Annotated in this window: 52 protein-coding genes and 2 pseudogenes (2 of these 54 running past the window's edge); 24 read left to right on the forward strand and 30 right to left on the reverse strand. The window is 66.6% G+C overall.

The features are described 5' to 3' along the window. The 3 genes from AC3FKG_RS18285 to AC3FKG_RS18295 form a co-directional block, all read left to right on the forward strand. Positions 1-89, forward strand: partial view of a TetR/AcrR family transcriptional regulator gene (locus tag AC3FKG_RS18285; protein ID WP_483714201.1) — the 3' end only. Its footprint begins 478 nt before the window's first position; the window shows 89 of its 567 coding nt (coding positions 479-567); the start codon falls outside the window, past its left edge; its stop codon occupies positions 87-89. Between the two features lie 408 nt (positions 90-497). Continuing rightward, the gene (locus tag AC3FKG_RS18290) at positions 498-1,007 is read left to right on the forward strand and encodes a copper resistance protein CopQ (RefSeq protein ID WP_483714202.1); all 510 of its coding nucleotides are present in this window, start codon (positions 498-500) and stop codon (positions 1,005-1,007) included. Between the two features lie 208 nt (positions 1,008-1,215). Further along, entirely contained in the window at positions 1,216-1,779 is a 564-nt protein-coding gene (locus AC3FKG_RS18295) for a TetR/AcrR family transcriptional regulator (RefSeq protein ID WP_483714203.1), read from the forward strand. Here the strand turns inward: AC3FKG_RS18295 and AC3FKG_RS18300 are convergent. The 9 genes from AC3FKG_RS18300 to AC3FKG_RS18340 form a co-directional block, all read right to left on the reverse strand. Continuing rightward, complete coding sequence (locus AC3FKG_RS18300) at positions 1,769-2,521, reverse strand: alpha/beta fold hydrolase (RefSeq protein ID WP_488743791.1); 753 nt, start codon at positions 2,519-2,521, stop codon at positions 1,769-1,771. The genes AC3FKG_RS18295 and AC3FKG_RS18300 overlap by 11 nt on opposite strands. Next, a complete protein-coding gene (locus tag AC3FKG_RS18305) occupies positions 2,518-3,540 on the reverse strand; it encodes a M14 family zinc carboxypeptidase (protein WP_483714497.1) in 1,023 nt (340 codons plus the stop codon). Before AC3FKG_RS18305 ends, AC3FKG_RS18300 begins: the two co-directional genes overlap by 4 nt. A gap of 68 nt (positions 3,541-3,608) precedes the next feature. Next, positions 3,609-4,496: a LysR substrate-binding domain-containing protein gene (locus AC3FKG_RS18310; RefSeq protein WP_488743792.1), complete on the reverse strand. Its 888-nt coding sequence runs from the start codon at positions 4,494-4,496 to the stop codon at positions 3,609-3,611. Positions 4,497-4,605: 109 nt separating this feature from the next. After that, positions 4,606-6,747, reverse strand: a complete 2,142-nt coding sequence (locus AC3FKG_RS18315) for a phosphocholine-specific phospholipase C (RefSeq protein WP_488743793.1) — start codon at positions 6,745-6,747, stop codon at positions 4,606-4,608. Between the two features lie 50 nt (positions 6,748-6,797). After that, positions 6,798-7,004, reverse strand: coding sequence for a hypothetical protein (locus tag AC3FKG_RS18320; RefSeq protein ID WP_483714207.1), 207 nt, complete (start codon positions 7,002-7,004; stop codon positions 6,798-6,800). A 41-nt stretch (positions 7,005-7,045) separates the two neighbouring features. Then, positions 7,046-9,082, reverse strand: a complete 2,037-nt coding sequence (locus AC3FKG_RS18325) for an alkaline phosphatase family protein (protein WP_488743794.1) — start codon at positions 9,080-9,082, stop codon at positions 7,046-7,048. Between the two features lie 161 nt (positions 9,083-9,243). Beyond that, positions 9,244-9,387 (reverse strand): DUF2474 family protein, encoded by a 144-nt coding sequence (locus AC3FKG_RS18330; protein WP_488743795.1) that lies wholly within the window; start codon positions 9,385-9,387, stop codon positions 9,244-9,246. After that, a complete protein-coding gene (gene cydB / locus AC3FKG_RS18335) occupies positions 9,387-10,394 on the reverse strand; it encodes a cytochrome d ubiquinol oxidase subunit II (protein WP_488743796.1) in 1,008 nt (335 codons plus the stop codon). The genes AC3FKG_RS18330 and cydB overlap by 1 nt, the downstream gene beginning before the upstream one ends. Positions 10,395-10,398: 4 nt before the next feature. Next, on the reverse strand, positions 10,399-11,838 hold the full coding sequence (locus AC3FKG_RS18340; RefSeq protein ID WP_488743797.1) for a cytochrome ubiquinol oxidase subunit I: 1,440 nt from the start codon (positions 11,836-11,838) through the stop codon (positions 10,399-10,401). Positions 11,839-12,189: 351 nt separating this feature from the next. Here AC3FKG_RS18340 and AC3FKG_RS18345 point away from each other — a divergent pair, with 351 nt between their 5' ends. Then, positions 12,190-12,942: a sulfite exporter TauE/SafE family protein gene (locus tag AC3FKG_RS18345; protein WP_488743798.1), complete on the forward strand. Its 753-nt coding sequence runs from the start codon at positions 12,190-12,192 to the stop codon at positions 12,940-12,942. 29 nt (positions 12,943-12,971) lie between these two features. On the opposite strand, the gene AC3FKG_RS18350 is transcribed toward AC3FKG_RS18345, so the two are convergent. The 4 genes and pseudogenes from AC3FKG_RS18350 to AC3FKG_RS18365 form a co-directional block, all read right to left on the reverse strand. After that, positions 12,972-14,066, reverse strand: a complete 1,095-nt coding sequence (locus AC3FKG_RS18350) for a branched-chain amino acid aminotransferase (protein WP_488743799.1) — start codon at positions 14,064-14,066, stop codon at positions 12,972-12,974. A gap of 214 nt (positions 14,067-14,280) precedes the next feature. Then, positions 14,281-15,420, reverse strand: a complete 1,140-nt coding sequence (locus AC3FKG_RS18355) for a 3-deoxy-7-phosphoheptulonate synthase (protein WP_488743800.1) — start codon at positions 15,418-15,420, stop codon at positions 14,281-14,283. Positions 15,421-15,592: 172 nt separating this feature from the next. Next, a pseudogene (locus AC3FKG_RS18360) lies at positions 15,593-15,826 on the reverse strand (DUF2249 domain-containing protein); the annotation flags it as partial. Between the two features lie 77 nt (positions 15,827-15,903). Continuing rightward, positions 15,904-16,857: a LysR substrate-binding domain-containing protein gene (locus AC3FKG_RS18365; protein WP_488743801.1), complete on the reverse strand. Its 954-nt coding sequence runs from the start codon at positions 16,855-16,857 to the stop codon at positions 15,904-15,906. 131 nt (positions 16,858-16,988) lie between these two features. Between AC3FKG_RS18365 and AC3FKG_RS18370 the strand changes: the two genes are divergently transcribed. The 11 genes from AC3FKG_RS18370 to alaC all read left to right on the forward strand — a co-directional run bounded on the left by AC3FKG_RS18370 (position 16,989) and on the right by alaC (position 28,652). Next, a complete protein-coding gene (locus tag AC3FKG_RS18370) occupies positions 16,989-18,008 on the forward strand; it encodes a tripartite tricarboxylate transporter substrate binding protein (RefSeq protein WP_488743802.1) in 1,020 nt (339 codons plus the stop codon). A gap of 7 nt (positions 18,009-18,015) precedes the next feature. Further along, a complete protein-coding gene (locus tag AC3FKG_RS18375) occupies positions 18,016-19,539 on the forward strand; it encodes a UxaA family hydrolase (protein ID WP_488743803.1) in 1,524 nt (507 codons plus the stop codon). Positions 19,540-19,581: 42 nt separating this feature from the next. Continuing rightward, on the forward strand, positions 19,582-21,057 hold the full coding sequence (locus tag AC3FKG_RS18380) for an NAD-dependent succinate-semialdehyde dehydrogenase (protein ID WP_488743804.1): 1,476 nt from the start codon (positions 19,582-19,584) through the stop codon (positions 21,055-21,057). A gap of 42 nt (positions 21,058-21,099) precedes the next feature. Then, on the forward strand, positions 21,100-21,906 hold the full coding sequence (gene hpaI, locus AC3FKG_RS18385) for a 4-hydroxy-2-oxoheptanedioate aldolase (RefSeq protein ID WP_483714223.1): 807 nt from the start codon (positions 21,100-21,102) through the stop codon (positions 21,904-21,906). Between the two features lie 75 nt (positions 21,907-21,981). Further along, entirely contained in the window at positions 21,982-23,385 is a 1,404-nt protein-coding gene (locus AC3FKG_RS18390) for an FAD-binding oxidoreductase (protein ID WP_488743849.1), read from the forward strand. Between the two features lie 129 nt (positions 23,386-23,514). Beyond that, positions 23,515-24,588 carry an MBL fold metallo-hydrolase gene (locus AC3FKG_RS18395; RefSeq protein ID WP_488743805.1) on the forward strand — a complete coding sequence of 358 codons (1,074 nt, stop codon included), beginning with the start codon at positions 23,515-23,517 and terminating at the stop codon, positions 24,586-24,588. A 158-nt stretch (positions 24,589-24,746) separates the two neighbouring features. Then, positions 24,747-25,382 (forward strand): PadR family transcriptional regulator, encoded by a 636-nt coding sequence (locus tag AC3FKG_RS18400; RefSeq protein WP_483714499.1) that lies wholly within the window; start codon positions 24,747-24,749, stop codon positions 25,380-25,382. A gap of 63 nt (positions 25,383-25,445) precedes the next feature. Then, positions 25,446-26,279 (forward strand): siderophore-interacting protein, encoded by an 834-nt coding sequence (locus AC3FKG_RS18405; protein WP_488743850.1) that lies wholly within the window; start codon positions 25,446-25,448, stop codon positions 26,277-26,279. 53 nt (positions 26,280-26,332) lie between these two features. Continuing rightward, a complete protein-coding gene (locus AC3FKG_RS18410) occupies positions 26,333-26,737 on the forward strand; it encodes a hypothetical protein (protein ID WP_483714225.1) in 405 nt (134 codons plus the stop codon). Positions 26,738-26,853: 116 nt separating this feature from the next. Further along, entirely contained in the window at positions 26,854-27,249 is a 396-nt protein-coding gene (locus AC3FKG_RS18415; RefSeq protein WP_488743806.1) for a type II toxin-antitoxin system VapC family toxin, read from the forward strand. Between the two features lie 152 nt (positions 27,250-27,401). Next, positions 27,402-28,652: an alanine transaminase gene (gene alaC / locus AC3FKG_RS18420; RefSeq protein ID WP_483714227.1), complete on the forward strand. Its 1,251-nt coding sequence runs from the start codon at positions 27,402-27,404 to the stop codon at positions 28,650-28,652. A 57-nt stretch (positions 28,653-28,709) separates the two neighbouring features. On the opposite strand, the gene AC3FKG_RS18425 is transcribed toward alaC, so the two are convergent. The 5 genes from AC3FKG_RS18425 to AC3FKG_RS18445 form a co-directional block, all read right to left on the reverse strand. After that, positions 28,710-29,840 carry an enoyl-CoA hydratase/isomerase family protein gene (locus tag AC3FKG_RS18425; protein WP_488743807.1) on the reverse strand — a complete coding sequence of 377 codons (1,131 nt, stop codon included), beginning with the start codon at positions 29,838-29,840 and terminating at the stop codon, positions 28,710-28,712. Then, positions 29,837-30,619, reverse strand: coding sequence for an enoyl-CoA hydratase (locus AC3FKG_RS18430; RefSeq protein WP_488743808.1), 783 nt, complete (start codon positions 30,617-30,619; stop codon positions 29,837-29,839). Before AC3FKG_RS18430 ends, AC3FKG_RS18425 begins: the two co-directional genes overlap by 4 nt. Positions 30,620-30,631: 12 nt before the next feature. Continuing rightward, a complete protein-coding gene (gene mmsB, locus AC3FKG_RS18435; RefSeq protein WP_488743809.1) occupies positions 30,632-31,525 on the reverse strand; it encodes a 3-hydroxyisobutyrate dehydrogenase in 894 nt (297 codons plus the stop codon). A 44-nt stretch (positions 31,526-31,569) separates the two neighbouring features. Further along, positions 31,570-33,093 (reverse strand): CoA-acylating methylmalonate-semialdehyde dehydrogenase, encoded by a 1,524-nt coding sequence (locus tag AC3FKG_RS18440; RefSeq protein WP_483714231.1) that lies wholly within the window; start codon positions 33,091-33,093, stop codon positions 31,570-31,572. Between the two features lie 63 nt (positions 33,094-33,156). Continuing rightward, positions 33,157-34,290, reverse strand: coding sequence for an acyl-CoA dehydrogenase family protein (locus tag AC3FKG_RS18445; protein ID WP_483714232.1), 1,134 nt, complete (start codon positions 34,288-34,290; stop codon positions 33,157-33,159). Positions 34,291-34,456: 166 nt separating this feature from the next. On the opposite strand from AC3FKG_RS18445, the gene AC3FKG_RS18450 reads away from it, so the two are divergent. Further along, positions 34,457-35,473 carry an AraC family transcriptional regulator gene (locus AC3FKG_RS18450; RefSeq protein WP_483714502.1) on the forward strand — a complete coding sequence of 339 codons (1,017 nt, stop codon included), beginning with the start codon at positions 34,457-34,459 and terminating at the stop codon, positions 35,471-35,473. A 21-nt stretch (positions 35,474-35,494) separates the two neighbouring features. Here the strand turns inward: AC3FKG_RS18450 and AC3FKG_RS18455 are convergent, their stop codons facing one another. The 5 genes from AC3FKG_RS18455 to AC3FKG_RS18475 form a co-directional block, all read right to left on the reverse strand. Beyond that, positions 35,495-36,703, reverse strand: a complete 1,209-nt coding sequence (locus AC3FKG_RS18455; RefSeq protein ID WP_488743810.1) for a GGDEF domain-containing protein — start codon at positions 36,701-36,703, stop codon at positions 35,495-35,497. Positions 36,704-36,770: 67 nt separating this feature from the next. Then, the gene (locus tag AC3FKG_RS18460; RefSeq protein WP_483714234.1) at positions 36,771-36,923 is read right to left on the reverse strand and encodes a hypothetical protein; all 153 of its coding nucleotides are present in this window, start codon (positions 36,921-36,923) and stop codon (positions 36,771-36,773) included. Between the two features lie 130 nt (positions 36,924-37,053). After that, positions 37,054-37,869 (reverse strand): class I SAM-dependent methyltransferase, encoded by an 816-nt coding sequence (locus AC3FKG_RS18465; protein WP_488743811.1) that lies wholly within the window; start codon positions 37,867-37,869, stop codon positions 37,054-37,056. A 96-nt stretch (positions 37,870-37,965) separates the two neighbouring features. Beyond that, positions 37,966-38,340, reverse strand: coding sequence for a cupredoxin domain-containing protein (locus AC3FKG_RS18470; RefSeq protein ID WP_483714236.1), 375 nt, complete (start codon positions 38,338-38,340; stop codon positions 37,966-37,968). A gap of 25 nt (positions 38,341-38,365) precedes the next feature. Further along, entirely contained in the window at positions 38,366-39,253 is an 888-nt protein-coding gene (locus tag AC3FKG_RS18475; protein WP_483714237.1) for a metallophosphoesterase family protein, read from the reverse strand. A gap of 188 nt (positions 39,254-39,441) precedes the next feature. Between AC3FKG_RS18475 and AC3FKG_RS18480 the strand changes: the two genes are divergently transcribed. Both AC3FKG_RS18480 and AC3FKG_RS18485 read left to right on the forward strand, forming a co-directional pair. Further along, entirely contained in the window at positions 39,442-40,065 is a 624-nt protein-coding gene (locus AC3FKG_RS18480) for an RNA polymerase sigma factor (RefSeq protein ID WP_483714238.1), read from the forward strand. After that, complete coding sequence (locus AC3FKG_RS18485; RefSeq protein WP_488743812.1) at positions 40,052-40,849, forward strand: anti-sigma factor family protein; 798 nt, start codon at positions 40,052-40,054, stop codon at positions 40,847-40,849. Before AC3FKG_RS18480 ends, AC3FKG_RS18485 begins: the two co-directional genes overlap by 14 nt. A gap of 36 nt (positions 40,850-40,885) precedes the next feature. Here AC3FKG_RS18485 and AC3FKG_RS18490 read toward each other — a convergent pair whose 3' ends face one another. Continuing rightward, positions 40,886-42,577: an MBL fold metallo-hydrolase gene (locus tag AC3FKG_RS18490; RefSeq protein WP_483714241.1), complete on the reverse strand. Its 1,692-nt coding sequence runs from the start codon at positions 42,575-42,577 to the stop codon at positions 40,886-40,888. A gap of 222 nt (positions 42,578-42,799) precedes the next feature. Between AC3FKG_RS18490 and AC3FKG_RS18495 the strand changes: the two genes are divergently transcribed. Both AC3FKG_RS18495 and AC3FKG_RS18500 read left to right on the forward strand, forming a co-directional pair. Then, the gene (locus tag AC3FKG_RS18495) at positions 42,800-43,174 is read left to right on the forward strand and encodes a short-chain fatty acid transporter (protein ID WP_483714242.1); all 375 of its coding nucleotides are present in this window, start codon (positions 42,800-42,802) and stop codon (positions 43,172-43,174) included. Positions 43,175-43,433: 259 nt separating this feature from the next. Further along, positions 43,434-44,849 carry a DUF1254 domain-containing protein gene (locus AC3FKG_RS18500; RefSeq protein ID WP_488743813.1) on the forward strand — a complete coding sequence of 472 codons (1,416 nt, stop codon included), beginning with the start codon at positions 43,434-43,436 and terminating at the stop codon, positions 44,847-44,849. Positions 44,850-44,927: 78 nt separating this feature from the next. Here AC3FKG_RS18500 and AC3FKG_RS18505 read toward each other — a convergent pair whose 3' ends face one another. Both AC3FKG_RS18505 and metE read right to left on the reverse strand, forming a co-directional pair. Continuing rightward, positions 44,928-47,024, reverse strand: a complete 2,097-nt coding sequence (locus AC3FKG_RS18505; protein ID WP_483714244.1) for a TonB-dependent receptor family protein — start codon at positions 47,022-47,024, stop codon at positions 44,928-44,930. 160 nt (positions 47,025-47,184) lie between these two features. Then, positions 47,185-49,554, reverse strand: coding sequence for a 5-methyltetrahydropteroyltriglutamate--homocysteine S-methyltransferase (gene metE, locus AC3FKG_RS18510; RefSeq protein WP_483714246.1), 2,370 nt, complete (start codon positions 49,552-49,554; stop codon positions 47,185-47,187). Between the two features lie 135 nt (positions 49,555-49,689). Here metE and AC3FKG_RS18515 point away from each other — a divergent pair, with 135 nt between their 5' ends. Next, positions 49,690-50,607: a LysR family transcriptional regulator gene (locus AC3FKG_RS18515; RefSeq protein WP_483714247.1), complete on the forward strand. Its 918-nt coding sequence runs from the start codon at positions 49,690-49,692 to the stop codon at positions 50,605-50,607. Positions 50,608-50,616: 9 nt separating this feature from the next. On the opposite strand, the gene AC3FKG_RS18520 is transcribed toward AC3FKG_RS18515, so the two are convergent. Further along, positions 50,617-50,937 carry an AsnC family transcriptional regulator gene (locus AC3FKG_RS18520; protein WP_483714248.1) on the reverse strand — a complete coding sequence of 107 codons (321 nt, stop codon included), beginning with the start codon at positions 50,935-50,937 and terminating at the stop codon, positions 50,617-50,619. Positions 50,938-51,091: 154 nt separating this feature from the next. Between AC3FKG_RS18520 and AC3FKG_RS18525 the strand changes: the two genes are divergently transcribed. Both AC3FKG_RS18525 and ribA read left to right on the forward strand, forming a co-directional pair. Then, positions 51,092-51,562, forward strand: coding sequence for an Lrp/AsnC family transcriptional regulator (locus AC3FKG_RS18525; protein ID WP_483714249.1), 471 nt, complete (start codon positions 51,092-51,094; stop codon positions 51,560-51,562). Positions 51,563-51,716: 154 nt separating this feature from the next. Then, positions 51,717-52,313 carry a GTP cyclohydrolase II gene (gene ribA, locus AC3FKG_RS18530; RefSeq protein WP_483714250.1) on the forward strand — a complete coding sequence of 199 codons (597 nt, stop codon included), beginning with the start codon at positions 51,717-51,719 and terminating at the stop codon, positions 52,311-52,313. A gap of 13 nt (positions 52,314-52,326) precedes the next feature. Here ribA and AC3FKG_RS18535 read toward each other — a convergent pair whose 3' ends face one another. The 3 genes and pseudogenes from AC3FKG_RS18535 to AC3FKG_RS18545 form a co-directional block, all read right to left on the reverse strand. Then, the gene (locus AC3FKG_RS18535; RefSeq protein WP_488743814.1) at positions 52,327-52,572 is read right to left on the reverse strand and encodes a VapC50 family PIN domain-containing toxin; all 246 of its coding nucleotides are present in this window, start codon (positions 52,570-52,572) and stop codon (positions 52,327-52,329) included. After that, positions 52,470-52,702 (reverse strand): annotated as a pseudogene (locus AC3FKG_RS18540) (PIN domain-containing protein); the annotation flags it as partial. The pseudogene AC3FKG_RS18540 and the gene AC3FKG_RS18535, both read right to left, overlap by 103 nt. Then, complete coding sequence (locus AC3FKG_RS18545) at positions 52,699-53,163, reverse strand: helix-turn-helix domain-containing protein (protein WP_488743815.1); 465 nt, start codon at positions 53,161-53,163, stop codon at positions 52,699-52,701. The gene AC3FKG_RS18545 and the pseudogene AC3FKG_RS18540, both read right to left, overlap by 4 nt. 317 nt (positions 53,164-53,480) lie before the next feature. Between AC3FKG_RS18545 and uvrA the strand changes: the two genes are divergently transcribed. Beyond that, positions 53,481-55,850, forward strand: partial view of an excinuclease ABC subunit UvrA gene (gene uvrA, locus AC3FKG_RS18550; RefSeq protein ID WP_488743816.1) — the beginning only. Its footprint extends 3,504 nt past the window's final position; the window shows 2,370 of its 5,874 coding nt (coding positions 1-2,370); it begins with the start codon at positions 53,481-53,483; its stop codon lies off the right edge, out of view.

Raw genomic sequence — 55,850 nt, forward strand, 5'->3', positions numbered from 1 at the left:
AAAGCGGATTGATTTCGGCGCGCCTGTTCGGTACGTCCGACCGGGTCGAATCTGCCGCGGATACCCTGCTGGCTGCCGTAGCCGGTTAACGCCTACGTCAGATAGCCCGGCGTAAAGCTGCCATGTGGCGAATGCTGCATGGCAGTTTTTGTTTGCGGGAATGGGCATCGATGCAAGGCCGCCCCGCTGGCGCTTGAGGGCGTCCATATCGTTATTTAACAAGAGGTTAAAGCCATCGTGGGTTGCCTATCGGTGCGATAGGAATCTTTTTCCTTGACTATCTACCTAGTAGTAGATAGTATTTAGCTCATGGAAGCGCTGCTGCACCGGCAAGGAAAAAAGCCGGTCCTGCAACGGGACCATCGCAATACCGTGAAGACGGTCTTTTTTTGAATCAGGTTATCTATCTACTAGTAGATGTGCGATCAAAAGAGGACCCGAGATTGAACCGAAACCAGGCGACGCCTACCGGGAGGTCGCCAGCCCAGGAGCCCATCATGAATGCCAAGTTCGCCAAGACCGTTATCACTGCAGCCACCCTTGCCGCCGCACTCGCCACTGGCCTCGCGCAGGCCGCCACACCGAGCGGCAGCGGTTCTGCCGGCGACACCTATGGCTACAACTACCGCGTCGGCAAGGTCGATGCATTCACCGACGGCGCCAAGGTTGGCAAGTTCGACCCGTACACCGATGGCGCACGCGTCGGCAAGCCTGACCCGTACACCGACGGTGCCAAAATCGGCAAGACCGACCCGTACACGGACGGTGCCCGTACGGTAGCCGGGCTGGATACGCGTGGTGTCTCGGCTACGCCGGCACGCAGCGTTGATCCGTACCTGGACGGTGCCAAGGTCGGCAAGACCGACCCGTACACCGACGGCGCGCGCACGGTAGCCGGTCTCGATACGCGTGGTGTCTCGGCATCGCCCGCACGCAGCGCTGACCCGTACCTGGACGGCGCCAGGGTCGGCAAGTTCGACCCGTACACCGACGGCGCACTCGCCTGACCAGAGCGGCCGGCCTGTGGCCGGCCAACTGACATTCTCAGCGGCCGGTACGCCGCCCGCTCCCAAGGGGAACATCATGAGTTTGCGTGACAGCGCGCTGATACTGGTTGGATGGGTGGGGCTCTGCCTCTTCAGCGGTTCACTCATCACGCTACTCGCGCAGACGCTGCCGGCCTGACCGGCAGTCCATTGCAAGGGGTCTGAAGCCATGAAAACACTATCCGTTCGCGAACAGCTGATCGAGCACACGCTGGTGCTGATCCGTCGCAAGGGCTTCAATGGCTTCAGCTATCGCGACCTCGCCGAACTGGTGGGCGTCAAGACCTCGAGCATTCACTACTATTTCCCGTCCAAGGACGATCTCGTGCTCGAGGCGGTGCGTGAATACAGCGCCCGCGTCCAGGAGCGCATCCGCGCGATCGACACCCGGCTGCCCCCCGCGGAACAGGCCCGGCAATACCTGGAGCCGGTCCGCACGGCCTTCGGCACCGATCAGGCCTGCCTGGTGGGCATGCTGTCGGCCGATGTGCTGTCGCTCTCCGAGCCGGTGCGCGCGACGATGCGCGAGTACGTTCACATGCATGAGACGTGGCTGACCGGCTTGTTCGAACGCGCCCAGCCACTGCGCGACAAGCCGTATCCGGTGCCGCCCGCGCAGTTGGCCCAAGTGGTCTACGGCTCGCTGCAGAACGGGCTCATGGCCGCACGGCTGTTCGGCACGCATGAGCGTCTCGAGGCTGCCGCGGCCGTGCTGGCCGGGGTCATGCCGTAAGCGCGAGCTGGCGCGCCACCGTGTCGCACAGCCAGTCGGGATCATCATGCGGCAGGTCATGACCCGCCCATGGGTGGCGTAGCAGCGGCACCTTCCACGTGCGCGCCAGATGGGCGGAGCAGACCGGGTCGACCAGACGGTCCGCATCCGAAGCGATCAGCAGGATGGACGGGCAGGGCGGCCGTCGATCGGCGCGGTAACGCGCAGCCGCCAGCAGTTGCCGTAGCGCCGAACTTCGGCTGACTGGCGCGCTTGTTGCGATTTGCCTCCACGCCTGGATGTCGGCCTCTTTCGCATCGCTGCGTGCGCAGGTCAGCCGGTGGATGGCGGGTTCACAATAGTCCCGGTTCTCCCAGGCGGCAGCCATGCGCAGCAAGTCAGGCCAGTTGGCTGGACGCAGGCGCTGCGTCATGGTGCTGAAGGGCCGCATGCTGGTGTTGATCAGGACCAGCGCGGCCACCTCGTCGGGAAACCGGCGCGCCCATTCCGCCGCCACCATCGCACCGAGGGACATCGCCAGCACCCGGCAGTGTCGCAACTGTCCTGCCTGTCTCATGCTGTCCCGGACCGACGCGACGAGTCCCCGCACGCTCGCTGGTGATATTTCATGGCAGAGCGTGCCATTGCCGGGCAGGTCCAGCGTCAGCGGCGTGCCGAGCCCGGCCGCCTGCCATCGCTGGGGCAGCGTGCCCCAGTGCCGACTTTCGCGCGTGAGGCCGCGCAGGAATACCCAGTCCGTCATGGATTCGGCCGCCGGTTCCAGTGCGCTCGGGCCTGCTCCTGCAAGGCTATACGGCGCTCGCCGGTCGGCAGCCAGCGCTGCGGTGCAAAGGCGATGCGGCCAAGGAAATCGAACAGGCTCACATGGCGGCGCAGCACCCGCGCGGTGCGGTGTGCCTTGATCGGGTTGAAGATGCCATCGCGCGAGAACAGCTGCCGCGGATTCTTCTTGATCCACAGCCACGACCCCAGCTCCAGCGTCATCGGCAGGAAGAGGTTCTCCGGTGGCGCGAGGTCATACGCGTAGTCCCACAGGTCGCCGTGCAGCAGGTACTGGTGGCTCTGTGGCTCGAAAGCGTAGCCATGGTGCGGGTGCGCCTGCTCGAACATGGTCTTGAGCAGGTACATCTCGGGCAGGTGCGGCATGGGGCGGTGCGTACGCGCATACGGGAACCAGATGCTGTCGCGCCAGCCGTAGCCCGAGTGGCAATCCACCGCGAAGCTGAGCGGCCGCGACAGCAGCTCGCTTTGCACCACCCTCAGCAAGGCCTGGCTTTCCGCTTCCATCGGGCGACCCGCCTGGCCGCGAAACCATGGCAGCCAGGCGCCGATGCGCTGGCCGCCGGCCAGGAACGGCACGCGCGCGTCGGCGTCCTGCGGCGCATTGCGCATCAGGTCGACGCCGTTGGGGTTGGCGCGGGTGGCGGCCCACATGCCGCCCGGGTTGACGATGGGCATGAAGACCAGCCGCACCGACTGCAGTTCCTCGTGCAGCAACTCATCCCACTCCAGGCGCCAGAGCAGCGAACGCAGGTAGTCAAGCACGAGTTGCGTGCCGATGCGCTCCAGCCCGTGAATGCCGCCGAAGATGCCGATTGCCGGCGCGTCGGGTGCCGTGGCGCCGACGGTGGCCGCATAGACCGAGAAGCGATGGCCGCGCACCGAGGTTTCGCAAACCGCGCGCGCGTCCAGCACGCGGCTGCCCGCATCCAGCAGGCCCAGCAGCTGTTCATATTCGGCAAAAGCGGCGTGCTCGCTCATGGCACCAATATAGGCGCTGGGCGGCATGGCGGCCACGTGGCCGCCGGGCAGGGCGCGCCCCGCATCGCTCAGGCGGCCTGTGCCTGCGGGTCAGGCGCCACGGCTTTCACGCATTCCAGGAAGGCGCCCACCAGGCGCGTATGGCGCCGGCTTTCCAGGCAGTAAAGGTATTCATGCAGGATGGGCGGGCGCTGCGCAAACGGCACGATGCGCAGCGTCGGGTCGCGCGGCACCTCGCCGGCGGGCATGACGCTCGCGCCGAGGTTCTGCCGGATGGCCTCGTAGATGGCCTCGCGGCTGCCGATGACCATATGGCGCGGCAGCTCCTGGCCGCAGGCGGACAGCGCCGCCTCGGTGGCCTGGCGGGTCATCGAACCATGCTCGCGCACGAGCAGGTGGCATTCGGCGAGCCGGGCGATATCGACATGCGGCAGCCGCCCGAACGGGTGGTCCGCATGGACCACGAGCACCATCGGATCGGAAGCCAGGCGGGTACGCGCCAGCCTGCCATCCTCGACGGCGTGCGAGGAGACCGCGGCGTCGATGCGGTACTCCAGCAGCGCCTCGATCATCTGCTGCGAATTGCCGATCCCGATGCTGACCTCGACCGCCGGGAAGCGTTGCCGGAACGCGGCCACGCTGCGCAGGATGTAGTAGGGGCCGGTTGCGCCAATGCGCAGGTTGCCGAAACGCAGGTTCCCGGCGTTGCGCAGCAGATAGTCGGCATTGCTTTCCTGTTGCATCAGCTGCTCCACCACCGGCATCAGCGCGACACCGACGTCGCTCAGGTCGATCCGGCTCGCACGGCGATAGAACAGCTCCACGCCATAGGCATCCTCCAGCTGGCGGATGCGCGCCGTGACCGTGGGCTGGCTCACGCCAAGTTGCCTGGCAGCCGTGGTAATGCTGCCCTGGCGTGCCACTTCGAAGAAGGTCGTGAGAAGGTCGCCGAGCATGGGATAAGAGGGCAGGGAAAGGTAGCGGGCGCGCAGGCACCGGTCGACCGCGCAGTCTAGCGGCGCAATGTGACAGTACCGCTACGCTTTCCCTGGTGAAGGGCGGGGTTCAGGTCCCCATGGCCGGGTCGGACACGCTGTCGGCACCGGTTTCCAGGCGTCCGGCGAAGCGCCGCGAGAACCCGCCCTGGGCCGTGCTCACGGTGAAGTCGTACCAGTTACCCTGCAATCCCACGGGCCAGTGCTGCTCAAGCTGCTTGCCTGCGGGGATCTCGTAAGTCCACGGGCCGTCCGTGCGGTAGGCGTTGGGCTGGACGGTGAAGGTGCAGGGGCCGCTGCCGGTGTTGATCAGCGTCAGGTAGACCGCGGCGTTGGCGATGTCGTAGCAGACCCGGATCTCCGGCGCGCTGGCATACGGGGCCGAGACGGTGCTCACATCGCCGCTGAAAGCACGGTGGAAGCCGTTGGGGCCAAGCACCCACAGGTCGTACTTGCCGCTGTCGCTGGCAAAGGCATCCCAGCTGCCGTCCAGCTCCTTGCCGGGCTCGACCAGGTAGCGGCGCGGCACGCGGTCCAGGTGCAGGCGGTCATACACATGGAAGACCGCGGCCTGCTTGCCGGTGTTGCTGAACAGCAGCCACACCAGCCGACCGGCGGCATCCTCGCGGGCACTGACATGCAGTTCATACGGCAAGGCGCGCGAGGGGCGCGTGCCTGTTGCCTGCGCGGCCATCTGCTGCGCCGTCGCGGAGGGCAGCGGCACCTGCGCCAGTGCGCCCTGGGCATTGCGGATGGCGTCGGCGCCGGCCTTGTCGCGGCTCGGCAAGGACGGCAGTGCGGCAGAGTTGGGGCTGACGAAGTTGAACGCAGACGTCAGGTCGCCGGCCACGGCACGCCGGTAGGCCGTGACGTTGGTTTCCCTGACGCCGAAGCGGGCTTCCAGGAAGTGCAGCACCGACGTATGGTCGAACACCTGCGAATTGACCCAGCCGCCGCGGCTCCATGGCGAGACCACGTACATCGGCACGCGCGGCCCGGGGCCGTAGGGTTTCTGGTCGACGTGGTATTCGCCCTCCGTGGCAACCGTCGAGGCACCGGCAAGCACGCCGTTCTCATAGGCCGGCGCGCATGGCGGCGGCACATGGTCGAAGAAGCCGTCGTTCTCGTCGAAGTTGATCAGCAGGACCGTCTTGCTCCAGACCTCGGGGTTCGCCGTCAGCGCGTTCAGGACTTCCTGCGTGTACCAGGCCCCTTGCACCGGGCTGGAAGGCCCGGGATGCTCGGAGTAGTTGGCCGGGGCGACGATCCACGTCACCTGCGGCAGCTTGCCGGCCGCGACATCGTCGCGCAGGGCCTGCAGGAAGCCGCCGTCGGGCATCGTGTTGGAGATGCCCTTGATCAGCGGATTGATGGCGTCGTCACTGCTGGCATAGGCGGGGTAGGGGCTGCCGTTGGCCGCATTGCCGCGCGCGAGGTTGGCATCGCGATACTGCTTGAAGCCTGCCAGCGGGTTGTCGGTGAAGTTGTCCGGCATGTTCTGGTAGACCTTCCAGCTCACGCCGGCAGCTTCCAGCCGTTCCGGATAGGTTGTCCAGGTGTAGGGCGTATTGGAGCCCGTGAACGAGTCGCCGCTGTTGTCGATGACCGGCCCGCCGTGCGTGCCGCTCGGGTCGTTGGTGCCGGTCCAGTGGAACAGGCGGTTGGGGTTGGTGCCGCCATGGAAGCCGCAGTGGTAGGCGTCGCAGATAGTGAAGGCATTGGCCAGCGCGAACTGGAAGTCCAGCTCGGCTTCGGTGTAATAGCCCATCGACTGCGTATTCTTGTAGGTCGGCCACTTGTTCATGCGGCCCAGGTCCCACGCGTTCTGCGCATCGGGGTAGGTATGCGGGGTGCCGCTGACGCGCTGAGCGTTGCCGGCGGTGCTGTCCAGGTGATACGGCAGGACCGTGCGCGTGGTGCTGCCGACGTAGGTCTGCTGCCAGACATTGAGACCGCCCGCGAGCGGGATCGGGAAGCGGTCACCGAAGCCGCGCACGCCGCGCAGCGTGCCGAAGTAGTTGTCGAACGAGCGGTTTTCCTGCATCAGGATCACGACGTGCTCGACGTCGCGGATCGTGCCCGTGGCATTGTTGGCCGGGATGGCCAGCGCACGGCGGATCGCAGGCGGGAAGGCAGCCAGCGCGGCGGTGGCCGCGGCGCTGGTGCCGGCAAGCTTGAGGAAACTGCGTCTGCTTCTGCTGTTGGCGGTCATGTCGTTCTGTAGCCGGATAGGTTCACGATGGTCGGCGGGCTTGCGTTCGCTCAAGGCGCGCAGCGGATGGCAGGCTTGACGGCAGGCGGCTGGTTGATGCCGTTGTCGCCGCCGCTCGGCGTCTGCGAGCCAGCGGTCGGTGTTTGCGTGCCGTTTGCGGTGTTGTCATCGCTGCCGCCGCAGGCGGACAGCGCCGCGCACATCAGCAGGGCGGCCATCCAGTGCGGACGCGTGGCTGCGCGCAGGATTCGGTTCATGATGGGGTTCTCCGGGATGCTTGGGCCGTGGATGGAGCGGGTCATGGGTTGAGGCTGGACAGCGGCTGGCGCGACGCAGTGATGGACTTCAGTTCGTCCAGGGTCAGCACCCGCGTCCACATTGCGAGGTCGTTGAAGGCCATCACGCCCTTGAGCGATCCGGCGTTGTTTGCCACATAGTTGTGAGTGGCATCGTCATTGAGTCCCCAAGTCTTGGTGGCCAGGCCGTTGAGCTTGGTAACGTCGGTCGACGCGATGGCCTTGTTCTGGACCTTCTGCAGGCCCAGCACGGGGTCGATGATGTAGCCGCTGAACGTCTTGGCCACGGTATCGACGGACAGGGCGAGGTACGCCCACTGGTTGGCGGACACCTTCATGCCGTTGATGTCGTCGCGCTTGCCGCCGCTGCCGATGTTGAAGCGGACCTCGCAACTGCCGAACAGGCCGAAGGCGATGCCGGCATTCGCGCCCGAGGTGTAGTTCTTGTTGGAGAGGATGGGCTCGCCGGTGCCGTTGCCCTGCGTGCAATCGGTGCGGAACCAGAAGCCGATGGTGAACTGCGGGCTGAGCGCGATGTCTGCACCGTTCTGCACGAGCTGGTAGGCATCGACGTTGGAATCGACACGCAATCCCCTGGCGCCGAAGTTGTCGTCGACAAGCGAGCCGCCGTCCGTGCCCGGTACCCACGGGCCGAGCGTTGCGCTGGCCTTGGCGTCGACGGCAGGCTTGCTGTCCAGGCTGAAGTAGGTGGCCAGGTTGTTGCGCAGCGTGGTGGCCAGCGGTACTGGCTTCACGTAATTGATCTGGGCCAGGTAGGACACCGGCACGCCGTTGCGCACCAGCGTGTAGTTGAAGCGGTACAGGCCGGTGGGCAGGTCGAAGGCGTTGTCGACGTATTGCGTGGCGCCGGCCGGCAGGCGGGCGACCTGCACGCCGTCGCGCAGCACGAGCGTTTCACCGGCTGAGGCCGAGGCGTTCTGCCAGGTCAGCTCGATCGAATCGTTGTAGCGGCCCACCGCCATGCGGATACCGCGTACGCCTGCGCCGGTGCCGTTCAGCGGCATGCCGTCGAAGCGGTTGGCGCTGGCATCGATGGCAATGCCGGCGTGCCCAAGCAACGTCGGGGCAATGTCGGCCTCGGTCGGCAGTGCCGACAGGTCGGCGGGCGTGACGGGTGCCGCGCTGCCGGAACTGGCCAGGGCCGGGTTCAGCGGCTTGTTCATCGCGATGAAGGCGGTGCGGTTCTCGACGGTCGGAACCGACGTGGTGGCGCCGGTGGCGTCGAGCCCGTGGCTGGTGGTGACCATCACGAGCCAGTCCTCGTTCGGCTGCGTCTTGCGGCGCTCTGCCACGGCAGCGAGCAACTGGCCCAGCGCCTGGTCGAAGCCGGCCAGCGCCGTGGCGTAGCTGCCCGCGCCGAAGCCGTCGGACTCGGCCGCGAGTGCTGGCGCGCTGTACTGCGCGAACACCAGCCCGTAGCCGGACTGCACCAGCTTCACGCTGTTCTGCGTCACGCACCTGTCGGCGCCGGCGCAGTCAACCAGCGTATCCATGGCGCCGGCATCGCGTTCGCCAGTCAGCAAGGGCGACACCACGGCCGAGCTGATCGCGCCGCCAAGCTGCGTGCCGGCCTTGGCGCCGGTACGGAAGTAGCGGAAAACGCTCGGCGCCTGGGGAGCAACCGTGCCGGTGTCGTCCGTCACGCCGTGGCGGTTGGCCCAGCTGCCGGTGAGTACCGTGGCCCAGCTGGGCGCATCCAGCGTCGGCTGCGCGGTGATGGTGCCCGGCATGCCGCCGGTGGCGGCGGGGACCAGGTTCAGCTGCGCCAGGTTGGGCAGCTCGCGGCGCAGGATGGCGCCTTGCACCTGTTCATACGTGGCGCCGTCAACGCCGATCATCAGCACCTTGCTGGTTGCCGGCGCCGCCGGATTGGGCGTGTTGCCCGAATCGGCGGGTTCGGCGGCCGGCGCTTGCGTGCCGTCGCCCCCGCATGCGGCCAGCGTGGCGGCCGCAATGCCCGCCATGGCCAGGCTGAGGGCTTGCCTGCGACGCCCCGGCCGAGCAAGAATCCATGCCATGCTCTACTCCCCTGTCTGATCGCTTGTTATGCGCGGGGCATGCCCCGCGGGATGCAGGCAGAGTAAAAGCAGGCGTTGTCACCGTAGTGACAGGGAGGCAAAGAATCCTGATGGCGGCATTCGGATTCTTGCAGGCATTGCAGACAAAGCCGCGCAGCGGATCAGCGGTGGAAGCCGGCCCCGGCCATAAGCAGCCGCAGCAGCCAGGCCGCGGCGCCGAGCGCGGCCACGCTGGCGACCCAGATCAGCACCAGCCAGCCGACGCGCCTGAGCCAGAGCGGTATCCGGACCAGGTACGTGGCCATCAGTGGTACCCCTCACCGTGACGTACCTTGCCGCGGAACACGTAGTAAGCCCACACCGTGTACATCAGGATGAACGGGATGATGAACAGCGCGCCCACCAGCGCAAAGCCCTGGCTCTGCGGCGGCGCGGCGGCATCCCAGATCGAGATGCCGGGCGGGATGATGTTCGGCCAGACACTGATGGCAAGGCCCGTATAGCCCAGGAACACCAGGCCCAGCGCGTACAGGAACGGTGCGATATGGTGCGACTGGCGCAGCGAACGCATCAGCCCCAACACGCACAGCACCACCAGCAGCGGCACCGGCGAGAACCACACCAGGTTCGGCACGCGGAACCAGCGTTCGGCAATGCCGGGATGCGTAAGCGGGGTCCACACACTGATGATCGCGATGACGGCCAGCAGCAGCCAGCCCAGCGTGCCGGCCAGCCGCACCATGCGCTGCTGCAGGCCGCCTTCGGTCTTCATGATCAGCCATGTGCTGCCGAGCACCGTGTAGGCCACGACCACGCCCACGCCACAGAACAGCGGGAAGGGCGCCAGCCAGTCCAGCGGACCACCGGCAAAGCGGTGGCCTTCCATGCGGATGCCGTCGATATACGCGCCCAGCGCCACGCCCTGGAAGAACGATGCGGTGAGCGAGCCGCCGATGAAGGCCGCATCCCATACCGGCCGCTCGCGGTCATTGGCCTTGAAGCGGAACTCGAACGCCACGCCGCGGAAGATCAGGCCCAGCAGCATCAGCATGAGCGGCAGGTAGAGCGCGCTCAGCACCACGGCATAGGCCAGCGGGAACGCTGCCAGCAGGGCCGCGCCACCGAGGACCAGCCAGGTCTCGTTGCCATCCCAGACCGGGGCGACGGTGTTCATCATGACATCGCGGTCATGACGATCCGGCATGAACGGAAACAGCATGCCGATGCCCAGGTCGAAGCCGTCCATGACGACATACATCATCACGCCGAAGAAGATGATGAGGATCCAGAGAAGGGAAAGGTCGATGCCCATGGTGTCAGCTCCTGCTGCGAGCGGGTTGGTTGGGCGCCATCACATCGTCGTCCTCGACGGCCGAAAGCGGGCGTGCGGGGGTATGTTCGCGGCCCGGGCCGCCGTGGCGTTCCTGCGAGCCCTCGTCGATCACCGGGCCCTTGCGCACCAGTCGCAGCATGTAGGCAATGCCTACGCCGAACACGAAGAAGTAGGACACCACGAACAGGCCCAGCGTCAGCGCGAGTTCAGGCACGTTGTGCGGCGTGACGGCATCGGCGGTGCGCTGCAGGCCGTAGACGACCCACGGCTGGCGCCCGATCTCGGTGGTGAACCAGCCCGCCAGGATCGCGACCAGTCCCGCCGGCCCCATCCACAGCGCCACGTGCAGGAACGGCCTTGACTGGAACAGCCGCTTGCCGCGTCTCAGCCACAGGCTCCACAGGCCCAGCAGGATCATCAGCACGCCCAGCCCGACCATCACGCGGAATGACCAGAACAGGATGGTGGAGTTGGGCCGGTCCTGCGGCGCGAATTCCTTCAGGCCCTTGATCTGTCCGTCGAGACTGTGCGTGAGGATCAGGCTGCCCAGGCGCGGAATGCCCACGGCAAAGCGGGTTTCCTCACGCACCATGTCGGGCCAGCCGAACAGCAGCAGCGGGAAACCCTGCTCGCCGTGGCTTTCCCAATGGCCTTCCATCGCGGCAATCTTGGCCGGCTGGTGCTTGAGCGTGTTGATGCCATGCATGTCGCCGATCACGGCCTGGATCGGCGCAACGATCAGCAGCATCCACATCGCCATCGACAGCATCTTGCGGATGGCGGGGTTGTCGCGGCCACGCAGCAGGTGCCACGCCCCTGATGCGCCGACGAACAGTGCCGTGGCGAGGAAGGCTGCCACGCTCATATGCACCAGGCGGTAGGGGAACGACGGGTTGAAGATGACCTGGAACCAGTCGGTCGGCACGACACGGCCATTGATGATTTCGTAGCCCTGCGGGGTTTGCATCCAGCTGTTGGAGGCCAGGATCCAGGTCGCCGAGATCAGCGTGCCCAGCGCGACCATGACGGTCGCGAAGAAATGCAGCCCGGGCCCGACGCGGTTCCAGCCGAAAAGCATGACGCCAAGGAAACCGGCCTCGAGGAAGAACGCGGTCAGCACTTCATAGGTCAGCAACGGGCCGGTGATGCTGCCCGCGAACTCGGAGAAAAAGCTCCAGTTGGTGCCGAACTGGTACGCCATGACGAGTCCCGACACCACGCCCATGCCGAAATTGACCGCGAAGATCTTCGACCAGAAGTGGTACAGGTCGCGGTAGACCGGTCGCTGCGTACGCAGCCAGCAGCCCTCGAGCACCGCGAGATACGCGGCCAGGCCGATGGTGATGGCCGGAAAGATGATGTGGAAGGAAATGGTGAAGCCGAACTGGATACGGGCGAGTTCGAGCCCGGTGAAGCCAAACATGTCTTGTTCTCCGTGGCGCTGGCCCTTTGCACGTCGTCGGCTGCACCGTCATGCCCGTCAGGCGTGGCGATTGGCCGACAGCGCGCCAGGGGCGCGGGCCGTTGGCGCGTGCGGTGAGCGTAGTGTACGCCGCATGCGCCGCCATGTGCCGGCAAGGGCGCCGGACGCCGGGCGACATATCGTCGCAGGACGGCTCCGCGCCTTTGCCGCACGGTTCGATGCTAAGCGTGCGTGCGCCCGGAAAACAGAAGCAATGGATGCGAAAAAGACCGTATCAGATGCAGGCCGTGACAACGCGCGACAAAAAGGGCATATTCGTCAACTTTCCGCTTTCGGCCGATCGCTGCCCGCATGGACTTCACCCTGATCATTGTCATCCTTGGCGCAGCCGTTGCCGGCTTCGTGCAGGGCCTTTCAGGGTTCGCCTTCGGCATGGTCGCCATGTCCTTCTGGGCCTGGACCATCGAGCCACGCATGGCGTCGGCCATGACGGTATTCGGCGCGCTGACCGGGCAGCTTCTGTCAGCGTTTTCGGTCCGGCGCGGCCTGTCGCTGCGCCGCTTGTGGCCGTTCGTGGCGGGTGGGTTGGTCGGCATTCCTCTTGGCGTGGCGATCTTGCCGGCGTTGAATGCCCAGCTGTTCAAGGCCGTGTTCGGTGCCTTCCTGACGCTGTGGTGCCCCGTTATGCTGATGGCGCAGCGCTTGCCGGCAATTACCCACGGCGGGCGACTGGCAGATGGCGTGGCTGGAGCGGCGGGTGGAGTGATGGGCGGGATCGGCGGCTTTACCGGCGTAATTCCCACGCTGTGGTGCACCCTGCGCGGATTCGACAAGGATGAGCAGCGCGCGGTGATCCAGAACTTCAACCTGGCCACGCTGGCGGTGACCATGGCCACCTATGTCGGCAAGGGCATCGTCACGCGCGACATGCTGCCGATGTTCCTGGTGGTGGCGCCGGCGATGCTGATTCCGTCGCTGCTAGGCGCCCGGGTGTACCTGGGCATCAGCGAGGCCGCATTCCGCAAGATCGTGCTGACACTGCTGACGGCGTCAGGCGTGGTCCTGCTGGGCTCCTCGCTGACGCTGCTGCTGGCCCGGCCCTGACCCGGTCAGTCCGGGGCAGGGCACCGTTCTCAGGCGATGTGGTGGACCCAGCCGAAGGTGTCGGCTTCCTTGCCGCGCTGGATGCCGGTCAGCAGCGAACGGATGCGGCGCGTGACTTCGCCTTCGCCGCCGTCGCCGATCGTGAATTCGCCACCGGCATGGCGCACGGTGCCGATGGCGGTGACCACGGCCGCGGTGCCGCATGCGAAGGTTTCCTTGACGCGGCCGCTCTTGGCATCAGCCTGCCATGCTTCGAACGCGTACGGGGTTTCGGAAACCTTGAGGCCTTCGCGGCGAGCCAGTTCGATGATCGACGCGCGCGTGATGCCGGGCAGGATCGTGCCGGACAGCGGCGGGGTCTGCAGCGAGCCGTCGTCCATGACGAGGAACACGTTCATGCCGCCGAGTTCCTCGATCCAGCGGTGTTCCGCGGCGTCCAGGAAAACGACTTGGTCGCAGCCTTTCTGCGAGGCTTCGGTCTGAGCGATCAGGCTGGCGGCATAGTTGCCGCCGCACTTCGCCGCGCCGGTGCCGCCGGGCGCCGCACGCGTGTACTGGTCCGATACCCACACCGTGACGGCCGACTTGCCGCCCTTGAAGTACGGGCCGACCGGGCACGCGATCACGCAGAACACATACTCGGCCGCGGCACGCACGCCAAGGAAGGTCTCGTTGGCGAACATGAACGGACGCAGGTACAGGCTGCCGTCGCCGCCGGGAATCCAGTCGCGGTCGATGTCCACTAGCGCCTCCACGGCGCGCAGGAAATCGGCTTCCGGCAAGTCGGCCATCGACATGCGGGCGGCCGAGGCGCGAAAACGCTTGGCGTTTTCCTGCGGGCGGAACAGCGAGATCTTGCCGTCCGCGCCGCGGTAAGCCTTCATGCCTTCGAAGATTTCCTGCGCGTAGTGCAGGACGGCGCAGGCCGGGTCGATCTGGAACGGACGGCGCGCTTCCACCTTGGCGTCATGCCAGCCACGGCCTTCGGTCCAGCGGATCGTGACCATGTGGTCGGTGAATACGCGTCCGAAGGCGGGGTCGACCAGCGCGGCCGCGATCTTGTCGGCTGGCGTGGGATTGGGGTGACGTTCCACGGTGAACTGCAATTGGTTGTCAGCGCTCATGTTTCTGTGTCTCTTCGTCTTCGGATGGAGATTCCGGATTTCCGATGCAATGCGTGCAAGATAGAGTCCCGGGTTCAGGCGAAAAAGCGGCGATAACGACGCATAACCGACCTCTCGTCCGGGAACAGGGAGAAGTGTAACTCGATGGTGCGGTGCAGCATCGAGTCGATTGGGCCTGATGCGCGTGGTCTTGCGCGCATCGGAGCGGCAAGGATCAGGACTTTGGCTTCTGTTGCCGCGCCGTGACTGCATCGGCCAGCATGTCGAGGACTGCGACGGAGTCTTCCCATCCGATGCAGGCGTCGGTAATGCTCTGGCCGTAGGTCAGTTCGCTCGGGTTGTGCTGACCCGGCGTGAACTTTTGCGCGCCCGGGACCAGGTTGCTCTCGACCATCACGCCAAAGACCGAGCGGCTGCCGCCGCTGACCTGTTGCGCCACGTCGCGCGCGACGTCGACCTGGCGCTGGTGCTGCTTGCTGCTGTTGGCGTGGCTGCAATCGACCATCAGGCGCCGGTCAAGGCCGGCCGCTTCGAGTTCCCTGCAGGCCGCTTCCACGGAGTCGGCGTCATAGTTCGGGATTTTCCCCCCGCGCAGAATGACATGGCAGTCCGGATTGCCGCGCGTGTGTACCGTCGCGACCTGCCCGTTCTTGTGCACCCCAAGGAAATGGTGCGGACGCGAGCCGGCCTGGATTGCGTCGATCGCGATCTTGATATTGCCGTCGGTACCATTCTTGAAGCCGATCGGCGCCGAGGTGCCCGATGCCAGTTCACGGTGGATCTGGCTTTCCGTGGTGCGCGCGCCGATGGCGCCCCAGCTGATCAGGTCACCGATGTATTGAGGCGAGATCACGTCCAGGAACTCGCCCGCCGCCGGCAGGCCGAGTCGATTGATGTCGACCAGGAGATGGCGTGCCATGCGGAGTCCCTCGTCGATGCGGTAGCTTTCGTCAAGATACGGGTCGTTGATCAGGCCTTTCCAGCCGACCGTGGTACGGGGCTTTTCAAAGTACACCCGCATCACGATTTCCAGCGTCGCGGCGTGGCGAACGCGCTGCGCCATCAACCGCTGCGCGTAGTCGAGCGCGGCGCGCGGGTCGTGGATGGAGCAAGGCCCCATGATGACGAGCAGGCGGTCATCCTCGCCGTGCAGGATGCGGGAAATGCGTTGCCGCGTGGTGGTGACCAGCGATTCAACCGGCGTACCGTTGATGGGAAAGAACCGGATCAGGTGTTCAGGCGGCGGCAACGGGATGATATCGTCGACGCGGGCGTCGTCCGATACGCTGGTGCGGTCCGAGGGCCTTGGCCAGCCCTCGGCCGTGCTGTGAGTAGAGGTCTGCGGATCTTGCATGGCGTGCGCTCGATGATCGGGGCAAAGCGGTATGGTAGCCCTAGTGGCCGGTCTGCCGGAAGGCATGGGCCATGCAAGCGTCAATCGGCTGGTGTCAGCCGCCGCTGCAGCCACAGCCGCCCCCGCCGCCGCCACAGGAGCCCCCGGCTGCCTGTTCGGCCTTGAAGGGGTGGACGACAAAATCGATCACCACAGCCTCCTGATCGCGCTGGACGTACTCGATCTGAATCTGGTTGCGGTAGCGCTGGCGCAGTTGTTCCAGCAGTGGCTGCGGGTCGTGGTCGTTGACGAAGCGCATGGTTTCCCCGTCGCCCAGGGATTCCAGCGCGCCGAAGATGGCGGCATGGCGGAAGCGCTTCGAAATGCCCCTGGCGTCGAACAGGAAGGGCATGTGGGCCGTGCTCATGGTCATTCCTCGCTGATTGGCTAAGGCGTAGCAGCTTACCGGGGCGCTGCCCGCTGCATTTGACCTGGCGCAACGATTCACGACACGCCGCCGGATGGCTTCAACGCCGCCGCTGCGCGCCGCAGGTAGTCGATCATCTGCACCGCGCTGCTGGTCAGGGGGCGTTCGCGCAAGGTCATGACGCCAACCGGCGGCAGTTCGACCGGCACCTCCATGGCGAGGATCCGCACGCGGCCCTCGGCCTCGAGCGCCTGCGCGGCGGAACGCGCCATGAAGCCCGCGGCATCGCGTTCGACGGCAAAGGTGGCCAGCGCAAGGTAGGACGACGATTCGATCACGTCCTCCGGCGGATGCAGACCGTGCTGGTGGAAAGCCTGCTCGATCTTGACCCGCAGCGAGGCCCACGGCGGCGGCAGCACGCACGGCACCTCCGCCAGGTCGCGCCAGCCCGCGCTGGCCTTGCGCGTGAGCCGGTGCCCGCGCCTGACCACGGCCACCATGGGATCGGCATACAAGGCTTCGGCCAGCAGGTCGGGCGCGGCGTAGCCAGGTTCCAGCCGGCCCACGATCAGGTCCAGTTCGCTCAGGCGCAGCTTGGGCAGCAGGTGGGGCAGGTCGCCTTCCTCGATCAGCACGGTGGCGCGCGGCGAGCGCTGCTTGAGCATGCCAACCGCGCGCGCCAGCAAGGCCGGCAGCGCCGCCCCCATCGAGCCGATGCGGATGCGCCCCGACGCACCGCTTTCCACGGCCGCGATTTCGTCGCGCGTCTGCTCGTATTGCGCCAGCACCGAGCGCGCAAACCGCACCAGCGATTCGCCGGCCGCGGTCGGTTCGGTGCCCCGCGTGGAGCGCGTGAACAGTGCCATGCCTAGCATCTTCTCGACCTCGGTCAGCACCCGCGAAACGGCCGGCTGGCTGACGGACAGGAATTCCGCCGTGCGGCCCAGGTGCCGGAATTCGTCGAGCGCCACTAGCAGTTGCAGGTGGCGTAACTTGATGTTGGAGCGCAGCGCGCGATCGATGTTGGCCATGCCCGAGTCTACATAACGATTATGTTATGAAGCAATGCCAGTTTGTGATTGGATTGTTATGTTTGTCGGGAACACAATGCACGGCACAGCGCGGTCGGACCCTCCGCCGCATAACAACCGAGACACCCCACATGACCCAAGGACTCCCCTTCAATCCGAAGCGTCGTCAGCTGCTCGTCGGCGGTGCGGCGGCCGCTGCCGCGGGTACGGCCGGCATGCTGCTGCCCGGCGCGGCGCAGGCTGCCGCGGCGGAGTATCCCGAGCGTCCGATCACGTTCATCTGCCCGTGGCCCGTTGGCGGGACCGCGGACCAGTCGATGCGTGCCCTGTGCCAGGTGGCATCCGGCATCATGAAACAGTCGATCGTGGTCGAGAACCGCGCGGGCGCGTCCGGCATGATCGGCACCAAGGCACTGGCGCGGGCCAATCCTGACGGCTACACCATCGGCCAGATTCCGATCTCGGTCACGCGCTTCTCGCAGCTCGGCATGCTGCAGCTCGATCCGCGCACCGAGCTGACCTACCTGGCGCGGACGTCCGGGCAGACCTTCGGCATTGCCGTGCCGGTCAACTCGCGCTTCAAGACCATGCAGGACGTGGTGGCGGCGGCCAGGGCCAATCCGGGCCGGATCACCTATGCCCATGCAGGCATCGGCGGCGCCACGCATGTGGGCATGGAGCAGTTCGCGCTGGCGGCCGGCGTGAAGTTCAACGCCATTGCCTACAAGGGCGGTGCCGCGGCGCTGCAGGATGTGCTGGCCGGACAGGTCGACCTGCTGGCCGATTCCAGTTCGTGGGCCCCGCATGTCGAGGCCGGCAAGCTGCGCTTGCTGTCCACCTGGGGCGAGCAGCGCGCCACGCGCTTCAAGGACACGCCGACGCTGAAGGAACTGGGCTACGACGTGGTGGTGGAGGCGCCGAACGGTATCGGCGCGCCGAAGGGGTTGCCGCCTGCCGTGGAAAAGAAGCTGCGCGACGCCTTCCGTGCCGCGGTCGCGAGCACCGAGTTCCACAATGTGGCGGCGCGCCTGGACGCGCCCGTGATGTATCTCGATGGCCCCGACTACAAGAAGTACGTGGCAACGGTCTACGCCCAGGAAACCCGGCTCATCCAGAAGCTGAGGCTCAAGGAACTGCTGAAGCAAGGTTGATTGCCAAGTGAAAACGAATCCCGTCATCCGGCTGCATGCGAACGACAACGTCCTGGTTGCCAGGAGCGAGCTGGCGCTGGGGCAGCAGTTGTCCGACCCGGCACTGCGCGTGCGCGCGCAGGTTCCGGCCGGCCACAAGATCGCTGCCCGCGCCATTGCCGCCGGCACGCCGGTGCGCAAGTACGACACCGTGATCGGCGTTGCAGCGCGCGACATCGCGGCGGGCGAGCACGTGCATTCGCACAACCTCAAGCTGGTGGATTTCTACCGTGATCCTGGCTTTTGTCAGGACGTCCGCGCAATCGACTACGTGCCCGAAGCCGAGCGGGCCACGTTCATGGGCTTCGTGCGCCCCGATGGCCGCGTCGGCACGCGCAACTTCATCGGCATCCTGTCGTCGGTGAACTGCTCGTCGACGGTGATCCGGCAGATCGCCGCGCATTTCACGCCGCAGCGGCTGGCAGCCTATCCGAACGTCGATGGCGTGGTGGCCTTTGCGCAGACCAGCGGCTGCGGCATGTCGTCGCCAAGCGAGCATTTCGACGTGCTGCGCCGGACGCTGGCCGGCTATGCGCGGCATCCGAACCTGGCTGGCGTGCTGATCGTTGGGCTGGGCTGCGAGCGCAACCAGGTGGCCGGGCTGGTGGAATCACAGGGGCTGGAACCGGGCGCGGCCATGCACACGCTCGTCATGCAGGACGCCGGCGGCACGCGCGAGACCATCCAGGCCGGCATCCGCGCCGTGGCATCGATGCTGCCGGCAGCGAACCAGGCAGTGCGCCAGCGCGTGTCGGCCAGCCACCTGAAGATCGGGCTGGAATGCGGCGGCTCGGATGGCTTTTCCGGCATCAGCGCGAACCCGGCGCTGGGCGCGGCCATGGATATCCTGGTGCGCCACGGCGGCACCGCGATCCTGTCGGAGACGCCGGAGATCCACGGTGTCGAATTCATGCTGACGCGCCGCGCGGTGACGCCGGAAGTCGGCCAGAAGCTGCTCGACCGCCTCGCCTGGTGGGAGCGCTACACCGCCGGGCACAACGCCCAGTTCAATGGCGTGGTCGGCCACGGCAACCAGCAGGGCGGCCTGGCGAACATCTTCGAGAAGTCGCTCGGGTCGGCCATGAAGGGCGGCACTACGCCTTTGCAGGCGGTGTACGAATACGCCGAGCCGATCGACAAGGCCGGCTTTGTCTTCATGGATTCACCGGGCTACGATCCGGTGGCCGTGACTGGCCAGATTGCGAGTGGCGCCAATCTGATCTGCTTCACCACGGGCCGTGGCTCGATGTTCGGCTCCAAGCCGGCGCCCACCGTCAAGCTCGCGTCGAATTCCCCGATGTACACCCGCCTGCAGGAGGACATGGATATCAACTGCGGGCTGGTAGTCGACGGCGTGCTGACGATCGAGCAAATGGGGCAGCGCATTTTCGAACATATCCTGCAGGCCGCGTCCGGGCAGCCGACCAAGAGCGAACTGCTGGGGCTGGGCGACAACGAGTTCGTGCCCTGGCACATGGGCATCGTCAGCTGACCGCTGTATCCGCCGTTGTTTTGCACCTTTTAGGCTTCTTCCATGTCCCTGACGCTTGCCAATACCGCGCTGCTGCGCAGCCAGAATTTCATCAACCAGCAATGGCGCGATGCCGGGCAGGGCGCCCGCTTCGCGGTCACCAATCCGGCCACGGGCGAGGTGTTCGCCCATGTGCCTGACAGCGGCGACGACGACGCGGGCCGCGCGGCGGACGCTGCCGCCGAAGCGTTCCCCGCCTGGAGCGCCCGCCCGGCGCGCGAGCGCGCGCAACTGATCAAGCGCTGGCACGCGCTGATCCTGGCGAGCCAGGAAGACCTGGCCCGCATCATCTCGACCGAGCAGGGCAAGCCGTTGAAGGAAGCGCTCGGCGAGGTGCTGTACGGGGCGTCTTACGTCGAGTGGTTTGCCGAAGAGGCCACGCGCATCTGCGGCGACATCGTCGCGGAGGCCGTGCCGGGCCGCAAGCTGCTGGTGCTCAAGGAACCGGTAGGCGTAGTGGCGGCCATCACGCCGTGGAATTTCCCGCTGGCGATGATCGCCCGCAAGATCGCGCCGGCGCTGGCGGCGGGCTGCACGGTGGTGGCCAAGCCCGCCGAGGACACGCCGCTGACCGCGCTTGCGCTGGCCTGGCTTGCCGAGCAGGCCGGCCTGCCGGCAGGCGTGCTCAATATCGTCACGGCGTCGCGCGAAAGCACGCCGGCCGTGGTCGATGCGTGGCTGGCCGACAGCCGCGTGCGCAAGATCACGTTCACGGGCTCCACGCCGGTGGGCAAGCATCTCGCCCGCGAATCGGCCGGCACCCTCAAGAAGCTGTCGCTGGAACTCGGCGGCAATGCGCCGTTCATTGTGTTCGAGGATGCCGACCTCGACGCCGCGGTCGATGGCCTGATGGCCTCCAAGTTCCGCAATGGCGGGCAGACCTGCGTATGCCCGAACCGCGTCTACGTGCACGACACAGTGCATGACGAGTTTGTCGAACGGCTGGCACACCGCGTGGGCGCGCTTCACGTCGGGCCGGCCACGGACGAAAACGCGCAGATCGGGCCGATGATCAATGCGCGCGCGGTCGACAAGATCGCGCGGCACGTTGAAGACGCGGTGGCCAGGGGCGCGCGCGTGGTGACGGGCGGACGGCGTGTGCGCACGGCCGATGGCCCGCACTACTACGCGCCGACAGTGCTGGTCGACGCCACGCCCGAGATGGAGCTGTCCCGCGAAGAGACCTTCGGCCCGGTGGCGCCGGTCTTCCGGTTCCGCGACGAGGCCGAGGTGATCCGCGACGCGAACGACACGCCGTTCGGGCTGGCCGCCTACTTCTACTCGAACGACGTGCGCCGCATCTGGCGCGTCGCGCAGGCGCTGGAGACCGGCATGGTCGGCATCAACGAAGGCGCAATCGCCGCAGAGGCCGCGCCGTTCGGCGGTGTCAAAGAGTCCGGCTACGGGCGCGAAGGCTCGCGCCACGGGCTGGACGACTACCTGCATACCAAGTACCTTTGCCACGGCCAGCTCGGCTGAGTGGCAACACCCGGTACTCCCGTACCCCGAATACAAGGCATCATGCCCGCACATAATCCGTTCAAGGCCGCGCTGGCGGCCCGCCAGGCGCAGATCGGCCTCTGGCTTTCGATGGCTACGCCCTACCTGGCCGAAGTGTCGGCCACCGCCGGTTTCGACTGGCTGCTGATCGACGGCGAACACGCGCCGAACGACCTGCGCTCGACCCTGCAGGCGCTGCAGGTCGTTGCACCGTATGCGTCGCAGCCGGTGGTGCGCGCGCTGGCGGGCGAGGTCGCGCTGATCAAGCAGCTGCTCGATATCGGCGCGAAGACCCTGCTGGTGCCGATGGTCGATACGGCCGAGCAGGCGCGCATGATGGTCAGCGCAACGCGCTATCCGCCACAAGGCATCCGCGGCGTGGGCAGTGCGGTGGGGCGCGCGTCGCGTTGGAGCAGCCGCACGGACTACCTGGACGTGGCCGATGACGAGGTCTGCCTGCTCGTGCAGGCGGAAACCGTGACGGCGCTGAAGAACCTTGAGGAAATCTGCACCGTGGACGGCGTGGATGGTGTGTTCATCGGCCCCGCGGACCTTGCGGCGTCGATGGGCTATCGCGGCAAGCCGGGACATCCGGAAGTGCAGGCTGCGATCGAGGGCGCGATGCGGACCATCATTGCCTCCGGCAAGGCCGCCGGCACGCTGACTTCCGACCCGGCGCTGGCGCGCCGCTACCTGGCGCTGGGCTGCACCTTCGTGGCAACCGGCGTCGACGTGACGATGTACGCCAACGCGGCGCGACGCCTGGCGGCAGAATTCAAGCCGCAGCAGGCCGGCAGCACGGTTGCCGCGCCTTCCGCCGCTTATTGAACACGACCCTCGATTTCCCATCGCAACATGCCAGTCGAAGCCCAAGCCACGAACCCGCAAGCCACCCTGCGCGCGATGCAGGCCATTGTTGGCGAAAACGCCTGCCTGAGCGGCGACGCCGACATGCAGCCCTTCGTCACCGACTACCGCGGCATCTACCATGGCAAGGCCCAGGTGGTGGTGCTGCCCGCGTCGACGGAAGAAGTCAGCCAGGTCATGCAGTGGTGCCATGCCAACCACGTGCCGGTCGTGCCGCAAGGCGGCAACACGTCGCTGATGGGCGGCGCGGTGCCGGACGGTACGGGCGCGGCCGTGGTCATCAACCTGCGGCGCATGAACCGCGTGCTGGCTATCGACACCGTGAACGACACCATGACGTTGCAGGCGGGCGTCACGCTGAGCGCGGCGCGCAGCGCGGCGGAAGGGGAGCAGCGCCTGTTCCCGCTGCGCATCGGCTCGGAAGGCTCGTGCCAGATCGGCGGCAACCTGTCCACCAATGCCGGCGGCACCGCGGTGCTGCGCTACGGCAACATGCGCGACCTGGTGCTCGGGATCGAGGCCGTGCTGCCGGACGGACGCATCTACTCGCAGCTGCGCGGCTTGCGCAAGGACAACACCGGCTATGACCTCAAGCACCTGTTCATCGGTGCGGAAGGTACGCTCGGCATCATCACCGGCGCGGTGCTCAAGCTGATGCCGCAGCCGCGCAGTGCGGCGGTGGCATTCGTTGCGGTACAGAGCCCCGCGGCGGCCGTGCAGTTGCTTGGCGAGGCCAAGCGCTTGTCCGGGCAGGCCGTGACCGCGTTCGAGCTGATCTCGCGCCCGGCGCTGGAACTGGTGCTCGAGTACCTGGGCAACGTCCCCTCGCCGCTGCCCGCGATGCACGACTGGATGGTGCTGGTTGAACTGACGTCGGGCACCGATGCGGAAAGCCTCAACGCGACGTTGATGGAGATTCTGGAGTCGGGCTTCGAGCAAGGGCTGGTGCTGGACGCCGCCGTCGCGGCCAGCCTGTCCGATGCGCAGAACTTCTGGCGCATCCGCGAAGAGATTTCGGACGCGCAGACGCGTACGGGCGGCAGCATCAAGTGCGATGTCTCGGTGCCGCTGTCGCGCATCGCGGCGTTTGTCGAAGAGGCGTCCGCGCAGGTGCTGGCACTGGAGCCGTCGGCCCGCATGGTGATCTACGGACATATGGGCGACGGCAACGTCCACTTCAATCCGCTGCGTCCGAAGGACCAGCCGGCGAAGGAATTCCTGGCCCAGTGGTATGCGCGCATCTCCGGCCTGGTCGATGCCATGGCGCATGCCGAGAACGGCTCGATCTCGGCCGAGCACGGCATCGGCGTGGTCAAGCGCGATGACCTCGCGCAGTTCAAGTCCACCGTGGAGATCGAACTGATGTGGCAGGTGAAGCAGGCACTGGACCCGCGCAACCTGCTCAATCCAGGCAAGGTACTGCCGGCGCAAGGCCAGTAACCCCCTGAATCGGGGCGTGACACGAATGGTCCAACTCGGCTAAGGTGTCTGCTGGACAAGAGACCCGGGGGCAGGCCGCAGCGGCCGTCAGCCGGGCGCACAGCCCGACACCGACAAGGCCGAGAAAGCATGAGCCAGAACGCCCCTACCACGCAGTCTCCTCTCGAAAAACCCACCCTCGACTATCCCTGCGGCGACGCGCCCGCGCCGGGCCAGGCGCATGAAGTCGCGCCTGGCGTGCGCTGGCTGCGCATGCCGATGCCGCTGGGCCTGAACCACATCAACCTCTGGGCCATCCGCGACGGCGCGGGCTGGGCGGCCGTGGATTCCGGCCTGCAGACGCCCGAGACCGCGGCAGCGTGGCGGACGCTGTTCGCCGATGGCGGCGCGCTGGCCGGCGGCGGCCTGACGCGGCTGTTCGTCACCCATATGCACCCCGACCACATTGGCATGGCCGGCTGGCTCACGCGCAAGTTCGGCTGCCGGCTCTGGATGACGTCGATGGAATACCTGATGTGCCGCGTACTGGCCGCCGATACCGGCCGCGCCGCGCCGCAGGAAGGCGTGGAATTCTACCGGCAGGCAGGGTGGACCGAGGACGACATCGAAGTGTACCGGGCCCGGTTTGGCGGCTTCGGCAAGTATGTGCACGCGCTGCCCGAGAGCTTCCAGCGCCTGACGGATGGCGACGTGCTGCGCATCGGCGAGCACGAATGGCGCGTGGTCGTCGGCAAGGGGCATTCCCCCGAACATGCCTGCCTGTACTGCCCGGCGCTGAAGTTGCTGATCTCCGGCGACCAGGTCCTGCCGCGCATTTCTTCCAATGTCTCGGTGTTCCCGACCGAACCCGAAGCCGACCCGATGGGTGACTGGCTGGACTCGCTCGACAAGGTCCGGCGCGAGGTGCCGGACGACGTGCTGGTGCTGCCGGCGCACAACGAACCGTTCCGCGGCCTGCATGCCCGGCTCGACTACCTGTCGCGCAGCCAGCACCAGGCACTTGATCGCCTGCGCGCGGCACTGGCCGAGCCGCGGCGGGCTGTCGACGTGTTCGGGCAACTGTTTTCGCGGCCCATCGACAGCCCGGGCCTGCTCGGCATGGCAACAGGCGAGAGCATCGCGCACCTGAACTACCTGATGCACCTGGGCGAAGCGATTCGGGAAACCGGGTCGGATGGCTTCCACTGGTACCGCATGAAGTGACGGCGGCACCGTCTCCCGTGGCGGTGGGGCGGGGCAACAAAACTTGACTTCGCAGTCTCCGATATATATCTTAAGATATGTTTTAAGATATATCGGAGGCGCTCGTGCGACATCCATTTGCTTCATTCGACCGTCCGGGCCTGGGTCACCGTCTCGGCATGCGTCTTTCTCATCATTTTTTACACCATGCGATCGGGCGCCATCCGCGCGGCGGTGGTCCATGGGGCGGGCAAGGGGATGGCGACGGGTTTGACGGTCCGGGTGACTTTGACGGCGAAGGCTGGCGGCGCGGCCGCAAGTTCAGCGCCGAGGACCTGCAATTGCTGCTGCTCGCCTTGCTGGAGGAGAAGCCCAGCCACGGCTATGAGCTGATCAAGGCCCTGGAGACGCGCACCAGCGGCTTCTACAAGCCAAGCCCCGGCATGGTGTATCCCGCGCTGACCTATCTGGAAGAGGTCGGCTATGCCACGGTGGATACCGAGGGCAACAAGAAGCGCTACCACCTCGCCGATGCCGGCCGCGCCTATCTGACGGCCAACAAGGACCGGCTCGACCTGATGCTGGGACGCCTGCGCCATGCCGCGCGCAAGATGGACTGGATCCGCCGCGCCATGGCCGGCGAGCCGCAGATCGAGCCAGAGCAGGGCGGCTGGGCGCCCGAGTTCGTGCAGGCCCGCGTGGCGCTCAAGCGCGCGCTGGCGCTGCGCGGCGATGCCTCGCCCGATGAGCAGCGGCGCATCGCCGCCATCCTCGCGCAGGCCACGGCAGAAATCGAAGCCGGCCCCAAGCGCTGAGTCGTGGCGTTGACCTTTGCGTCCGCCCTGGGCGCTGCGAGCGCCCTTCATTTGAGGAATTCCATGACCACACAGACTGAAGCCACCCACTCCATCCGCGACCTCACCGTGCAGCGCGTCCGCCATCCGCTGAAGATGCGGATGCTCCAGGTCGTCCGTACCCGGCTCGTTTCTCCGCAATTGCTGCGTGTGACCCTGCACGGCGCTGATCTAGCCGACTTCGTCTCGGCCTCGTTTGACGACCATGTGAAGGTCTTCTTCCCGCAAGGCGGCGCCGACAAGCCGGCAATGTCGGAGGTCGGGCCCAATGGTCCGGTCTTTGCCGAAGGCAAGCCACGGCCGCCCGCGCGCGACTACACGCCGCGCCGCCACGATCCGGCTGCGCAGGAACTGGATATCGAATTCGTTTTGCATGGCGATGGGCCCGCCTCGACATGGGCCGCCCAGGCGCAGCCGGGACAGTACCTTGGCGTAGGCGGTCCGCGCGGCTCCTTCGTGGTCCCCACGGAGTTCGACTGGCACCTGCTGATTGGCGATGAAACGGCTTTGCCAGCCATCGGGCGCCGGCTGGAGGAACTGGGAGCGAATACCCGCGCGCTGGTGGTCGTGGAAGTGCCCGACGCAGCGGCCGAAATTCCCCTTCCGAGCGCCGCGAAGCTGGAGGTCCACTGGCTGCACCGGGGCAACGGGCCCGAGGGCAGCTTGCTCGAACCGGCGCTGCGCAAGATCGGGCTGCCGCATGGCGAAGGTTATGTCTGGGCGGCCGGGGAGTCTGCCGCAATCAAGGCAGTTCGCCAGCATCTTGTCGCCGAGCGTGGCATTGCGAAAACACGAATCCGCGCGTCGAGCTACTGGAAACGCGGCGCGGCGGCCGTGCATGAGACCCTCGAAGACTGAGCTGCGCCCCGATGGCCTAAGATGACGGCAACGCAACTCGCAAGGAGGCTGCTGTGCCGAACATCGCATCGGGCTGGATAAGGATTCAATTTGCCGCGGCGGCAGGCGTTGCCCTGACGCTGGCCGCCTGCGCACCGGACTCTGTCCGCAACATCGAGGCCAAGGGTTTCAATGCCTACCTGGATTCGCTGAAGACGGCCTGTCCCAATATGGTCATCGGCACCAACAACATCAGCGAGTGGCTGCGCAACAGCGGCAGCACGGGGGACGACGACTACGTCTACTGGCTGGACCAGACCTCGCGCCTGTACTACAGGCGGATCAGTCCGGCGCAGTACCGCACGTCGGTCGGCGGGACGCTGGGTGCTGGCAAGGCGGACACGCGGGCGCTGGACTGCATCATCCAGCACTTGCCGGCGGATCGGCCGAGCAGTCCGCCGGGAGGCAAGTTGCTGTAAGAGGGCGGTAAGCCGCCTGGCATCTCGCGCACGGGCCGATAGGAAATCCTGTCCGGCACGGTCGTCCGCTATGACAACCCGACGGACCCCATCGACGTGGAATGGGAGGCGGGCCAGTGATCGTGCTGGACACGCATGCCCTGGTCTGGTGGGCGAGTGGAAGCAAGGAACTGAGTGCCAGGGCAAGGGCTGCTATCGAGCACGAATGCATCGATGGACAGATTGTCATTTCGGCGATCTCTGCGTGGGAAATCGCCATGCTTGTAGAGCGGGATAAACTCTTGCTGACGATGGATGTCGAGAGTTGGCTAAGCACGGTCGCGGAGATCGACGCGGTGTGTTTCTATCCGGTCGATGTCGACGTTTCGATCAAATCGATCCATCTGCCAGGGGAGTTCCATAAGGACCCCGTGGACCGGATGATCGTCGCGACGGCGCGCAAGTTGGCGGCTCCGGTGGTCACCAAGGATGAGAAGATTCGGGCCTATAAACATGTCACGACTGTCTGGTAGGCCAGGGACAGCAGCTTAGGGCCTATGTGGGGCCGTCGCGTTCCCCCGTTGTGCAATCCCCCCATCCCCGCTAACATGGTCCCCCGGCAGCCGAGACAGCGGTTGCCGACGTCGCTCGGACGGTTCCGGGCGCTTACGTAAAGGACTCCTTCATGACTGCCAGCTCTGGCAAGCGCCGCTTTGCGCGCATCGATCGCCTTCCCCCGTACGTTTTCAATATCACCGCCGAGTTGAAGATGGCCGCCCGCCGCCGTGGCGAGGACATCATCGACATGAGCATGGGCAACCCGGACGGGGCCACGCCGCCGCATATCGTCGCCAAGCTGGTAGAGGCCGCGCAACGGCCGGACACGCATGGCTACTCCACGTCGAGGGGCATACCGCGCCTGCGCCGCGCGATCTCGCACTGGTATCGCGAGCGCTATGACGTGGAGATCGATCCGGATACCGAAGCCATCGTCACCATCGGTTCCAAGGAAGGCCTGGCGCACCTGATGCTGGCCACGCTCGATCGCGGCGACTCCGTGCTGGTGCCCGACCCAAGCTACCCGATCCATATCTATGGCGCGGTGATTGCCGGTGCCGATATCCGTTCCGTGCCGCTGGTGCCGGGCGTCGATTTCTTCGCGGAGCTCGAGCGCACCATTCGCGGCAGCTATCCGAAGCCGAAGATGATCGTGCTCGGCTTCCCGTCGAACCCGACCGCGCAGTGCGTGGAGCTGGATTTCTTCGAGCGCGTGATCGCGCTGGCGCGCAAGCACGACATCTTCGTCGTGCACGACCTGGCCTATGCCGACATCGTCTTCGACGGCTGGAAGGCGCCGTCGATCATGCAGGTGCCCGGCGCCAAGGACATCGCGGTGGAGTTCTTCACGCTGTCCAAGAGCTACAACATGGCGGGCTGGCGTATCGGCTTCATGGTGGGCAACCCGGACCTGGTGGCCGCGCTCACGCGTATCAAGAGCTATCACGACTACGGCACCTTCACGCCGGTGCAGGTGGCGGCCATTGCCGCGCTGGAGGGCGACCAGGAATGCGTGAAGGAGATTGCCGCGCACTACCAGTCGCGTCGCGACGTGCTGGCGAAAGGGCTGATCGAATCGGGCTGGCCGGTCGATATCCCGAAGGCGTCGATGTATATCTGGGCGCGCATCCCGGAGCCATACCGTTCGCTGGGTTCGCTGGAGTTCGCCAAGCAGCTGCTGGCCAAGGCGAAAGTCTCGGTTTCGCCGGGCATTGGCTTCGGCGACTATGGCGATGAATACGTGCGCTTCGCGCTGATCGAGAACGAAGCGCGCATCCGGCAGGCCGTGCGCGGCATCAAGGCGATGTTCCGTGCGGATGGGCTGATCAAGGTGCCAGTCGCCGAGTCCGCGGACGGTCACGGCAAGCACAAGGCCTGAGGCGAGGAAGCAGGCCTGCGTTGTAACGGCGCAGGCCTTCCGGATCGGGCACGGGCCTCAGTGCAGCTCGTGCAGCGGATCATCGCCCGGTTGCCACCAGCGCGCGAACAGCACCTCCACCGCACTCCGGTCCACGGCGTCGTAGCTGCTCACACGCCAGTTGGGCGCGTTGTCCTTGTCTACGATCAGCGCTCGCACGCCCTCGATGAAATCCCCACGGGTGAACGACTGCACCACCACGGCCAGTTCCATGCGGAAGCAGTCGGCCAGGTCAAGGCGGCGGCCACGCAGCAAAAGCTCGCGCGTGGCACACGTGGCCAGTGGCGAGCGCTTGCGCAGCGTGTCCGACGTGCGCGCGGCCCACTCGGCGTAGCGGGGATCGTCCTGGCAGGCCAGGCCGGCGATGATCTCGGGGAGTGCCGCGTCGGCCGGGAAATGCCGCATCAGGGCCGGCAGCACGTCAAGCAGTGGCGCGTCCGCCGCGCTGCAGATCGGCTCGCGTACCAGCGTGCGGCGCAGGTCGTCCAGTGGCTGGCCACTCCAGCGAACAGTCCGCAACGTTTCTTCGAGGCCGCCCAGCGTCACGCTATTGATAGCGGCGTCCGCGAGCCCGCACAGCAAGGCATCTTCGGCGCCTATGGTTACGCCCGTCAGCCCGAGATAGAGCGCGAGCTGGACCGGCATCTTCGACAGAAAATGGCTCGCGCCGACATCAGGCACGAGCCCGATGCCGGTTTCCGGCATGGCCACGCGCGAGCGTTCGGTGACGATGCGCAGGTGCGCCGCCTGCGACAGCCCCATGCCGCCGCCCATGACGATGCCATCCATCAGCGCCACCACCGGCTTGGGATAGCGGTGCAGGCGGTAGTCGAGCTGGTATTCGTCGATGAAGAACTGGCGCTGCAGCGGCGTGCCGTCGCGATAGCTGTCATACAGCGCGCGGATATCGCCGCCCGCGCAGAACGCCTTTGGCCCGGCGCCGCGCAGTACTACGGCTTCGATATCGTCCTGCGCGGCCCAGGCATCGAGCTGCGCGGCCAGCATCGTGATCATCGGGTACGACAGCGCATTAAGCTGGCGTGGCCGGTTCAGCGTGACCAGGCCGACGCGGTTGATGACCTCGAACAGGACTTCGGGTTCGGCGCCGGCGGACGGGGTGGCGGGCGTGCTTTCCGGTGTGAGTCTCATGCCGGCTCCGAGCCGTTGCGCCATTGGGGCGCACGTTTCTGCAGGAAGGCATTGACGCCTTCGCGCTGGTCCTCGCCGTCGAACAGGTCGACAAAGCGCTCGCGTTCCAGCGCGAGTGCGGCCTGGCGCGGCACGCCCTGGCGCGCGAGATGTACGAGCTGCTTGCTGTAGGCCGCCGCGTGCGGGCTCACGGCGCATGCGCGTTCGGCCATGGCCAGCGCGGCGTCCAGCGACTTGCCGCGTGGCACCACTTCTTCCACCAGCCCGATGCGCAGCGCCGTTGGAGCATCCACCCGCTCATTGGTGAGGATCATGCGCTTGGCCCAGCCTTCGCCGACCAGCCAGGGCAGGGTTTGCGTGCCGCAGCCGCAGGGCAACAGGCCCACGGCTGCCTCTGGCAAGGCCATCTGCGCCTGCTCTTCGGCAATGCGCACATCGCAGGCGAGCGCGCATTCCAGCCCGCCGCCCATGGCGTAGCCGTTGATCGCGGCGATCACGAGCGGGCGCGCGTTCTGCAGCGCTTCGAAGGCCGTGCCAAAGCGCTGCGCCATCACGCGTGCATGGGCGCGGTCGCCGTTGGAGAAGCCGTTCAGGTCCGCGCCGGCACTGAAGAAGCGGTCTCCGCTGCCGGTGATGACGACGGCGCGGACTTGCGGGTCGGCGTCAATCCTGGCGACAAGATCCTGCAGTTGCTGCAGCCCCTCGGCCGTGAAGGCATTGGCCGGCGGGCGGCTGAGCGTGAGGAGGGCAATGTGCCCGTCCAGGGTGAATTCGATCATGGCTGGCTTCCCTCAGGCTCCGGCTTTGGGCTGGTATTGCCGGATCACCCCGGAGAAGTCGAGCTGGCCGTCGCCGGCCTGGCTCATGGCCTGATAGAGTTGCTGCGCCAGCGCGCCAAGGAACAGCGGCTGCTTCACGCTGCGTGCGGCATCGGCTGCCAGCCCAAGGTCCTTGAGCATCAGGTCGGCGCCGAAGCCGCCCGTGTAGCCGCGCGACGACGGGGCGGTCTCGATCACGCCGGGATACGGGTTGTAGGTGTCCGACGACCAGCAACGACCCGTCGAGGTATTGACGATGCCGGCCAGCACGTTGGCGTCAATGCCCAGCCGCACGCCGAGCGCCATGGCTTCCGACACGCCGATCATCGAGATCCCGAGGATCAGGTTGTTGCAGATCTTGGCGACTTGACCGGTGCCGGTCTCGCCGCAATGAACCAGGTTGCGGCCCATATTGGCGAGCACCGGCTTGACCCGCTCGAACAACTCCGGCGTGGCGCCGACCATGAACGTCAGCGTACCGGCCTGCGCGCCGCCGGTGCCGCCGGACACCGGCGCGTCGGCCAGCGCATTGCCATGTGCGTCGGCGGCAGCGGCCAGTTCGCGCACGGTGGTCGGGTCGATGGTGCTGGAATCGACCAGCGGCACGCCGGGCCGCACGCCCGCCAGCACGCCTTCCTCACCTAGATAGGCCGTGCGGACATGCGCGGCCGCGGGCAGCATGGTGATGACGAAGTCGGCTTCGGCCACCGCCTTGCGTGCCGAAGCGGCCGAGGCCGCGCCTTCGGCGCACAGCGCTGCCACGGCAGCTGTGTTGAGGTCAAACACGGTCAGCGTGTGGCCGGCCTTGAGCAGGTTGCGCGCCATGGGGGCGCCCATGTTGCCGAGGCCGATGAAGGCGATATGCATGTCGGGTCTCCTGGATATTGTCTGGCGGTCGGTGCGTGGCGCGCTTACTTCAGGCTGATGGTCGTGTTCACGCCGTCATTCACCGTGGCATCGTCGAACCAGCGCGCCGTGACGGTCTTGGTCTGGGTGTAGAACTGCACCACCTGCTTGCCATACGGGCCCAGGTCGCCGAGCTTGGAACCGCGCGAGCCGGTGAAGCTGAAGTAGGGCACGGGCACCGGAATGGGAATGTTGATGCCGACCTGGCCGACATCGATCTCGCTCTGGAATTTGCGCGCCGCCGCGCCGCTCTGCGTGAATACGCCAGTGCCGTTGCCGAACGGGTTGCGGTTGACCAGCGCGATGGCTTCGTCGAGTGTTTCCACGCCGATGACCACCAGCACCGGCCCGAAGATCTCGTTGGTGTAGACCGACATCTCGGTCGTCACATCGGTGAAGATGGTCGGGCCGATGAAATTGCCTTGCGGGTAGCCCGGTACCTCGACGTTGCGCCCGTCCAGCACCAGCGTGGCGCCTTCCTTCTCGCCGGAGGCAATCAGGCCGAGGATGCGTTCCTTGGCCGCGACCGAAACGACCGGGCCAACATCGGTGCCAGCCTCCGCGCCAGCGCCGACCTTGAGCGTCTTTGCCTTCGCCACGAGTTCCGGCACCCATTCGCGCGCGGCGCCGACCAGTACGATGACCGAGGTCGCCATGCAGCGCTGGCCGGCGGCGCCAAAGCCCGCGCCTGCCAGCGCGTTCAGGGTTTGCTCCTTGTGCGCATCGGGCAGCACCACGGCATGGTTCTTGGCGCCCATCATCGATTGCACCCGCTTGCCATGCGCACCAGCCAGGTTGTAGACATGGGTGCCGACCGCGGTCGAGCCGACAAACGAAACGGCCTTGATATCGGGGTGCGTGCACAGCGCGTCGACGACCTCCTTGGCACCTTGCACCACGTTCAGCACGCCCGGCGGCACGCCGGCTTCCACGGCCAGCTTGACCAGTTCCATCGTCGACAGCGGATCCTGCTCCGACGGCTTGAGCACGAAGGTATTGCCGCAGACGATGGCCATCGGGAACATCCACAGCGGGATCATGGCCGGGAAGTTGAAGGGCGTGATGCCAGCGCACACGCCGATTGGCTGCTGCAGCGTATAGGTATCGACCGTGGCCGCCACGTTCTCGGCAAAGCCGCCTTGCTGGAGCGTGCCGATCGAGCACGCATGCTCTACCACTTCCAGGCCGCGGAAGATGTCGCCTTCCGCATCGGCCAGTGTCTTGCCCTGTTCGGCCGTGAGGATGGCGGCGATGCGCTTGCTGTGTTCGCGGATGAGTGCCTGGTAGCGCAGCATGATGCGCAGCCGCGCGCCGATCGGCGTATGGCGCCAGGTGGCAAACGCGCGATGGGCCGAATCCACCGCCGCGGCGACTTCGCTGGCCGTGGCCAGCGGCACGCGGGCCAGGACCTCTTGCGTGGCTGGGTTGACCACGTTGCGGAATTCCGTGGCGGATGACGCCACCCACTCGCCGTTGATCAGCAGCGGGACGGTCGGAACGGCGTTGGCGGTCTGGGGCAGTGCACTCATGATGTCTCCGGTCGGTTCTGGATGGGGATGCAAGTCAGGCGGTTTCGATGGGTCAAGCCGGTGCTACAGGCTGCGCGCGATCAGCATGCGCTGGATCTCGCTGGTGCCTTCGTAGATCTGCGTGATGCGCGCGTCGCGGTAGTGGCGCTCGACCGGGTAGTCCTCCAGGTAGCCGTAGCCGCCGTGGATCTGCAGCGCCTTGGAGCACACGCGTTCTGCCAGCTCGGAGGCATAGAGCTTGGCCTGCGACGCTTCGGACAGGCAAGGCAGCCCTTGCGTGCGCATCCGCGCGGCGCGATGCACGAGCAGGCGCGCAGCGTTGAGTTCGGTGGCCATGTCGGCCAGCATGTTGGCGATCGGCGGGTGCTCGCGCAGGGGCCGTCCGAACTGCACGCGCTCCGACGCATAGCGGCACGCGGCCTCGAACGCCGAACGGGCGATGCCGATGGCCTGCGCGGCAATGCCGATGCGGCCGCCTTCCAGGTTGGACAGGGCGATGCGCAGGCCTTCGCCAGGCTCGCCGAGCAGCGCGTCATGCGGTACTTCGCAATCTTCCAGCGTGATCGCGCAGGTATCCGAGGCGCGGATGCCCAGCTTCTTCTCGGGTGCGTGGACGATAAAGCCCGGCGTGTCCGTCGGCACCAGGAACGCCGAAATGCCCTTCTTGCCGCGTTCCGGCTCGGTGGAGGCAAACACCACCGCCACGCCGGCACGCTGGCCGTTGGTGACGAACTGCTTGCTGCCGTTCAGCACCCAGCCTCGTTCGGTGGGCTGGGCGCGCGTGCGCAGGTTGTGGGCTTCGGAGCCGGCCTGCGGTTCGGTCAGGCAGAAGGCGCCGATGACTTCGCCGCTGGCCAGGCGCGGCAGGTAGCGTTGTTTCTGCGCGTCTGTGCCGTAGTGCAGGACCGGGCCGCAGCCGACCGAGTTGTGCACGCTCATCAGCGTGGCGCACGCGGCGCAGCCGGCGGCGATTTCCTCGATGGCCAGCGCATAGGCCACGTAGTCGGTATAGGTGCCGCCCCATTCCTCCGGCACGATCATGCCGAGCAGGCCGAGCGCGCCCATGTCGGCGACCACGTCTGCGGGCAGCTTTCCTGCGCGGTCCCATTCGGCGGCGCCCGCGGCGAGCCGCTCGCTGGCAAAGGCGCGCGCGCTGTCGCGGATCATGGTTTGCTCTTCGGTGTAGTCGCTGTGCATGGCTGGGCGCGGCTGGCGCGATTGAGGGGTCTTTGGCGGTCTTCGTATCGAACAGGCGCAGTGTAGAAACCGCAAGCCGGCGCTCCTATGCCAAAATCCGCCATTCTTTGTGAACTCGAAAGCCATCCGCCCGGTGCCCAGCGGCTATCCGGAGCGTGGCCGCACCATGGAAAAAGGCAGCGTCGCGATTTGCTTTGTCCACCACGCCATCTCGGGGCTGCAGGCCCGCGGGCTGGATCCCGAGCCGGTGCTGCGCAGCGCCGGCATCGCGCCGGCGCTGCTGGCGGTGCCGCAGGCGCGGGTCTCCACGGCCAGCTACAGCGACCTGTGGATGGCCGTGGCCGCCACGCTCGACGACGAATTCTTCGGCCAGGATTCGCGCAGCATGAAGTGCGGCAGCTTTGCCATGCTGTGTCACGCGGTGGCGGGCAGCCGCAGCTTTGCCCAGGCCCTGGAACGCGTGGCGCGCTATTTCGGTCTGCTGCTCGATGACCTCGGCGTGCGGCTGGACCGGCACGAAGACCGCGCGGCGCTGGTCCTCACCGCGCCGTCGGCGCCGCAGGGCCGGCTGCCGAGCGTGTTCGCGCAGGAAACCATGCTGATCATGCTGCAGGGCCTGATGAGCTGGCTGCTGCACCGTCGCGTGCCGATCCTGCTGGCGTCCTTTGCCTATCCGGAGCCGCCGTATGGCGCGGAATACCGGATCATGTACTCGCGCCAGACGGCATTCGGCCAGCCCGCGACGGCATTGGTGTTCGACGCCGGACTGCTCGAACAGCCCGTGCGGCAGGACGAGCGCAGCCTGAAGTCGTTCCTGCGCGATGCGCCGCATAACGTGGTCGTGAAATATTCCGACCGCAGCAGCGTGGCCGCCCGCGTTCGGCGCCAGTTGCGCAACCAGCGCCCCGAGCTGTGGCCGACCTTCGAGGCGCTGGCACTGAGCCTGAATCTTTCGGCGTCATCGCTGCGCCGGCGCCTGATGGACGAGGGCGCCAGCTACCAGGAACTGAAGGACCAGCTCCGGCGCGACCTGGCAATCGACGCGCTCAGCCGCACCAGCAAGCCTGTGGCCGATATTGCAGCGGAACTGGGTTTTGCCGAGCCCGGCGCCTTTCATCGCGCATTCCGGCGCTGGACCGGCTCGCGGCCCGGTGCGTATCGCGGCACGGCAGGCGAGGGCTGAGTCCGTCCGCTGCCGTCCCGCTCAGGCCGGCAGTGCTTCGCGCACCGGGGTAGCCATCCCGGAACCTGTCTGCCGGTCGTCGTGCGCGACGATGCGGTTGCGGCCTTCCAGCTTGGCCCGATACAGCGCCGCATCCGCGCGCGCGCAGAGCTGCGCCAGCGACTCGCCCCGGCGCAGGATGGCGACACCGCCGCTGATCGTGTAGCGCACGGCGGCGCCCTGGTCGCCGATCCGGACGCGTTGCTGTTCCGCGCCAGTGCGGATGCGCTCCGCAATGGGCAGCGCATCGGCCAGGCGCGTGGCGGGCAACAGCACGGCGAACTCCTCGCCGCCCAGCCGGCCCACGCGGTCGGTGGCGCGCACCTGTGCCGCGGCCATCCCGGCGAATTCGCGCAGCACGGCATCGCCGGCCGCATGGCCGTAGGTATCGTTGACGGTCTTGAAGCGGTCGATGTCGACAATGACGAGGGCAAGCGTTGCGTTGCCGTGGCCGCCTTTGGCGATCGCGCGGCTGGCCATTTCCTCCCAGGCCTTGCGCGACATGACGCCGGTGAGCCCGTCGGTGTTGGCGATGGCTTCGAGCTTGCGCACCATGGTGTCGTGGATCATCAGCACCGCGCCCATGGTCAGTGCCGGCATCACTAGCGCGCCAAGCGTCAGGAACAGTGTGTTCAGTCCCGGCGATTGCAGGCTGTACGGGTCGCCCATCAGCGAAAACGCCGACAGCAGGCCGCGCGCAGTATGTCCGGTGGCGAAGAAGAGCGCGAAGGCGGCGGTGGTCAGGTGATAGTTGCCGGCGCTGCCGCGCGGCCGCCAGCGGATCAGCGTGATGCCGGTCAGCGCGCACAGCACCGCATGAAAGGCGGAGACCGCGACCACGCGCGTGGTGAAGACGTCGAAGACATAGCGCCAGGCCACCACCACGGCCATGGTGGCCAGCGTGCCCGCGGCCAGCCGGCCCCAGCGCGGCTGGCCGCCGGAAAAGCGCACGCAGCCCGCATAGAACATCGCCAGCGCCCAGCAAAGCGCGGCATTGGCGAGCACGATGGACAGCAGGTCGCTGATCTGGCCACGCAGCGCGAACAGCGCCAGGGCGAGGGTGACGATCAGGTTGGCATGGCACCAGTCCGCGACGCCCGGTACCCCGCAACGGCGCAGGGACCAGACGATCGCGAGCATCATGGCGCTAAGGGCCGCGGTGATGACAAGCAGCGCGGTAGGAACGGACATCAGGGGAAATCCAGGGGCGGGTAGGTCCCGCAAAACCGCAATGATACGGAGCGCGGCCCTCGCCGTGTCAGTCGCCAGGTGGAGACGACGGCTGGCCAGGGGAATCCGGCGGCGGATCCATGCGCAGCGCCGGGTCATGCTTGAGCCTCCAGTGCGCAGCGACCAGCAATGCGACAAGGACGGCGACCATATAGCCGCCCAGCAAGGTGATGTATTCCATGACTGACCCCTTGAGGCGCCGGCTCTATGGCCGGTCGTGCAGAGATTATGGAAAACAGTGTCTACGGCCACATCACCTGTTTGGGTGATCCCCTGCCAAGGTAGGGGGACAAGGCGTGCCGGCCTCGCCCTCAGGCGACGACGGCGACCACATGCGCCTGCATGCGGCCTTCGATGACGCCCGAACCGAAGGCCTGCACCAGCGCCTGCTCGCAACGGTCGGTGGCGCGCTGCAATGCGTCCGGCCCGCGCGACTCCAGGTCCGGTCGCAGCGGCGTCCCCTGGCATAAGGCCACCGCAGCGATACGCGCCGATTCGGCGACGCTGGCCTGTGGCAGCGTTTCCATGGCAGGCGCCGCGGCAAAGCCGCCTTGCCTCAGGTGCCCGGCGATCTCGGCCAGCCGGTGATAGCCGTGGGGCGTACGCGTCATGAATTGCGGAGGATCGTCCGGAAACAGCGTGCCGAGCGCCTTGCAGACGATATCGGTGAAGTGGTTGTCCTCGATGCGGTCCCACACGTTGAACAAGAGCGTGCCGCCGGGGGCCAGCACGCGTCGCGCTTCGGCGAATGCGGCGGGCTTGTCGGGAAAGAACATGACGCCGAACTGGCAGGCAACCAGATCGAAACTGCCGTCATCGAACGGCAACTGCATGGCATTGGCCACCTGCCAGTCGACCGGGCGGCTGGTGCCGGCGGCCCGCGCGCGTTCCAGCATGGGCGGGTTGAGGTCCGTTGCCACGATGGACGCCCGTGGCGGCAGCTGCCGGGCCAGCTCGCGCGTCAGTGCGCCCGTGCCGGCCGCCATTTCCAGCACCCTGGCCGGTTGCAGAGCGGCCGCCCGGCGGGCGAGGTCCGCGGCGTATGGGGCGAAAATCATCGGCACGAGGTACCGCTCGTACAGGTCGGGAACGGCACCCGTGAACTTGTCGCTGTCGCGCTGCGGCATGGTTGTCTCCCAGTGGGGCCGGGCCGCGCTGGCCCGGCCGATTGCTTCCATGCTAGGCGGCTGGCAGCCACAACGGGGGCCGCCATGGCGCAACGGTCAACGGATCTCGATTTGCCCGTTCATCGATTCATGCCCCGAACCGCAGAAGATGTCGCACAGGAACACGTGCGACCCGGCTGCGCTGGCGTGGATGGGAACTTCCACCTTCTTGCCGGGAGGCAGGTCCACGCGGATGCCAAGGTCCGGCACGCTGAAGCCCATGATGACATCGAGCGCGGTCAGCTCGAGGATCACGGATTCATTGTTGCGCAGGGCAATCTGGTTCGGTGTGAACACAAAGCGCCGCGCGGTGACGGGGATACGCCGCGGCACGGCGGCCGAGGCGGTCCAGAACGGTACCGATGCGGCCAGCGCCGCCAGCCAGGCCAGGCTGCGGCGGCGTGCGGGGCGGAAGGGCGTTTGCTCGATCATCGTCATTCTCCTTTTCGAGCCGCGGTCAGGTGGTGATGGGCCGTTCTTCCAGTGCCAGGCGCAACGGTGCCTGTTGCGTCGAGACCTGGCGCCATCCCAATCCCCGGTATGGGTGCTCGGCATCCCACGGCACGGGCTGGCGCATCGGCTGCGAGGCCGGCGGCGGTAGCGGGTAGATCAGCGAGCGCGCGGCGTGGTGCGTGATGTGGCCGGTCTGGTGGTGGTGTTCCTGGTGGATGTGGCCGTAGAAGACCGTGACGTTGCGGTATGGGTCAAGGCGCTGCAGGACGTCGGCGCCGTCGCGCGTCGCCCAGTCCCATTGCGGATACAGGTCGAACAACGGCCGGTGCGTGAACACGACGATCGGGGCGTCGCGCTGCTGGCGGGACAGGTCCGAGGCCAGCCAGTCGAGCTGAGCCGCGCCGACGCGCCCCGCCGGGTCGGAGACGTTGTCGAGCACGATAAAGTGGACGCCCTGGTGATCGAAGGTGTAGTGCGTGGGACCAAAGAACTCCTGGAAGGCCTTGCCTTGATCCAGGCTGGCATCGTGTTCGCCGGGCATCAGGTAGCGGGTCTTGACCTGGAGCGTGTCGATCTGCGCCTTGACTTCACGCATGCGCCGGCGCCGTTCGTCGGGGTCGTCGGTGGTGTGGGTCAGGTCGCCCGTAAAGACAATGAAATCGGGCGGGGCGGGCAGTGCATTGACGGCCGCGATGGCCTTGGGCAGCGTGCCGCGCGCGTCGGGGTTCGGCGGCCCCTGGAAGCCCCAGTGCAGGTCGGAAAGCTGCACGAAGTAGAAGTCCTTGCCCGGCGCTGCCGCCCAGCCAGGCAAGGCGGACGCCAGGACGGCGCCGCCCGCGGCGGCGGCAAGGCGCAGGAAATCGCGCCGGTTCGGAACGGGGTTGGCAGGCATGGCGTTCTCCTCGGAAGTCCGGCACAAGGCCGCATGCCTGTCATACCCCGCCGGGCCCGCTTCTATTCCCGCTGGATCGTCGGCACGCCAACACTCCGGGGCAACGGAATAAACTGCTAACGACGCCGGTAAACACGGCGGACGGAGGCCATCGCGCGGACTCCGCCAGGTCTGGACTAAGGAGTGCCGTGAACGCCGCTGACGAGCGCCGCCGGTTTGCCGAGCTGGTCCTGCCGCACCTGGATGCGGCCTACAACCTTGCGCGATGGCTGAGCGGTGGCGCGGCCGAGGCGGAAGACGTGGTGCAGGAGGCGCTGCTGCGCGCCTACACCTATTTCGGCAGCTATCACGGCGACCGCGCGCGGCCGTGGCTGCTGGCCATCGTGCGCAATACCTGGTTCTCCGCCTGGAACCGCGACCGGGCCGCCCGCGACGCCGCGCCGTATGAAGACGGCATCGATGTCGCCCAGGCGTGGCCCGGCTGGCAGGACGCCGGCGAGCGCGAGCCGCTGGGCTGCCTGCTGCGCGCCGAGGATGTCCGCCTGGTGCACGAGGCGCTGGCGCGCCTGCCGGCGCCGCTGCGGGAGGTGATCGTCCTGCGCGAACTGGAGGACCTGTGCTACCGCGATATCGCGCAGGTTGCCGCGATCCCGCTTGGCACGGTCATGTCGCGGCTGGCCCGGGCACGGCATGCGCTGGCCGCCGCGATATCGGCACTGCGCGTGGAGCGGGCCGGCGTGCCGCCGACGGAAGCGGCCCGTCCGGATGGCCTGGCAGGAACGGCCGGGGAGGTGGGCAATGGACTGCAATGAGGCTCGGTGGTTGCTGCATGCCGGCGCGGACGGGGAACTCGGCCCGGCCGACCTGGCGCGGCTGGACCCGCATCTGGCGTCGTGTCCCGCCTGCGCCGGGGAGATGGCCCGTATCCATGCTCTGCGTGACGCGGTGCGCGAAGGCGCCACCTATCATCACGCCGACAGCGCACTGCGGGCGCGGCTGATGGCAAGCCTGCCGGCGCCGCCGCGGGAACGTTCCCATACTGCGTGGGGTAAGCTGGGCGGGTGGATGCCCTGGGGCAACCCGGCGCGCCTAGGCGTCGCGCTGGCCATGGTGCTCGCCGTAGCGCTCGGCATCGGGCAACTGGCCCGCTACCGGTACGAAGGGGACGCGGTGGCCCGCGAGATGGTGTCCAGCCACGTCAGGGCGCTGCTCTCGGGCCGGCCGCTCGACGTGGCGTCGCTGGACCAGCATACGGTCAAGCCATGGTTCAACGGCCGGCTGGACTATGCGCCGGTCGTGCGGGACCTCTCGGCGCAAGGGTTCGTGCTGGCCGGCGGAAGGCTCGATTACCTGGATGGCCGTCCGGTGGCCGTGGTGGTCTACCGGCGCAACCAGCATCCCGTCGATGTGTTCGTCTTCCCGGAGGGCGCGGCAAGCCTGCCGCAGAAGGTATCGGGATCGCGGCAGGGCTACCAGCTCGAAAGCTGGGACGCCGACGGCATGCGGTTCCTGGCCATTACCGATGCCTCTGCCGACGACCTGCGTGCGCTGCGCCGGGCCTGGCAGGCGGGCGCGCCCGCCGCGCCGCTGCGATAGCCGCGCGGTGGTCGGTCCGGGCGGATCAGGCGCGGATCAGGCAATTTGCCAGCGGCCTGCTGTTTCGATGGCCTTTCCGTCCGCCACCAGCTTGAGCAGGTGCGCCAGCAGCGAACGCTGGGCCACCGGGTGCATGCGCTCCGGCACGTCGTCATAGACGCGCGGCAGCAGGGCTTCGATCGGGGCCGGGCCGAGATCGCGCAGCGCGTTGACGACCTTGGCCTCGCGATGCAGCCGGTGCCGCATCAGCAGGCGGATGGCTTCCTGCGGGCGCGCGATCAGGAAGCCGTGGCCCGGCGCCAGCCATTCCAGGTCTTCTTCCTGCAGGGCGGCCAGCGAATCGATGTAGGCGCGCATATCGCCATCGGGCGGGGCGATCACGACCGTGGAACCCTGCATGACATGGTCGCCGGTGAAGAGGGTCTTTTCTTCCTCGAGCATATAGCAAAGATGGTTCGACGCATGGCCCGGCGTATGAATGACGCGCAGCGTGCAGTCGTCGCCAATGGCGAGGCGTTCGCCATGCTGCAGCTCGCGCGCGGCGACAAAGCCGGTGTCCTGCCATTGGGTCGCCGGCGCGGCCCGGCCGAGTACCGTGGCGCCGGTGGCCGCCTGCAGCGCGGGGGCCGCGGGCGAATGGTCCAGATGCGTATGCGTGACCATGATCCAGCGAATCGGGCCCGGCGCGGCCGCCAGCACGGCCTGGACATGGGCGGCATCATCGGGGCCCGGATCGATCACGGCCCACTCATTGCGCGCGCCCCCGCCGACCAGGTAAGTATTGGTGCCGGGGCCTGTCATGACGCTGCCGTTATTGGCCGTGACGCGCCAGACCCGCTCCGACAGCTGCACGGGCTCGCCGGGGGCCAGTTCGTACCGCGCGTGGGCCCTGCCTTCCGGGTCGATGCGCCCGATCTCCGCATAGCACGACTCGTGGGGCATGACCGGCCGCACGCCGGCGGCGCCGGTGGCCAGCCGCGGCATGATGCAGGCAATGTCGCGCAACTTCGCGGTGCTGGCAAAGCAGTCGTGCGCCGTCTCGAAGTGGGCAACGGACTGCAGGGTGCGGCGCGTGACATGCATCATCGGCAGGCCGCTGGCCGGGTCCGCGGCTTCGCGGGGGCGGATCCAGCGGTGCTCGACGATCTCCATGCCGTCGTGGATCGCGACCTGGCCGGCGGGCGCGATCGCGACGAAGAATCGTGTGTCGAAGCGCTTGGGCAGGCCGGGCGGCGTGAGCCAGTAGCTGTGGTAGGCCAGGCGGTCCGGCGCCAGCCGCAGGCCCAGTTCGGCGCACGCATGCGCCAGGCCGGGGCCGCCGCGCTGCACCGCCTGGCGCAGGAAATCCTGCTGGGCGGCATCGAGGTGGCCCGGCGCCAGCAGCTCGCCGTCGCGGTGGTAAGCCAGCAGCAAGCCGGCTTCTTCAAAGCATTCGCGCACGGCCGCCAGGTAGAAGTCCAGCCCCTTGGCCGGCAGGTTCAGGCGCTCGCTGGCAGCGGCATCGTCGAGCCCGGCCGCATGGCGATGCAGGGCCTCGTCTTGCGGATCGAGCGTGCCGCCAGGAAATACATAGGCGCCACTGCTGCGGTCGTTGGCACGCTCGACGCGGCGGACCAGCAGGATTTCCATGCCCTGCGCGCCATCGCGCACCACCAGCAGGCTGGCAGCGGCGCGCAACAGGGTGGACGGCTTGGCGGACTGGATCGGGGTTGTCTCTGTCGTTGTCATTGTGTCGGCGCGCGGGCGGGCCCGCGCGGCTGGATGTGGCAGGACCGGTCTGGCGCCGGTGCCAGGGTCGGGCGATGTTTCGTGGCAGCCCCATAGTGTAGCGGCGATGGCCGCTTCGCTCCGCCCCGGGATTTCCGTATGGCCGCGCCGGTGCAGAGTTGTGCATTTGGCATTTCCGGCCAGGAAGACCTAATCTGATTGCAGTACTGCACTTTCAGGAGGATGCCCGCTGTGTCCCGAGCCTCGTACCTGTGCCTGGCCTTCGCGTTGCTGCTGGCCGCTTGCGAGACGCCGCCGCAGCAGGCGACCCGGCCCGCATCGCACCCGGCGCCGGAGCCCAGGATCGTGCCGAAGGTGGCGGCCGACGCCTGCGAGCAGGCCGTTACCAGCAATGTGAAAAGGGGACACCCCGAGCCCGGCAGCCTCTTCCTGCTGGAAGACCGGGAACAGGTCAGCCCGCGCCCTGGGGGCATGGCCGCAGTCACGGGCGAAGGCACGTTCGAACCGGACAACAGCCAGGCCTCGATCGGATTCCGCTTCACCTGCCTCTACAACGGGCGCACGGCCCGCGTCGACGACGTGCAGCTGCGCTATTGAAGTCCCCACGGCAGACCTTCCGCGAAGATCTGCGCATCGTATTGCAATCTGTTGCAGCAGGCCTACAGTTGATGGACAAGGGCGCCTTCCCGGCGCCGCTTGGTTCGCTTCCCCTCGCATCTCTGCCTGATAGGAATTGACACATACAGGGTGGGCGGACATGATTCGGTCGGAATAGATGCGCCTCGGGGGTAACTTGGCTCAAGCCATTGTCGACCCCGCAAGAAGGCCGCCAAGAACAAATCAGGGAATCGGGGTCATGAATCCTTCCATCCGCCACTTGGCGGGCGTCGCGGCGCTCGCCCTACTGCTCGGCGCCTGCTCCACCACGCATGAACCTGTCGCGAAGGTTGCCGCCGAGCAGCCGCCGTCGAACCAGGCCATGAAGGCGCTCTCCGCCGAAGTCTTCACCTACGCCTACCCGCTGGTGCTGATGGACGTGACGCGCGAGCTGATGAGCCTGCGCACGCCGCCCAATACCTTCAGCCACAAGCGCACCTTCCCGGACGCCAGCTTCACCGAAGTGGTCACCCCCAATGCCGATACGCTGTATTCGTCGGCGTGGCTGGACCTGTCCAAGGAGCCCGTGGTGCTGTCGGTGCCCGATACCCGCGGCCGCTACTACCTGATGCCGCTGATGGACGCGTGGACCAACGTCTTCGCCTCGCCCGGCAAGCGCACCACCGGCACGCAGCGCGGCAACTTCGTCATCACCGGTCCGGGCTGGGAAGGTCCGCTGCCCAAGGGCATGAAGCAGATCAAGTCGCCCACGGCCATGGTCTGGCTGATCGGGCGCACCCAGGCCAACGGCAAGAAGGATTTCCCTGCCGTGCACCGCCTGCAGGACCAGTACCGGCTGACGCCGCTGTCCGCTTGGCAGATGGGCGTACGCGCGGCGCCGGTGAAGCCGGCAGCGCCTTCGCCGACGCTGGACACGCAATCCCCGCCGGTCGAGCAGGTCGCGGCCATGGACGCGCAGGCGTTCTTCAGCCGCTTTGCAAGCCTGTTGCCGGCGAATCCGCCCGCCCCGGCGGACGCCGTCATGGTGGAGAAAATTCGCCGCATGGGGCTGGAGCCGGGCGTGCCGTTCAAGACCACGGTGCTTGAACCCGCCACCGCGCGTGCCGTGCAGGAAGGCGCGACCGCGGCGCTGCAGGGGATCTACGAGATGTCCCGCCGCGGCAACGCCGACGCCGGCAATGGCTGGGTCATGCACCGCGACCTGGGCAACTACGGTATCAACTACGGGCGCCGTGCGGTCACGGCCATGGTCGGGCTGGGCGCCAACCTGCCCGAAGACGCGATCTATGCCTCGACCCGGACCGACGCCGCCGGCAAGGCGCTGCAGGGCAGTACCAGCTACGTCCTGCACTTCGCCAAGGACCAGCTGCCGCCCGCCAGGGCATTCTGGTCGTTGTCGCTGTACAACCAGCGCCAGGCCTTCGTCGAGAATCCGATCGGCCGCTATGCCATCGGCAGCCGCGACCGACTGCGCTATAACCGCGACGGCTCGCTCGATATCTATATCCAGCATGAGCGTCCGGAGCGCGGCAGGGTGGCCAACTGGCTGCCGGCCCCGCCCGATGCGCTCAACATGACCCTGCGCGCCTACTGGCCGGAGCAGGCGCTGCTCGACGGAACCTGGATGCCGCCTCCGGTGGAACGTGCAAACTGACGCCGTTTCTGACCGCAAAAGAAAAGGCCGCGTCCCCGGAACGCGGCCTTTCTGCTTGGCCTTGTCAGAGCCATCCGGTCAGAACTTGTATCGCACGCCGGCATACAGCGCGCGGCCCGAGCCCGGATAAAACACCGCCGTATTGGCCGTGCGCGCATCGGTGACCGTGCTGAAGTCGCTCACGTAGCGCTTGTTGCCAAGGTTGCGCGCATCCAGGAAGACCGTCAGGCCCTGCTTGAAGTCATAGCTGGCCTGCACGCCGAACAGCACGTACGACGGCACCTTGAGGGTGTTCGCGTAGTCGACGAAGGCCCCGGTCGGCACCCAGTCGATCGTGCCGGCGATGCGTAGCCCCGACGCCTGGCTGTACGCCAGCGTGGTCCGCAGCACGTGCTCCGGCACGCCGGCAATGCGGTTGTTGCCGTACTGCGGATCATTGTCGAAGCGGAAATCGCTGTAGTTCCACAGTTGCGACAGCGTGACCTTGTCGGCCGTGGTGGCGACGTTCTGCAGCAGGTCGGCGCTCAAGCCCAGTTCCACGCCCTGCAGCGTGGTGCGGTTGGCATTGAAGGTGGCGGCCGGCACGTTGGGGTTGGTCGTGTACTGCAGCAACTGGTCGCGCACCAGCGAGCGGTACAGCGTGAGATCCCAGGCCAGCCGTTCGCGGCGCCCGCGCGTGCCCAACTCCAGGGTCCAGCCGTGCTGGGCGGAGAGCGGGACGAATTGCGTGGTGGTGCTGATGGTCTGGTTCAGGTCACTGAAGTCCGGCACATCGGCGCTGCGCGTGATGTCGGCAAAGGCCTGCACGTCCTTGACCGGTTCCCACAGCACGCCGAACTTGGGGTTCACGCCGCTGTAGGTGGTGTCGTCGGCCTTGGGCACGGGGTTGGCGGGCAGGCCGCCGAAGTCCTTGTAACGACGCTCGTTGTAGTAGGCCTTGGCACCGGCCATCAGCGCAACGGTGGGCACTACGTAGAGACGGTCTTCCAGGTAGGCCTCGTAGTTGTAGGCATCCTGCCGGGCATCGAGCGTCTGGGCGCCGCGGTTGCCCGAGACGTTGACATACTGGCGCGCGTCATTGTTGCCGCCAAAGAACCTGGCCCCGGCGATGACCTGGTTGCGCATGCCACCGACAGTCTGCGTTCCGGTATAGCGCGGCGCGAAGCCATAGGTCCAGTAGTCCTGGTCGACAACCTGGAAGATCGGGTGGTACAGGCTCTTGTGGATGACCCAGGTGGAAAAATCCAGCTGGCCGCTGTCGAGCTTGACCGTGGTGACGTTGGCCAGCCGTTCGGTGCGCGTGTTGCGCGCCTGGTCGCCGGCCAGCGCGCTGGCGGACGCCCTGGTCGGGTTGTTCAGCGCATCCTGCAGCGACAGCGTGCCGGGCAGGAGCTGGTCGACGACGTAGGCGCCAACATAGAAGCGCGTCTCGACCGTCGGGCTGAAGCGATAGCCGAAATTGGCGTTGAGCTGTTCATACTGGCCGCGCTCGTGGTCCCGGTAGCCTTCCGAGTGATCCACGCTCAGGTTGGCCAGGAAATCGAAGTTGCCGATCTGGCGCGAGACCTGGCCCGCCGCGCGAACGGTGCCGAAGCTGCCGCCGTCGACGCGTATCTGGTTGGGCGACTCCGCAGTGAAGGCCGTGGGCGTGGTGAAGTTGATGGCGCCCCCGAGCGTGGAGCTGCCGTACGCCAGGCCGTTGCCGCCCTTGTAGACCTCGGCCGCGTTCAGGCCAACCGGGTCGATCTGGTAGAAGTCGCCGCTGCCATCGGCGAAGTTGGTCGGCACGCCGTCCTGCAGGATTTCCAGGCCGCGCGTGTGGAAGCCGCGCGCAATGCCAGACCCGCGGACGGACAGTCGCAGCTCCTGGCCATAGCGCTCCTGCACATAGACGCCGGGGGCGTCCTTGAGCACATCGCGCAGGTTGCTGGCGTATGTGTTGGCGTAGCTTTCCGCATCGACAAAGCCGACCGAGCCGGCCGACTGGTACAGCGATTCGCGCTGCTTCGCCACGCCCGGCGCGGTCAGCGAACCTTCGGCCTTTGCCGTAGCGGTGACCGTGGGCAGCGTGACCGGCTCCGCTCCGGTGACAGGAACGGACTGCGCGATGGCAGCGCCGGTCAGTGCGGCGGCTGGCAGCGCCGCGGCACGCCGCCAGTGTCTGGCTCTTCTCATGATTTCCCTTTGCCGGCACATCGGCATCCGCCAGGAACGGATGCCGGTGCTCTGAGTGTAATTCGACAGCCGGCAAGGATACGGAGCGCGGGGCGCTGCGGCTATGTGACACAGCGCCGCACAGGCGGCGCCGCGGTCACAGTCCGGGGCCGGGCTGCGCTCAGGCCGCGCGCGCGTTGCAGCCGCAGTCCGCGCTGTGGCGATGTGCCGCCGGTACCGCCTGCTGGCGCGACACGCGCTGCCATGCCGGCGCGTCGTGGCCGGCCAGGCGGCTGCGCAGCTTGCGGGCCGCCGACACCATATTTGCCAGCGCGGCCTCGGTCTCTTCCCAGCCGCGCGTCTTCAATCCGCAGTCCGGGTTGACCCACAGGCGCTGCGGCGGCACGACTTCGCAGGCGCGGTCGAGCAGCGTTTCCATGGCCTCCACCGACGGTACGCGAGGCGAGTGGATGTCATAGACGCCCGGTCCGATCTCGTTCGGGTAATCGAAATCGCCGAACCCTTCCAGCAGTTCCATGGCCGAGCGCGAGGTCTCGATCGTGATCACGTCCGCGTCCATGGCCGCGATCGACGGGAGGATGTCGTTGAACTCGGCATAGCACATGTGGGTGTGGATCTGGGTCTGGTCCGCCACGCCCGCGGCCGACAGCCGGAAGGCATTGACCGCCCACGCCAGGTAGGCATCCCAGTCGGCGCGGCGCAGCGGCAGGCCCTCGCGCAGCGCCGGCTCGTCGATCTGGATCACGCGGATGCCGGCCTGCTCCAAATCGCAGACCTCGTCGCGGATCGCCAGTGCCAGTTGACGCGCGGTATCGGCACGCGGCTGATCGTCGCGCACGAACGACCACTGCAGCATGGTGACCGGTCCGGTCAGCATGCCCTTCATCGGGCGGTCGGTCAGCGACTGCGCATAGCGCGCCGTGTCCACGGTCATCGGCTCGGGGCGGTACACGTCGCCGTAGATGACGGGCGGCTTGACGCACCGCGAGCCGTAGCTCTGCACCCAGCCGTTTTCCGTGAAGGCGTAGCCGCACAGCTGCTCGCCGAAGTATTCGACCATGTCGTTGCGCTCGGCTTCGCCGTGGACCAGCACGTCCAGGCCCAGCGCTTCCTGCTTGCGCACGGCCAGCTCGATGTCGCCACGGATGCGCTGCAGGTACTCCAGCGCGCCGATGTCGCCGCGCTTGAACGCCGCACGGGTCTGGCGGATGGTGGCGGTCTGCGGGAACGAGCCGATGGTGGTGGTGGGGAGCAGCGGCAGCTGCAGGGCCTGGCGCTGGCGTTCGATGCGCGCGTCGAACGGGCTCGCGCGCTCGGCCATGTCGGGCGTGACCGCGGCCAGGCGCTGCTGCACACGCGGATTGACCACGCGGCGCGACTGGCGGCGCGAAGCCTGGACGGCATCCGATGCATCGAGGTGGGCGGCGACGCTGGCCTCGCCCTGGTTCAGCGCCGTGGCCAGCACGCGCAGTTCGCCCAGCTTCTCCGTGGCAAAGGCCAGCCAGGATTGCAGCTCGGCATCGAGGCGCACTTCATGTTCGAGCGATACCGGCACATGCAGCAGCGAGCACGACGGCGCGACCCACAGGCGCTCGCCGAGTTCGGCGTGCAATGGGCGCAGCGTGTCGAGCGCACGGCGCAGGTCGGTACGCCAGATATTGCGGCCGTCGATCACGCCGACAGACAGCACGGCATCGGCGGGAAGCGCCTGGCGCCAGGCATCGAGCTGGGCGGGTGCCCGCACCAGGTCGATGTGGAAGCCTTGCACGGGCAGCGTGGCGGCGCGGGCGGCATGGTCGGCCGCACTGTCGAAATAGGTGGCCAGCAGCAGCTTCACGCCGGATTGGGCCAGCAAGGCGTAGGCCTGGTCAAAGGCGTTCAGCCAGCCGTCGTCGATGTCCAGGCTCAGCACCGGCTCGTCGATCTGCACCCACTCGATGCCACGGGCCTGCAGGCGGGCAAGAATGCGCTGGTAGGCCTGCGCCAGTTGCGGCAGCAGCGACAGCTTGTCGAACCCCGCTTCATGCGTCTTGGACAGCCACAAGTAGGTGACCGGCCCGATCAGCGCCGGCCGCGCCTTCAGGCCAAGCGCCAGCGCTTCTTCGATCTCCTCGAAGAACCAGTCAGGGCCGCCGTCGAAGCGCGTGGCCGAGTCCAGTTCCGGCACCAGGTAGTGATAGTTCGTATCGAACCACTTGGTCATTTCCAGCGCCGGCTGCTCCCGGTTGCCACGGGCCAGTTCAAAGTACCGGGCCAGCGTCAGGCCGGCTGCATCAAAGCCGAAGCGGCGCGGCAGCGCGCCGAGCAGCGTGGTCAGGCTCAGCATCTGGTCGTAGTACGCGAAGTCGCCCGTGGCGACCGTGTCCAGGCCGCTGTCCGCTTGCAGTTGCCAGTGGCGGCGGCGCAGCGTGGCCGCCACCGTGCGCAAGTCCGCTTCCGTGCTTTCGCCGCGCCAGAACGACTCCTGCGCGAATTTCAGTTCACGGCGCGCGCCAATGCGCGGAAAGCCGAGGATATGTGTGCGTGCCATGACGATGCTCCCAAAGATCTTGTCTGACGCACAGTGTCGGTTTCACCGTAAAATGAATCAAGCGACATGTTTTAAACAAAGTATGAATAAATTTCATATCAAGAGCCGGCAGCCTGCCGGCGCAAGGTGCCAGCGGTGATCGAGGTCAGGCATTTCCGCTCGCTGGTGGCGATCGCGGAATCGGGCAAGCTGGCGACAGCCGCCGAGCGCGTGCACGTGAGCCAGTCGGCGTTGTCCCACCAGATCAAGGCGATCGAGGCGCACTACGGGCTGCCGCTGTTCGACCGCACGCGCCAGGGGCTGCGCTTCACGCCAGCGGGCGAACGCCTGCTGGCGCTGGCGCGCGAGGTGCTGGCCGCCGTCAGCGCGGCCGATCGCGATATCGAGCGGCTCAAGGGCGATACACGAGGCGAACTGCGGGTAGTGCTGGAGTGCCACACCTGCTTCGACTGGCTGATGCCGGTGATGGACGAGTTCCGCCGGCGCTGGCCGGAGGTGGAAGTCGATCTCGTGGCGGGCTTTCACGCGGATCCGATCGCCTTGCTGGGCGAAGGGCGGGCAGACATGGTGATCGGCTCCATGCCGGCGACGCGACGCGGTCTTGAAGTCGCACCGCTGTTCCGCTTCGAGATCCTGGCCGTGCTGGCCAACGAGCACCGCCTGCGCAACAAGCGGCGTATCGAGGCCGCCGACCTGGAGGGCGAGACGCTGATCACCTACCCGGTGCCCGAGCCGCGTATCGACCTGATCCGCGAGGTGCTGGAACCGGCGGGAATCCACCTGCAGCGGCGTACCGCCGAGCTGACCGTGGCCGTGCTTCAGCTGGTCGCCAGTCGCCGTGGCGTGGCGGCGTTGCCGAACTGGGGCGTGAAGAACTACGTCGACCACGATTACGTGCTGGCCAAACGCATTGGGACGAAAGGGCTGTGGAGCGAGTTGTACGCCACGGTTCCGGCCGCCATCTCACAGCGGCCCTATGTGGCGGACTTCGTGTCGATCGTCCGGGATATCTGCGCCGCCCAACTGGACGGCATCGAATTGCTGCCGGCTTGAACCGGCAAGTCAGGCGTGCAGGGCCAGGGCGGATGCGAAGGTAGCCGGGACGGCGGCGTACTCGCCCGGTTCGTCGTTCCCGAAATCCGCCGTCAAGACCTCCACGTCCATGCCGTTGCCCAGGCGTCGGACGAAGAGGTGCAGCAAGTCGGCATCGGCCGCGGTCAGCGTGGCATTTACCCGATGCCGGGCGGAGGCATCAAATTGCAATTGCCGCAGGGACAGGCCAGTGCGGCGTGCATTGGCCAGGACCCATTCCATGGCGCCAAGCAGATCATCGTCGCTCAGGCGGAAATCGAGTTGCAAAGTCGGGCGAGAGGTGGCGAGCATGTGACGTGGAAAGCAAGTGTATCGGTCAGGTAAATTTACCAGCCGGCCGGGAAAATGAGCTTCTGAAATTCCTGCGGAATGGCGCTATCAGAAGAAGAATCATCTTCATGAAATAGAATATCAAAAAGATGATTCCTCTCTATGGAGATATCCCGTGGCATCTGTCCCCAAGCTCGACGAAATCGACCGCCGCATCCTGCGCGAATTGCGGCGCGATGGCCGGTTGTCGAATGCCAGGCTCGCGGAGCAGGTTGGCCTGTCCGCCACGCCGTGCTGGAACCGCGTGCGCGCACTTGAAGAAAGCGGCGTGATCGAAGGCTATGCGGCGCTGCTGAACCAGAAGGCGCTGGGCCTGCCGGATACGGTCCTGATCGAGGTCACGCTGGAGCGCCATGACGACGAAATGTTCGACCGTTTCGGCAAGGCGCTGGCCGAATTGCCGGAAGTGCTGGAGGCCCATCTGCTGACGGGCGAGTATGACTACCTGATCAAGGTAGCCGTGGCCGGCACCGAGGGCTACGAGGAGTTCCTGCGGCACAAGCTCTACAAGCTGCCGGGCCTGCGCCACAGCCACTCGACCTTCATACTGCGGACCTTGAAAAGAGAGCCCTCCGTCGCGCCATAGGTCGATTCCAGCCGTTTGCATGAGGCCATTGCAGGCTTCTGAACAAGCCGTTCAAAGCGCCCGTGGGCGCTGTCGACAAGCGCCAAGATACAATTCCGCTCATAATATCGAGCGGCGCCGGCCTGGCCGGCCCCTGATTTCCTTGAATACCGGTATGAACGACACAGAAATTACGCTGATCGATTCGGCGCGCCTGCCCACCCGATTCGGCGAATTCACCGCACACGCCTTCAAGGGCGTAGATTCGGGCACCGAGCACCTTGCCCTCAGCGTGGGAGACATCACGGGCGAAGATGTGCTGATCCGCATGCATTCGGAGTGCCTGACCGGTGACGTGTTCGGATCCTGCCGCTGCGATTGCGGCCCTCAGCTGGAACTGGCGATGGAAAAGATCGCCGCCGAAGGGCGCGGCATCCTGCTGTACCTGCGTGGACACGAAGGCCGTGGCATCGGCCTGGCCGAGAAGATCCGCGCCTACGCGCTGCAAGACACCGGGCTCGATACGGTCGACGCCAACCTGGCACTCGGCCAGGCCATCGACGCACGCAACTATGCGTTCGCCGCCGACCTGCTGCACCAGTGGGGCGTGAAGTCCGTGCGCCTGATGAGCAATAACCCCCTCAAGGCCGATGCACTCGAGAAGGCCGGCATCGTCGTGAAAGAACAGCTGCGGCATATCGTCCCTGCCAACGCCGAAAACGAAAAATACCTGGCGACCAAGCGGTCACGGATGGGACATTTGCTGGACTGAGCATTATGGCCGGCTACAAGGTCGGCCGGTAGGACTCCAGTTCTTTCGCCGTGCCTCGCAGGCCTTGCCTGACCAGGGTCTCCAGATAGGCCTCGGCACTCAGCACTGGATTTCGCAGCGTGCGGCGGTGGTTTTGCACAGCACCGACCAATGCCGCGACACCACCGCATCCGGTACGGCGGTGTCCATCAGTGCGGATGTCCGATCGAGCTGGCTGCGCGACAGATCCGGCCGGATCTTCAGCAGATTGCGTTTCCATTCCTCATGGATGCGCGCGGTCCAGCGCGCGCGGAAGCGCCCCGAAAGCGCCAGCCAGACGAGCAAATCGCGCAACGGCGCCGGGTAGAGGACGCAGCATCGTACAAGACCGTAAATGTGGAATGCCTCACTCGTAGCCCATTCCCAATGCTTGTGCCTGTGCCGCGAGCTCGGTCATTGCATCGGTACTGACCCGATCGCGTTTTCGCTTGTACTCCATCAGGTCGTGAAAACGTACTCGCCGGTGCTTGCCGGTCTTGTGGAAGGGCAGCGCGCCGTCTTCAAGCAGTTTGACCAGGTACGGCCGCGAGACATTGAGCAGATCGGCCGCTTCCTGGGTGGTCAGTTCCGCATGAACCGGAACGACCTGCACGGCGTTGCCGTCGGCCAGTTGAGCCAGGATATCCACCAGCAGCCGCAGCGCGGTGGTCGGCAACTCGATCTGATGGGGTTCATTCCTTTCGTCGAAGATCTGGATCTTCTGTATATCGAAGCCGGTCGCAAGGTAGGCGGCCAGCATGCGGTGGCCCAGTCCGGCGGCCTGGACTTCCTTTTCTCCGGGAAGGCTCATGGTAGTCAGGTTGGCGGTCATTTTCGGAATCTCGTAGGTTTCATCGGCACCTACACACCCTATTCGAAACAAACGAAATTCGCAATAAACGAAATACACTGAGTTGTCGAGGACGTCACGATAGTGCTTTCCGCCGATGCCGCAAGAAGCGTGTCTTGTTCCTTTCCAGAGTGTTAAACTGTATGGATATACAGTAGTTGGGCGGCGCGGGTTCCGCGAGCTTGGAGCGCCCCCGAAAGGGCGTGCATGCGCGCGCCCACCGCTGTGCTAAGGTATTTTTCTCGCGCGGCCCGGCACGCCCGTTGGCCGACTAACTATTTGATCCAAAAGAGAAAAACGTGTCGAGCAAGCAGCTGATCCGTATTCGGGGCGCCCGCCAGCACAACCTCAAGGATGTCGACCTCGATCTCCGCCCCGGCGAGATGACGGTGGTGACCGGCCCCTCCGGGTCGGGCAAGTCCAGCCTGGTGTTCGACACACTCTATGCGGAGGGCCAGCGGCGCTACGTGGAAACGTTCAGTGCCTACGCGCGCCAGTTCCTCGACCGCATGGATCGTCCGCAGGTGGAGCGCGTGGATGGCGTACCGCCGGCCATCGCGATCGACCAGACCAACCCGGTGCGGAGTTCGCGCTCGACGGTCGGGACGATGACCGAGCTGAACGACCACCTGAAGCTGCTCTATGCGCGCGCCGCGGAACTGTTCGACCGGCAGACCGCACAGCCCGTGCGGCACGATTCGCCCGAAACGATCTATGCGGAACTGGTCTCCCGCACCGCCAAAGGCCAGCCGCGCCACGATGCGCGCCTGGTCGTGACGTTCCCGGTCGAGCTGCCAGAGTCGACCACCGAAGAGGAAGTCCAGCAATGGCTGTCGGTCAGCGGCTATACGCGCGTTCAGGCGCAGCGCGTGGTCGAATCGCCGACCGGGTCGCGCAAGATGCTCGACGTGGTGGCCGATCGCTTCCGCGTCGAGTCGGTCGAAAAGGCGCGGGCGGTGGAAGCGATCGAAGCCTCGCTGCGGCGCGGGGGCGGCCGCGTCAACATCTATGTCCTGGCCGAGGAAGGCGAGGGCCCCATCTGGCGCTTTTCCACTGGGCTGCACAGCCCCGACAGCGACCTGCGCTATGCCGATCCGCAGCCGGCGCTGTTCTCGTTCAACTCAGCCTATGGGGCCTGCGAGACCTGCCGCGGGTTTGGCCGCGTGATCGGCGTGGATCTCGGGCTGGTCATTCCGGACGTGCGCAAAAGCCTGCGCCAGGGCGCCATCAAGCCGATGCAGACGCCGGCGTGGAAGGAATGCCAGGACGACCTGATGCGCTACGCCATCAAGGCCGACATCCCGCGCGACACGCCGTGGTCGGAGCTGACCGATGCCCAGCGCCACTGGGTCGTGCATGGCTCGCCCGACTGGAATGGCCAGTGGAACAAGCAGTGGTACGGCGTCATGCGCTTCTTCAGCTACCTGGAGTCCAAGGCGTACAAGATGCATATCCGCGTGCTGCTGTCCAAGTACCGTAGCTATACGCCGTGCGAAACCTGCGGCGGCGCGCGCCTGAAGACGGAATCGTTGCTCTGGCGCCTGGGTTCGAAGGACAACGCCGACACCGTGCTGCCGCCCGAACGCCGCTTCCTGCCGCGCGGCGTGGACTGGGACCGCACGCAGCTCGAGGCATTGCCCGGCCTGACCGTGCATGACCTGATGCTGATGCCGATCGCGCGCATCCGCCGTTTCTTCGATGACCTGACGCTATCGGGCAGCATGCTCGACGATGCGCTCAAGCTGCTGCTGGCGGAAGTCCGTACACGGCTCAAGTACCTGTGCGACGTGGGCCTGGGCTACCTGACACTGGATCGCCAGAGCCGCACGCTGTCGGGCGGCGAGGTCCAGCGCATCAACCTGACCACGGCACTCGGCACCTCGCTGGTCAACACGCTGTTCGTGCTGGACGAGCCGAGCATCGGCCTGCACCCGCGCGACCTGAATCGCATTGTCGAGGCCATGCACCGCCTGCGCGATGCCGGCAACACGCTCGTGGTGGTCGAACACGACCCGTCGGTGATGCTGGCCGCCGACCGCCTGATCGACATGGGCCCCGGCCCGGGCGAACGTGGCGGCACCATCATCTTTGACGGCACGCCCAAGGACATCCGCGCCGCGGGCACGCTCACCGGCGACTACCTGGGCGGACGCAAGCGCGTGGCCGACGCTTCGCACTGGCAGCGTCGCCCGGTGGATGACACCGGGCCGCGCATCGTGCTGGAAGGCGCGACCGAGCACAACCTGCAGGACGTGACGGTGGAAATCCCGCTGCAGCGGCTGGTGTGCGTGACGGGCGTATCCGGCTCGGGCAAGTCCACGCTGCTGCAGGACGTGCTGTACCCCGCCATGGCGCGCCATTTCGGCAAGGCCACGGAATCGCCGGGCGCGCACCGCGCGCTGCGTGGCGCGGACCTCGTCGATGACGTGGTGTTCGTCGACCAGTCGCCGATCGGCAAGACCGCGCGTTCCAATCCGGCCAGCTACGTGGGCGCATTCGACGAGATCCGAAAGATCTTCGCCAAGGCGCCGATGGCCATACAGCGCAGCTATACGGCAGGAACCTTCAGCTTCAACTCCGGCGACGGGCGCTGCCCGACCTGCGGCGGCTCGGGCTTCGAGCACGTCGAGATGCAGTTCCTCAGCGACGTCTACCTGCGCTGCCCGGAT

It is taken from the genome of Cupriavidus sp. 22TCCZM04-2 (assembly GCF_057798895.1).

Coding starts and splice junctions, on each gene's coding strand:
- metE (WP_483714246.1), bottom strand. CDS start 49,554: ATGGCACGCACACATATCCTCGGCTTTCCGCGCATTGGCGCGCGCCGT.
- AC3FKG_RS18295 (WP_483714203.1), top strand. CDS start 1,216: ATGAAAACACTATCCGTTCGCGAACAGCTGATCGAGCACACGCTGGTG.
- AC3FKG_RS18325 (WP_488743794.1), bottom strand. CDS start 9,082: ATGGCATGGATTCTTGCTCGGCCGGGGCGTCGCAGGCAAGCCCTCAGC.
- AC3FKG_RS18400 (WP_483714499.1), top strand. CDS start 24,747: ATGCGTCTTTCTCATCATTTTTTACACCATGCGATCGGGCGCCATCCG.
- AC3FKG_RS18320 (WP_483714207.1), bottom strand. CDS start 7,004: ATGAACCGAATCCTGCGCGCAGCCACGCGTCCGCACTGGATGGCCGCC.
- AC3FKG_RS18290 (WP_483714202.1), top strand. CDS start 498: ATGAATGCCAAGTTCGCCAAGACCGTTATCACTGCAGCCACCCTTGCC.
- AC3FKG_RS18440 (WP_483714231.1), bottom strand. CDS start 33,093: ATGAGTGCACTGCCCCAGACCGCCAACGCCGTTCCGACCGTCCCGCTG.
- AC3FKG_RS18535 (WP_488743814.1), bottom strand. CDS start 52,572: ATGGAAACGCAATCTGCTGAAGATCCGGCCGGATCTGTCGCGCAGCCA.
- ribA (WP_483714250.1), top strand. CDS start 51,717: ATGAACGACACAGAAATTACGCTGATCGATTCGGCGCGCCTGCCCACC.
- AC3FKG_RS18545 (WP_488743815.1), bottom strand. CDS start 53,163: ATGACCGCCAACCTGACTACCATGAGCCTTCCCGGAGAAAAGGAAGTC.
- AC3FKG_RS18505 (WP_483714244.1), bottom strand. CDS start 47,024: ATGAGAAGAGCCAGACACTGGCGGCGTGCCGCGGCGCTGCCAGCCGCC.
- AC3FKG_RS18405 (WP_488743850.1), top strand. CDS start 25,446: ATGACCACACAGACTGAAGCCACCCACTCCATCCGCGACCTCACCGTG.
- AC3FKG_RS18465 (WP_488743811.1), bottom strand. CDS start 37,869: ATGCCGCAGCGCGACAGCGACAAGTTCACGGGTGCCGTTCCCGACCTG.
- AC3FKG_RS18300 (WP_488743791.1), bottom strand. CDS start 2,521: ATGACGGACTGGGTATTCCTGCGCGGCCTCACGCGCGAAAGTCGGCAC.
- AC3FKG_RS18450 (WP_483714502.1), top strand. CDS start 34,457: ATGGAAAAAGGCAGCGTCGCGATTTGCTTTGTCCACCACGCCATCTCG.
- AC3FKG_RS18470 (WP_483714236.1), bottom strand. CDS start 38,340: ATGATCGAGCAAACGCCCTTCCGCCCCGCACGCCGCCGCAGCCTGGCC.
- cydB (WP_488743796.1), bottom strand. CDS start 10,394: ATGGGCATCGACCTTTCCCTTCTCTGGATCCTCATCATCTTCTTCGGC.
- AC3FKG_RS18310 (WP_488743792.1), bottom strand. CDS start 4,496: ATGCTCGGCGACCTTCTCACGACCTTCTTCGAAGTGGCACGCCAGGGC.
- AC3FKG_RS18485 (WP_488743812.1), top strand. CDS start 40,052: ATGGACTGCAATGAGGCTCGGTGGTTGCTGCATGCCGGCGCGGACGGG.
- alaC (WP_483714227.1), top strand. CDS start 27,402: ATGACTGCCAGCTCTGGCAAGCGCCGCTTTGCGCGCATCGATCGCCTT.
- AC3FKG_RS18355 (WP_488743800.1), bottom strand. CDS start 15,420: ATGCAAGATCCGCAGACCTCTACTCACAGCACGGCCGAGGGCTGGCCA.
- AC3FKG_RS18395 (WP_488743805.1), top strand. CDS start 23,515: ATGAGCCAGAACGCCCCTACCACGCAGTCTCCTCTCGAAAAACCCACC.
- AC3FKG_RS18330 (WP_488743795.1), bottom strand. CDS start 9,387: ATGGCCACGTACCTGGTCCGGATACCGCTCTGGCTCAGGCGCGTCGGC.
- AC3FKG_RS18500 (WP_488743813.1), top strand. CDS start 43,434: ATGAATCCTTCCATCCGCCACTTGGCGGGCGTCGCGGCGCTCGCCCTA.
- AC3FKG_RS18350 (WP_488743799.1), bottom strand. CDS start 14,066: ATGAGCGCTGACAACCAATTGCAGTTCACCGTGGAACGTCACCCCAAT.
- AC3FKG_RS18430 (WP_488743808.1), bottom strand. CDS start 30,619: ATGATCGAATTCACCCTGGACGGGCACATTGCCCTCCTCACGCTCAGC.
- AC3FKG_RS18490 (WP_483714241.1), bottom strand. CDS start 42,577: ATGACAACGACAGAGACAACCCCGATCCAGTCCGCCAAGCCGTCCACC.
- AC3FKG_RS18380 (WP_488743804.1), top strand. CDS start 19,582: ATGTCCCTGACGCTTGCCAATACCGCGCTGCTGCGCAGCCAGAATTTC.
- AC3FKG_RS18475 (WP_483714237.1), bottom strand. CDS start 39,253: ATGCCTGCCAACCCCGTTCCGAACCGGCGCGATTTCCTGCGCCTTGCC.
- AC3FKG_RS18445 (WP_483714232.1), bottom strand. CDS start 34,290: ATGCACAGCGACTACACCGAAGAGCAAACCATGATCCGCGACAGCGCG.
- hpaI (WP_483714223.1), top strand. CDS start 21,100: ATGCCCGCACATAATCCGTTCAAGGCCGCGCTGGCGGCCCGCCAGGCG.
- AC3FKG_RS18455 (WP_488743810.1), bottom strand. CDS start 36,703: ATGTCCGTTCCTACCGCGCTGCTTGTCATCACCGCGGCCCTTAGCGCC.
- AC3FKG_RS18365 (WP_488743801.1), bottom strand. CDS start 16,857: ATGGCCAACATCGATCGCGCGCTGCGCTCCAACATCAAGTTACGCCAC.
- AC3FKG_RS18340 (WP_488743797.1), bottom strand. CDS start 11,838: ATGTTTGGCTTCACCGGGCTCGAACTCGCCCGTATCCAGTTCGGCTTC.
- AC3FKG_RS18460 (WP_483714234.1), bottom strand. CDS start 36,923: ATGGAATACATCACCTTGCTGGGCGGCTATATGGTCGCCGTCCTTGTC.
- AC3FKG_RS18495 (WP_483714242.1), top strand. CDS start 42,800: ATGCCCGCTGTGTCCCGAGCCTCGTACCTGTGCCTGGCCTTCGCGTTG.
- mmsB (WP_488743809.1), bottom strand. CDS start 31,525: ATGCATATCGCCTTCATCGGCCTCGGCAACATGGGCGCCCCCATGGCG.
- AC3FKG_RS18390 (WP_488743849.1), top strand. CDS start 21,982: ATGCAGGCCATTGTTGGCGAAAACGCCTGCCTGAGCGGCGACGCCGAC.
- AC3FKG_RS18425 (WP_488743807.1), bottom strand. CDS start 29,840: ATGAGACTCACACCGGAAAGCACGCCCGCCACCCCGTCCGCCGGCGCC.
- AC3FKG_RS18345 (WP_488743798.1), top strand. CDS start 12,190: ATGGACTTCACCCTGATCATTGTCATCCTTGGCGCAGCCGTTGCCGGC.
- AC3FKG_RS18370 (WP_488743802.1), top strand. CDS start 16,989: ATGACCCAAGGACTCCCCTTCAATCCGAAGCGTCGTCAGCTGCTCGTC.
- AC3FKG_RS18305 (WP_483714497.1), bottom strand. CDS start 3,540: ATGAGCGAGCACGCCGCTTTTGCCGAATATGAACAGCTGCTGGGCCTG.
- AC3FKG_RS18315 (WP_488743793.1), bottom strand. CDS start 6,747: ATGACCGCCAACAGCAGAAGCAGACGCAGTTTCCTCAAGCTTGCCGGC.
- AC3FKG_RS18520 (WP_483714248.1), bottom strand. CDS start 50,937: ATGCTCGCCACCTCTCGCCCGACTTTGCAACTCGATTTCCGCCTGAGC.